The following is a 54,894-nucleotide window of genomic DNA, read 5'->3' as shown; positions in this document are numbered from 1 at the left end:
GCACGGGGTGGCCGCGCGGGGCGTTCGCCCTCGGTCCGGCCAGCACCGAATGCGCGCTTCGGCTTCTCCGCGCCCTGATCGTCATTGGCAAATGGCCGGGGCGAATAAGGCCGGCGCTTTTCCTCGCCGCCCGGTCGGCTGCCGAACGAGCGTTCTTCGCGCGGGCGATCGCTGCGTGCGCGCGGCGCGCCTTCATTCGAACGCTGGGGCCTGTCGCTGCGGCTTTCGCCGCGCTTCTCTTCCGTTCGTGCCTTGGGCTTGCCGAGCGGGCGCGCACCGGGCGCCATCCAGACATTGGCGGTACGGCCGGAACGCGTGGGGATTTCTTCCTCTTTAGCGCCACGGCCGGGCTTCGGCCCTGCTGCACGCGGCGGGCGCGGCTTGCGGTCTTCGTCGCGCGGGGGGCGGGCCGGCCGCTCGCTGCGATCGGTCGTCAGGCGCGACAAGGATTCCTCGCGCTTTTCGTCGGCGGTCTTGCGCGGCGGCCGCCGTTTGGCGACTGGCGCGCTCGATATCCACTCGGAAGAGCCGCGCGTCGGGCGCTCGCGCGCATCGCTCACGGGCTGCGCCAATTCACCCTTTACAGCATCGTTGGAGAAAACGTTGATGATCGGCGCATCGAAATCGGCGCCGGATTCCTCGATCAGCCGTTCACCGAGCTGATCGCGCAGCGTGCGGCCGTTCATCTCTCGCACGGCGCCTTCCGGAAGGTCGCCAAGCTGGAACGGGCCATAGGAAATGCGGATAAGCCGGTTCACCGACAGACCGAGGGCACCGAGCACATTCTTGACTTCGCGGTTCTTGCCTTCGCGCAGCCCGACCATGATCCACACGTTCGAGCCCTGTTCGCGTTCAAGCGTTGCTTCGATCGCGCCATAGAAAACGCCATCGACGGCAATTCCGTCCTTCAGGCCGTCGAGCTTTGCCTGCGTGATCGAGCCGTGGGCGCGCACGCGGTAGCGGCGCAGCCAGCCGGTCGACGGCAATTCGAGCGCCCGCGACAGACCGCCATCATTGGTGAGCAACAGCAGCCCTTCGGTATTGATATCGAGACGGCCAACGGAAAGAACGCGCGGCATATCCTTCGGCAGCGATTCAAAGACGGTCTGGCGACCTTCCGGATCGCGATTGGTCGTAACCAGGCCGGCAGGTTTGTGGTAGAGCCAGAGGCGCGTCCGCTCCTTTTCCGGCAGCGGCTTGCCATCCACTTCAATGCGGTCGCTGCGCTTTACATTGATCGCGGGGCTGTCGAGACGCCGTCCGTTGACGGATACGCGGCCCGCGGCAATCATCGTCTCGGCTTCGCGGCGCGAGGCTATGCCGGCACGCGCCAATCGTTTGGCGATACGCTCGCCCTCTTCCGCTACAGCCGCGGCATCGTCGAATTTGCGCGGCGCGGGGCGCCCGCCACGGGACGAACCCGCGGGCTTCTTGTCGAAGCTGCGCTTTGCAAAGGGGCGTTTGCCGCCCTTGTCATTGTCATTTGAACTTGTCATGGAGTTAAGCCTTTCAGCAGGGCTCACTACCAGCTATGAGGTTGGCTTGCGAGCAAATTCTGGATTGCGGGGCGGCGTGACGCAAAAAACTGACCCGATGGGCCTGGCACTCACCGAAGCGAAAAGCGCCGAGATGCGCGGCGAAGTTCCTATCGGCGCGGTCATCGTCAAGGATGGCGCGATCCTCGCAAGCGCCGGCAATCGCACGCGCGAGCTCAACGATCCAACGGCACATGCAGAGATGCTGGTCATCCGCGAGGCCTGCCGCGCCTTGAGCAACGAACGGCTCACGGGCTGCGATCTCTATGTGACACTGGAACCGTGCACGATGTGTGCGGCGGCAATTTCCTTTGCCCGCATCAGGCGCCTTTACTATGGCGCGCAGGACATCAAGGGCGGCGGCGTCGAGAATGGCGCGCGGTTCTATGCGCAGCCGACCTGCCTCCATGTTCCCGAAGTCTATCCAGGTTTCCGGGAACAGGAGGCCGAAGACATGCTGAAGGCGTTCTTTCGCACCAAGAGGCTCTAGCCTAGTTCGCGGGCAACCTGATCCTTGCCGAAAAATCCGGCGCACTATCGGCGGCCATGGCGCGCTGATTGATCGACGCTTCGCGGATGACTTGGTCCAACGGCTTGGAATGATCGATCGCGCCAAGGTCATAAAGGTAACCCGGCAGATAGCCGGAAAAGACAATGCGATAGTCGAGAGGAATTCCGGGCGCGATCGCCCGTGCCATGCTGAAGATCACCGTCGTGCAATTGGCGGTGATCGTATTGTAGAATTTCGCCGTCGTCGCCAGATGGTTGGCGCTGTCGAGGTAAGACAGGAACAGCGCCTGGCGCGTTTCCGGACTGAGGTTGACCTGGTAGCGGTAGACGTCTTCCTTGCGCACATTGGTGCGCAGGCGGATGATGTCACGCTCGTCCGCTGCAATCATCGCCAGCTCGAACTGCTTGAAGAAGCCGCCGATCTCCGAGAACTCCTCATGGCGCTCCTTGCGGATTTCGGCCGAGAACACCACGTGCTCGCCATTGTTGAAACCGAAGCTCACCAAAGTGTGGGCGATCGCCGGGTTCGACCAATAGGAAAGAAAAATGTCGACGGTCGCAAGATCATCCAGCGTGTAGGTGCGCACTTCCCAGCGCGGAGTGTAGTCGGTCGTTGTGCGCCATTCGAAGTTGCGCACGTTTGAAAGCGTCACATAATTGCCGGTGAGCGTGCCCGTCACCGTCTGGGCAACATCATCCGCCCAGATCCGGGTGAGCGACGGCTTGATCGTACCCCACCAGTAGCCGAGCCCGATCATGATCGGGATCAGGACGATGAGCGCGCGCCAGACACGGCCCTTGAATTCCAGCCAGAGTACGGCGAAGGCGATTGTCACCCACAGGATCAGGCAGCCGATGGTCGCTGCAATACCAAGGGGCAGTTGATACCAGAGGGCCAGCCCGCCCCAGAGAAATGCCAGAAATGTCAGGAGGATGAGAAGGACTAACCCAAGAAATCGCAGGATGAACAATTGTTACGGTCCTCGACTGGAGAGGCGATGGATCCCTTATAAACGAAAACGGCGGATCGAAGCATCCACCGTTTCAGCAAACTATTGCAGCAGTATGAACGTTTCTCGGCACAGGACCGCGTGCGAACGCATCAGTTCCAGGGGATGAGGTTGCTCCAGCTGAAGCCCTTGCTCTTGCGGGCCGCGGCCTTGCGCTCGCGCTCTTTCTTGGCCTCGTCTTCGCCGAGCTGATCGGCGGCGGCGGTTGCCGCCGGCTGACGATATTCCAGCGGCGGTTCGCTCAGATAGCGGCGGTTCGTCGGCGATCCGGCGGTTGACGCCATCTTGCGGGCGCGGAAATCTGCGCCGACATCGGTCTTGTTGCCCTGGTTGGCCGGGACCTTGTCGTTGAAGAACCCGTATTCGGTCCTGTTGCTCGCAGACTTGGACGTGACCGGATCGGGGGCTACTTCCGGCACAAACTCGGCGTTGTTCTGGTTGGCCGTCGCAGTGTCGCGGATGCGCTTGCGCCGCTGCTCGGGCGATTCTGGCCAGGCCGGATTTCCGGCGGTCTCGACCGCATCCTGCGGGGCGGGCAATTGCATTGGCTTGCCGGTCGCCGGGCGAACGAGTTCCGGACGCGGATTGTAGGCAATCTGGTTGCTCTTCTTGGGACCCAAGGCGGCCATGTTGGCGACGTCGTCAAGCAGCTGGGTGCCGGCGGACTTGTCCGTACCATAGGTGGGTGACGAGACGCAGCCGCCAAGCGCAAGCGCGCCGACCATTGCACCAAGAACCGTTATGCGTCCGTTCAAATTCATCCTTGCAACTTTCCAGAGATAAGCCGGGCAGCATATCTGCCAATCAATTTTGCTTGATCAATGCCCTGCCTTAGAAATCAGGCAGTTCAATGGCAGCCTTTTATATGAGACCGGTTGTATTTAGCAAGCCAACAGGATTCTCAAGCAAATCAACGGCGGGGAGAACTTGTCTCCCCGCCATTCTATACATCAGGCAACGAGCTTTCCGAGCCGGGCCAATTCGTGCAGCGCCGCCGCGTCGCGGGCCGAAACGTCGGGATAGGCCGAATCGGAACCGACATCATGGGTATAACGCCATGACCGCGCGCATTTGGTGCCCGTCGCGCGCTCAGGGACAACTGCGACGCCCTTGACGTCATCCGTGACAAACGCATTGGCCGGTCCGGCTTCACCCTTGATCGTGATCGCGCTGGTGATGCAGATCTCGGCCATGTCGATATCCTTGACCGCCGCCAGCAGTTCCTTGTCGGCGATATAGACGACGGGAGCGGCTTCGAGCGACGAGCCGATCCGCTTGTCAGCGCGTTCGAGTTCGAGCGCACCCGTGACGACGCGGCGCACATCCTTGACCTTGCGCCATTTGGCGGCAAGCTCGTCATTTCTCCATTCGGCCGGCGTCGGGCGGAACTGTTCCAGATGCACCGAAACCGCATCCTTGTGCAGGTCGAGCCAGGCCTCCTCCATGGTGAAAGGCAGCATTGGCGCGAGCCATGTGACGATGCGGTCGAAAAGGTGCCTCACGACCTGCAGCGCTGCCTTGCGGCGGACGCTCGAGGGCGCGTCGCAATAGAGCGCGTCCTTGCGGATATCGAAATAGAAGGCCGACAGTTCCACATTCATGAAATCGATAAGCGCGCGGGTGATGCGCTTGAACTCGAAACCGTCATAGCCGGCACGCACCACCTCATCGAGTTCGGCAAGACGGTGCAACATCAGCTTCTCGAGTTCCGGCATATCGGCATGGGGAACCTCGTCGCCCTCATCATGAGCCAGGGTACCCAGCATCCAGCGGATCGTGTTGCGCAACTTGCGATAGGCATCGATGTTGGTCTGGATGATGTTCTTGCCGAGACGCTGATCTTCCCAGTAGTCCGTCGTCATGACCCAGAGGCGCAGGATGTCGGCGCCCGAATCCTTGATCACATCCTGCGGCGTGACCGTATTGCCGAGGGACTTCGACATCTTGCGGCCTTCCTCGTCCATGGTGAAGCCATGCGTGACGAGCGTATTATAAGGCGCACGGCCGCGCGTGCCGCAGCTTTCGAGCAGCGACGAGTGGAACCAGCCGCGGTGCTGATCCGAACCTTCGAGATAGACGTCGGCAGGCCACTTCAAATCGGGGCGATCTTCAAGCGTGAAGACATGGGTGGAACCCGAGTCGAACCAGACATCGAGAATGTCGGTTACCTGCGTCCAAGGCTCGTTCGCCTTTTCGCCGAGGAACCGTTCGCGCGCGCCTTTGGCAAACCAGGCATCGGCGCCCTCGTCCTCGAACGCAGCAAGAATACGGGCATTGACGGCGTCATCCTTGAGGACATTGCCATTATCGTCGGCAAAGACGCAGATCGGGACGCCCCAGGCGCGCTGGCGCGACAGGACCCAATCGGGTCGATCCTCGATCATGGCGCGCAGGCGGTTCTGACCGCCCGCCGGAACGAAGCGCGTCTCGTCGATTGCCGCAAGCGCGCGCGAGCGCAGGGTCGTGTGGTCGCCGAGGTCCTTGTCCATGTAGACGAACCATTGCGGCGTGTTGCGGAAGATCACCGGCTTCTTCGAGCGCCAGGAGTGCGGATAGCTGTGCTTGAGCCGGCCGCGCGCAAAAAGTGCGTCGCGCGCGATGAGTTCTTCGATGACGACCTTGTTGGCGTCGCCCTTCTTGCCGTTGTCGTCAATGACGCGGGCAGCACCGCCTTCGCGATCTGGACCGAAACCCGGCGCATCCTTAGTGTAGTAGCCCGCGTCGTCGACGGTGAATGGGATCACCGACGAGATGCCGCGCGCTTCGAGATCGCGACCGGCGTCCATCCATGCATCAAAGTCCTCGCGGCCATGGCTCGGCGCCGTGTGCACGAAGCCTGTACCCGCATCATCGGTGACGTGGTCGCCAGGTAACAAGGGCACGGCGAAATCATAACCACCGCCAAAACCATGGAGCGGATGGGCAAGCGTCATCGCCGCAAGTTCATCGGCCGTAACCGTGCGCAGCCGCTTGAAGGTCAGTTTGGCTTTCGCAGCCGATTCTTCGGCGAGCGCATCGGCAAAGATCAGCTTTTCGCCGGGACGCGGGCCAAAATCATTCTCCGCCGTTTCGACCTCGAAGAGACCGTAGGCGACACGCGGCGAATAGGCGACGGCGCGGTTGCCGGGGATCGTCCAGGGCGTCGTCGTCCAGATGACGACGGACGCGCTAAGCAGTTCACCATCCATTTTCTCACCGGTCCGAGCAATCATTCTCACTGGAAACTTCGCCCAGATCATATCGCTCTCGATATCCTGGTATTCGACCTCGGCCTCGGCGAGCGCGGTGCGCTCGACCACCGACCACATGACCGGCTTGGAACCACGGTAGAGCTGGCCCGACATGGCGAACTTCAACAACTCGCCGGCGATGCGGCTTTCCGCATGGAAGGCCATCGTCGTATAGGGATTGTCGAAATCGCCTTCGATGCCGAGCCGCTTGAATTCGCCGGACTGCACCTTGATCCAGTGCGTTGCGAACTCGCGGCATTCCTGGCGGAATTCGTTGATCGGCACATCGTCCTTGTTCTTGCCCTTGGCGCGATATTGTTCCTCGATCTTCCATTCGATCGGCAGGCCGTGGCAGTCCCATCCTGGAACGTAATTGGAATCGAAACCGCGCATCTGGAACGAGCGGGTGATGACATCCTTGAGGATCTTGTTGAGCGCGTGGCCGATATGGATATTGCCGTTGGCGTAGGGCGGGCCATCGTGCAGGACATAGCGCGGGCGATCCTTCGCGTCTTCGCGCAGCTTCCGGTAAAGATCGAGATCCTGCCAGCGCTTGACGAATTCCGGTTCCTTGGCGGGCAGGCCCGCGCGCATCGGGAAATCCGTTTGCGGCAGATAAAGTGTCTTCGAATAATCGAGTGTCGTGGCGGTGTCGGTCATTTTTCCAGCTTGTACAAGGCCCGCGCGTGATCGCCGCAGGCAGGGATTTCATGAAAAACATTGAAGCGCAACGGCGCTATCCCGGACCTTCCGCACCACGAAGCTCACGCTTCAGGTCCGCGGGAAGGCCGGGCCAGTAATTCGTATCGTCTGAACAGGTATGGACCTTGCGCAGGACCGGCGATCGCTTTTCATGACCGCGCTTTTAGCAATCACCGCCCGCAGAATAAAGAGGCATGCGCGATTATCTTCGCGGATGCCTCGTGCAATGTTAGAGCTTGAAGTCGAAGCGATAGGTTGCCTGCAGGCCGAAGGTCGCCTGATTTTCCGAGCCGCGCTGCTTGACGATGCTGGAATCGGCCGCCGGGCCCATCAAGCGGTTATATTCGGCATAGGCGCTGGTGGTGATCTTGTCGGTCGTCTGCCAGGTGATCTGGCCGCCGAAGCCGAGCGAATTCAGGCCGCCGCCCGGCGAATACTGACGAAGGCCGGATGCAGCGGATTCGCTGGCGTTTACGCCGTAATATTCCCTGAAATAATCCTTGGTCGCCACCGTTGCACGGGGACCTGCTGAAACGCGTACCGTGTCGGTCAGGTTCTTGAAGGCGTCGATGGCGAAATCGGCGACGACACCGTCATGCGCGCCGATGCCGCGGCGGACCTCAACGCGGCCACGAACGTTCTCGGTCGGATAGAATTCGGCGAAACCGCCGAGTTCGACGCCCCAGTCGACATCGTTGAGACCCTTGAGTTCATCATAGTCGCTGGAATCGCGACCGGTAATGAGCTTGCCGGTAATGCCGGCCCGGAACACACCCGTGTCGATAAAGCCAAGCGACGGGTTGTCGTTGAGCGAAGAAAACTTGAGCGAACTGCCGGGACGGCCTATCGAAATGACCGGTGCGGCCCGGAGCTTGTAATTTTTCGCACCTTCATAATCCGGAGCGACGAAACCCTTGGCACCGAGCGTGATGTACCAATCGCCGGACCACCAATGGTCGCCGCGCGAGCTCTGGGTCTGGTTGTCGGAATAATATTCATCGGCAAAAGCTGGTGCTGCAACGGAAAGGATTATGGCGCTCGCGAGAGCGCTAACAAGGCGAATAGACATGAAATAACTCCGGGGCCTGTCTGGGGGGTGGCAAGCGTACGCGTCAAAACTAATCGAGTGATAGATAAAATTGCATTGAGCAACGTGGTAAACAATTTACCACACTGGCGTCAACTGAATGGAAAAGCAAGAAATGCCTCCGACGCCTCGGATTTCTCCGAGAGGGCGGCAAGTGCCGGATATTCGCCGGCCGCGATCACGTCCGGCAGCATCTCACGGGTAAACCGATAGGCAACGGCGCTCGTAATATCCGCCTGGAGCGGCCGATCTGCGAAGATCCATGGGTCCGCCTGCTGCACTTCGGCTTCCAGCAAACGATACGCATCGGCAAGCTGGCCATGCACGCGATCAAGCCAAGGCTGATGCCGCTTTTCCGAAGGCCGCAGATCGTGCTCATAGACGATCTGGACGCTCTTTTCGCAGGCGGCGAGCGCGAGGCCGATGATCCGCTGCGAGCGCGTAAAATGCGTAATTTCCGCCGGTGTCAGCCCCAGCGCGGGTTCTGCAATGCGCTCGGCATATTCGAGGATCAGGCACGAATCCATCAGGACGACGCCTTCATTCGTCACGAGCGTCGGTGCTTTCACGACCGGATTGATCTTCGAAAAGGCCTCGAAGGCCCGGAAAACCGACAGGGACTCATGGGAAAATGGCAGGTTCAGCATTTTCAGTGAAATTGCTACCCGTCGCACATAGGGCGAATCCAGCATTCCAATCAGTCTCATTCCATCGCTCCCTTATTGTCAGATCATGGGTAAAGCGCCCATCTTCCTCAGTCGAAATTAATCTTCTGGTCCAGCGGCGACAACGGCTTGACACCTTGAAGCAGCGCACGCGCTTCCTCTTCGTCGCGCCGGATCTGCTGCATCATCGGCTCGAGACCGTCAAATTTTTCCTCGCCGCGCAGATAGCCGAAGAAAGAGACGGCGCAGGTTTCGCCGTAAAGATCGTCGCTGAAATCGAACACATATGTTTCAAGCAGCGGCTCGCCATCCGTATCGACGGTCGGCCTGCGGCCAAAGCTGGCGACGCCGTCAAGAAGCGTACCGTCGGCCCGGCGGAAGCGCACCGCATAAATTCCGTGCTTCAAATGGGTCTCGGGCGGAAGCACCATGTTGGCGGTCGGAAAGCCGATCGTGCGCCCCAGCTGCTTGCCGCCGACGACCGTGGCGCGAATGCGGTGCCGGTAGCCAAGGAGCCCGGCCGCCTCGACCACTTCACCTGCGCCAAACAGATCGCGAATGCGGCTTGACGAGATCGCATGGCCCCCCTCGTCACGGAAGGCATCGACGAGCGTGACGTGGAAGCCACGTTCTTCGCCCGCTGCCATCAGGAACGCCGGGCCACCCTGACGGCCCTTGCCGAAATGAAAATCGAAGCCGGCGACGATACGGGTTGCGCCAAGGCCATCAACGAGAATGCGGTCCACAAAGACATCCGCCGTCAATTGCGAGAATTCGCGGGTAAAATTGCATTCGACCACCGCATCGAATCCCAGCGCTTCGAGGATCGATGCCTTCTCGGCGGCGGGTGTCAACCGGTCCACCGGCTGGTCCGGCACGAAAACGCTGCGCGGGTGCGGCTCGAAGGTCAATACCAGCGATGGCTTGCCCTCGGCGCGTGCGGTCTCCAGCGCCCGGCCCAGAACGGCCTGGTGCCCACGGTGCACGCCGTCGAAATTGCCGATGGCGACAATGGCGCCCTTCAGTTCATCGGGCAAATGGGACGGATCGTTCAGACGCAGGATCGGCATATCTTTGTCTCACGCCAGGGCGGGCATCGTCGCAACGGGATTGCTTCCGTGCTTTGCGAGGAACGCGAGAAGCTTCTCAAGGTCGTGGACACCACCCATCGCATAATCCCCGGCATGAATACCGCCGGAGATATAGAGAACATCGATGCCGAAAAGATCGGCACCCTTTATGTCCGTCAGCATGCCGTCGCCGATGGCAAGAACCCGCGAAAGTTCGACAGGGGTGCCGCGCACGTCTTCCGCCGCGGCAATCGCCGCCTCGTAGATCGGGCGATGTGGCTTTCCTGCGATGAGCGTGCGGCCGCCAAGCTGCCCGTAATCGCGGGCAAGCGCCCCGGCGCACCAGATGAGGCGATCGCCGCGCTCGACGACGATATCCGGATTGGCGCAGATAAATGGCAGGTTGCGTGAGCGGAAGCGCACCAGCATGTCGGCATAGTCTTCCGGCGTTTCCGTATCGTCATCGAAGAAACCCGTGCAGACGACTACATCGGCTTCGCGCTCCTCCACCAGTTCCACATCAAGGCCGTCATAGAGGGTTTCGTCGCGCTCCGGCCCGAGATGAAACACAAGGCGGGGCGCGTTGCGGATCAATTCGCGGGTTACGTCGCCCGATGTGACGATCCGGTCATAGGCCGATTCTGGCACGCCAAGCGCATGAATCTGCTCGGCAACGCCGGCAAAGGGACGCGGCGCATTGGTGATGAGAACCACCGTCAGGCCGGCCTGCCGGGCCCGTTGCAAGGCCGCCGAGGCGGGTGCGAAGGAATCGACGCCATTGTGCAGGACGCCCCAGACATCACACAGCAGCACGTCGTAGCGATCCATCAATGCGTCGAGGCGCTGCAAATGTATCATGTCGGTCATGCCGGTCCCTTCAGGCAAAATACTATGCGACGAGAGTCTTGAGACTGTCTCGATTAGCGGATCGTGCCTGACCTGTCACGCCGGTTATGTTTGAAAAAGCTCACGTTGTGCCGTTCGGGGTTTCGGACGGGCACTATCTGCGATTGACACGACCTTTGCCTTCGTCTATCAAACACATGAACACATATTGATATGTTTGCTAGAGGCTTCACAATGTCAGACCCCCATGCCGGCCACGACCACACGCCTAAAGTCACTGCGGGCAACGAGACGAAAATGCTCATTGCACTTGCAATAACTTTTTCATTCATGATCGTCGAGATCGTGGGCGGCCTCATGGCGGGCTCGCTGGCACTGATTGCCGATGCCGGCCATATGTTCACCGATGTGGTGGCGCTGTCACTGGCCTACTTCGCCTTCCGTTTCGGCCGGCGCGCCGCTGATGAAAAACGCACTTTCGGCTATATGCGCTTCGAGGTCATTGCCGGGCTTATCAACGCCTTCACGCTGTTCGCCATTCTCATCTGGATAACGTACGAGGCCATTGAGCGCTTCCGCAATCCCGGCGAAGTCCTGGCCGGTCCCATGTTTATCGTCGCCACAGTCGGCCTTTTAATAAACATGCTGGTTTTCTGGATCCTGACACGCGGCGGCGATACCGAGCAGGTCAACATCAAGGGAGCGGTGCTGCACGTACTGGGCGATCTGCTGGGTTCCGTCGGCACGATCGTTGCCGCGATCGTGATCTACTATACCGGATGGACGCCAATCGACCCGATACTCTCTGTCTTCGTGTCCATTTTGATCCTGCGCAGCGCCTGGGCGCTCCTGCGCAACTCGTTGCATATCCTGCTCGAAGGCGCGCCAGACAATGCCGCACCTGAAGCCATCGAGCAGTATCTAAAGCAGACGGTTCCGGGACTTGCCGCCGTCCGCCATGTCCACGTCTGGATGATCACCTCGGGCAAGCCGCTGGCAACGCTGCATGTGCGCCCCGCTCCGGATACCAATCCGCGGCTTCTGGTCAAACAGGTCGAAGCCGAACTCATGAAGAAGTTCGAGATATCGCACGCAACAATTGCCATCGACTGGCCGGAGGATAGAGCGACGGACGATTGCTGCCTTGGCGATGATCTCCAGCAAGGGCACGAGCACGACCATTCCGGCCATGCACACGACGAGGCGGATCATGATCACAGCGCACATGATCATGCCGCGCACGAGCACGGGCATGAGGGGCACAAACATTGACCTCAACCCCTCCTCTCCCCCCTGAGCTTACAGTTCTCGCCGAAACCTTTCGTCTCCTTGGCGATCCGACGCGGCTGCGGATCCTCCTGTTCTGCCTCGAAGCGCCGCGCTCAGTTGGAGATATCGCCGCGAGCCTCGACCTGTCGCAATCGCTTGTCAGCCATCATCTGCGGCTCTTGCGCGGCGCCCGGCTCGTGCGCGGCAACCGGCAGGCAAAACAGATCTTCTACGAACTGGCCGACAAGCACGTCAGCGACATGCTTGTCGACATGACGCATCACGTGGGCGAAGAAAGCGCCGAGGATTGATGCGGTTGGGGCGCGTGTTTCCGCCTGATTTGCAGCATTGTGTGAATTCTGCCGTTTCGTCATTCGCATTTCACATGAATATGCCATAAAGCGGTTTGTAGATGGGCCCCGGCATCCAAGCATCGCCTCTCCAGGCCATTTTAAATGATGCTTTCCCTTGACTCTTCTTACCGATCCCACTATCTCCGGCCGCAGTTAGCACTCACCCCAAGCGAGTGCTAATACCGCGAATGGCGCTGCCATTCGCGTCATCGTTTTGACACCAACATCAAGGGTTCTAACCATGGCCAAGACCAAGTTCCGCCCGCTTCATGACCGCGTCGTCGTACGCCGCGTCGAATCCGAAGCAAAGACCGCTGGCGGCATCATCATTCCGGATACTGCCAAGGAAAAGCCGCAGGAAGGCGAAGTCATCGCCGTAGGCACCGGCGCTCGTGACGAAGCCGGCAAGCTCGTACCGCTCGATGTCAAGGCAGGCGATCTGATCCTGTTCGGCAAGTGGTCGGGTACGGAAGTCAAGATCGGCGGCGAAGACCTGCTGATCATGAAGGAATCCGACATTCTGGGCATCCTCGGCTAATCGCCGCGCATCCCGCAATCAACGAATTTAGATCAAACCGGGTTTAATCCCAGGAGAGATAAAATGGCAGCCAAAGAAGTAAAATTCAGCCGTGATGCGCGCGAGCGCATGCTGCGCGGCGTCAACATCCTTGCCGATGCAGTAAAGGTAACGCTCGGCCCGAAGGGTCGTAACGTTGTCATCGACAAGTCCTTCGGCGCACCGCGCATCACCAAGGACGGCGTCACCGTTGCCAAGGAAATCGAACTCGAAGACAAGTTCGAAAACATGGGCGCGCAGATGGTCCGTGAAGTCGCTTCGAAGACGAACGACATCGCCGGCGACGGCACCACGACCGCTACCGTTCTCGCCCAGGCCATCGTTCAGGAAGGCGGTAAGGCCGTTGCAGCCGGCATGAACCCGATGGATCTGAAGCGCGGCATCGACCTTGCTGTTGCCGAAGTCGTCAAGGACCTCGTCAAGAAGGCCAAGAAGATCAAGACCTCGGAAGAAGTTGCCCAGGTTGGCACGATCTCTGCCAATGGCGAATCCGAAATCGGTGAAATGATCGCCAAGGCGATGCAGAAGGTCGGCAACGAAGGTGTCATCACCGTCGAGGAAGCCAAGACCGCCGAGACCGAACTCGAAGTCGTCGAAGGCATGCAGTTCGACCGCGGTTACCTTTCGCCGTACTTCGTCACCAACCCGGAAAAGATGGTTGCTGACCTCGAAGACGCATACATCCTTCTCCACGAGAAGAAGCTCTCGAACCTCCAGGCTCTCCTGCCGGTTCTCGAAGCCGTCGTCCAGACCTCGAAGCCCCTCGTCATCATCTCCGAAGACGTCGAAGGCGAAGCCCTTGCAACGCTCGTCGTCAACAAGCTGCGCGGTGGACTGAAGATTGCTGCTGTCAAGGCTCCTGGCTTCGGCGATCGCCGCAAGGCCATGCTCGAAGACATCGCCATCCTCACCGGTGGTCAGGTTATTTCCGAAGACCTCGGCATCAAGCTCGAAAGCGTTACGCTCGACATGCTCGGCCGCGCTAAGAAGGTGTCGATCACCAAGGAAAACACCACGATCGTCGACGGCAATGGCAAGAAGGGCGAAATCAACGCTCGCGTCGGCCAGATCAAGCAGCAGATCGAAGAGACCACTTCCGACTATGACCGCGAGAAGCTGCAGGAACGCCTTGCCAAGCTCGCTGGCGGCGTTGCCGTCATCCGCGTCGGCGGTGCGACGGAAGTCGAAGTGAAGGAAAAGAAGGACCGCGTCGACGACGCTCTCAATGCAACCCGTGCGGCTGTTGAAGAAGGCATCGTTCCTGGCGGCGGCGTCGCCCTGCTTCGCGCTTCGGCTGCTCTTACGATCAAGGGCGCCAATGCCGATCAGGACGCTGGCATCAACATCGTTCGCCGCGCTCTGCAGGCTCCTGCCCGCCAGATCGCAACGAACGCAGGCGATGAAGCTTCGATCGTTGTCGGCAAGATCCTTGAGAACAAGAAGGACACTTACGGCTACAACGCGGCCAATGGCGAGTATGGCGATCTGATCACGCTCGGTATCGTCGATCCGGTCAAGGTCGTTCGCACCGCTCTCCAGGACGCAGCTTCGGTTGCCGGCCTTCTCGTCACCACCGAAGCCATGATTGCTGAAGCGCCGAAGAAAGACTCGGCTGCTCCGGCAATGCCGGGCGGCGGCATGGGCGGCATGGGCGGCATGGACTTCTAAGAAGTCCTCATCCAGTGACATACGAAAAAGGCGGGTGTCGACCCGCCTTTTTTGTTTTGATTTGCGTGTTCTTCAATTTCCGCTCGCGCGGCTCGTTCATCCGCCGCCCTCATAAGACCGCTTTCTACCCAAGTTTCAAAACGCCGAGAGAATCCTTCTATCGGAGCAGTGCCACCTAATGCGCGTTGAACTTTTCTTCACTCAGCCGCCTGGGAGAAGATCTGCTTTTGCTCCGAACCTGCATGAACGGCGTCGAATCGCGCGCGTGCTTCGGCGACCCGCTGTTCGTTGCGGATCGCCCAGTCGCCAAGCGCGCGGACAGGCACCAGAAGGTCGCGGCCGAGATCGGTAAGTTCGTAGTCGACGCGTGGCGGGATCGTCGGGTAAACCGTACGGGTCACGAAACCATCGCGCTCGAGTCCGCGCAGCGTGCTCGTCAGCATCTTTTGCGAGATACCATTGATGGTCCGCTTCAACTCATTGAAGCGCATCGATTTATTGCCGAGATAATTGACGACGAGAACCGTCCATTTATCGCCGACGCGCGCCAGAATGTGATTAACCGCAGTGCATGCCGAGGTTACCTGAAAGTGATCTGGTTTCACAAAAGTGCCTCCTTGCGGGGGTTTCGAACAGTCACTTATATAGCGCCGGGCACTATTAGTTACCATCCCCCCAAGACGAAGGAATTTTTATGTCAAAAGCCAAGATCGCCGTTATTGTCGGCAGCACCCGTATCGGCCGTTTCGCCGAATTTCCCGCCAAATGGATTGCCGACGTCGCTGCACAGCGCGGAGATGTCGAGGTCCAAATTATCGATCTGCTTGACTATCCCATGAATTTCTTCGGCGAAGAACGCACCAGCGACGCCCAGAACGAGACCGCCGAACGCTGGAAGAAGAAGCTGCGCGAATTCGATGGCTATGTTTTCACGGTCGCCGAATACAACCACGGCCCGACGGCTGTCCTTAAGAACGCCATCGACCTTGGCGATTTCATCCAGAAGCCGGTCGCCTTTGTCGGTTATGGTGGCGTGGGCGGCGCGCGCGCCATCGAGCATCTGCGCCTCATCTTCGTCGAAATGGGATCGGCTTCGGTAAAGACCGGCGTTCACATCGCCTATTCCGAGTATCTGAGTGCCGTCAAGGGCGAGAAGAAGCTCGGCGACTACCCGCATCTCAATGAAGCAGCCACCAGCCAGCTCGACCAGCTCGTCTGGTGGGCCAATGCCTTGAAGACCGCTCGCGCGGCCTGATCGCTGGGCTGGGCGGTCGAAACGCGATCGCCCAGCCGGCAAATCCGGAGGATCATCGTCATGCCGTCACTCGTTCTGATCAGCCATCTGCTGTGCCCGTATGTCCAGCGTGCTGCAATCGCGCTCGCTGAAAAGGGCGTGCCCTTTGAAAAGATCTATATCGACCTCGCAGCGAAACCAGATTGGTTCCTGAAAATTTCGCCGCTCGGCAAGGTGCCGCTTCTGCGCGTCCCCCAGGCGGATGGCGGCGAGGCGATTCTCTTCGAGAGTTCTGTCATTGCTGAATATATCGACGAATCGCAGCCGGGGCCGAAACTTCATCCCGACGACGCGCTGACGCGGGCACGCCATCGCGGCTGGATGGAATTTGGTTCATCGATCCTTTCCGACCTCTGGGCGCTGGAGACAACGAAGGATGGTGCGGTTTTCGAAGAGAAGCGCAAGGCGATCACTGAAAAGTTCGGTCGCGTCGAAGAGGTTCTTGGCGACGGTCCCTTCTTTGCGGGCGCTGGCTTCAGCCTCGTCGATGCGGTTTACGCCCCGATTTTCCGCTACTTCGATACATTCGACGAGATTGTAGAACTCGGCATTTTCACCGACTACCCGAAGGTGCGGGCATGGCGCGAAGCCCTCGCAACGCGTCCAAGCGTCCGCGAGGCGGTAACGCCGGAATATCCGCAGCTACTGCACGCCTTCCTGCAAAAATATGAGGCGTACATGCTGACGCTGGCGCGCTGAACTGTCGGCTATTTATCCGACCAGACGGCAAGCTCGTATCCGTCGGGGTCGGCGAAGTGAAAGCGCCGGCCTCCGGGAAAGGTAAATACCGGCTTGGTGATCTTGCCACCAGCCTGTTCGACCTGTTTGAGCGTGCCTTGAAGATCATCGGCGAAAAGAATGATCAGCGCGCCGCCGGGGCGCGGCTTGCCTTCGGTGGTAAAGCCGCCCTTGAGATTCCCGTCGGAAAACTCGCAATAGCTCGGACCATAGTCCGTGAATGTCCATCCGAACGCGTCGCCATAGAAGCTGCGCGCCGCGCCAATATCGCTGACATTGAATTCGACATAGTCGATACATTTGTCTTTGCCTGAACTTGCCATCGTCCTCATCCTATAAGTTGCGCTTCGAGCAGGTCCTTCAGCGCCTGAAGATCACGCTTGACCCAGGCCGCATCTGCGTTGAATTTTTCGTCATCCATGCCCGGCACGCGAAAAAGCGTAAATATGAGTTCGCTCTCGTCGCCATTGGGCACCACCCGCATGGGGATATAGACCTCGTCCCCGGTCTCCATAACCACCCAATGATCGAGAACCCCGACTTCGTTCTTCGGCGCAAAGCGCAATCGAAGTTTGCCCGCCGGCCCATCGGCCAGCCATTCATCACCGGATTTCTGCAAGGCCGATGTCAGGCCGGAGGCCCATTGCGGCAGATTTTCCGCAACGCTGACGTAGTCATAAACATCCTGCCAATTGCGTCCGATTGAAATCTGAAGGGTCCTTGCTTCATGTGTAGCCATGGTTGTCCTCCCACATCGCGTACGGCAAGCTTATGCGCCTAACGACTTTCTGTCTTGAACAAAACGGCCACTTATGCCGCGAGATGCTGCAGGAGTGCCGAGGGCGAAAGACCTGACAGGGATTTTGCCTCGCGGCTCAAATGCGCCTGGTCGGCATAGTTCGCGTCGAACGCCAGAGCACCAATGCCGCTTCCCGGATCGCGTCGGCCGAGCTTCAGGAATTTCTGGAAACGCAGGATGCGCTCCAGCGTCTTTGGCCCATATCCGAAATTGTGCAGGAACTGCCGGCGCAAGGTGCGCTCGCTCACGTTGAGCATTGTCGCCAATTCGGCAATCGCCACAATATCCTTCGAGCGCTTGAGCGTGTCGAAGGCGGCAACCATGGCCCTATCGGGCGATGCAATCGATGGAGCGATGTCCGACAAGGCAGCCTGGAGCCGTGCCGTCGCGTCTCCGATGGTCTTTGCCGCGACAAGTCTTTCGGCGAGAGCCTCTGCGCGCGCACCCCAAAGCTCGGACACGTCGACACGCTGATTGACGAGTTCGGACATTGGAATGCCAAGCCATTTGCTCGCAGCGCCTGGAGCAAAGCGGATGCCGACGATATTGGCCAGGGAACCATCGACGATATGTGGGGCCGTGTCGGGACCCGCAATCGTCAGTTTGCCTTCCGACCACAATATGTCGACACAACCATCGGGAAAGACCGCCACGGGCGCCGCCAATTCGCCGATACCCTCGTGGTTCCACGCGCAGAGGAAATGCGGCCGCAACTCGGCCGTCGGCGAGAACTCGCGGTAGCGCCCGGCTGAATGCGCTGGGATGGATTCGTTGCCTGACTGTCTCACGCCGCCGCATCGCCAATGTTGATTGATCATAAGCGCTTAATCGATTTTATCCGAAAGCCGGGCGAAATCCAGACCAACATTCCATCGCCAAACCTTGCCTCCCGGGGAGCTTCGCAGTAGTGCTCTTGCCAACTCCCACCAGGAAAATGACACGATGAGTTCTACCCGTACGGAAACAGATACTTTTGGCCCAATCGACGTTGCAGCCGACAGGTATTGGGGCGCGCAGACGGAACGTTCGCTGCACAATTTCAAGATCGGTGGCGAAAGAATGCCCATTCCGCTGGTGCGGGCGCTCGGTATCGTCAAGCGCGCAGCAGCCGAAACCAATCTCTCCCTCGGAAAGATCGATGAAGTCATCGGCCGCGCGATCACCGTTGCCGCCGAGGAAGTCATCGAAGGCAAGCTCGACGATCATTTCCCGCTCGTCGTTTGGCAAACCGGCTCGGGCACGCAGTCGAACATGAATGCCAACGAGGTCATTTCCAACCGCGCCATCGAAATGCTCGGCGGCACGATGGGATCGAAGAAGCCGGTCCACCCGAATGACCACGTCAATATGAGCCAGTCGTCGAACGATACTTTCCCGACGGCAATTCATATCGCAACCGCAATCGAAGCCACGCATCGGCTGTTTCCGGCTCTCACCCACCTGACGGAGGCGGTACTCAAGAAGGAAAAGGCCTTCGCCGACATCATCAAGATCGGACGAACCCACACGCAGGACGCGACACCAGTCACCCTTGGGCAGGAGTTCTCCGGGTATCGCGCCGCACTCGAGTATGCGCGCAAGCGCATCGAACAGAGCCTTGCCGATATTTTCCTTCTTGCGCAGGGCGGTACCGCGGTTGGAACGGGACTGAACGCCCCGGTGGGATTTGATACAGCTTTCGCGGAGGCCGTATCGGACATTACCGGCCTGCCGTTCAAGACGGCACCAAACAAGTTCGAAGCACTGGCGAGCCATGGCGCTCTTACGAACTTCCACGGTAGCCTCAATTCCCTGGCGACCGATCTTTTCAAGATGGCCAACGACATTCGCTTTCTCGGCTCGGGCCCACGTTCCGGCCTCGGCGAACTGAAGCTTCCGGAAAATGAACCGGGCTCGTCGATCATGCCGGGCAAGGTCAACCCGACCCAGGCCGAAGCCCTGACCATGGTGGCGACGCAAGTGTTCGGCAACAATACCTCGGTCACCATCGCAGCCAGCCAGGGCCATTTTGAGCTCAACGTCTACAAGCCCGTAGTGGCGCTCAACGTGCTCCAGTCGATCCGCATTCTCTCCGACGCCATGGTATCCTTCGCAGATAATTGCGTGGACGGCATCGAGGCCGACGAGGTTCGGATCAAGGATCTGCTCGATCGTTCGCTCATGCTGGTTACGGCGCTTGCCCCTGCCATTGGTTATGACAATGCAGCCAAGATCGCAAAGACTGCCCACAAGAACGGAACGACGTTGCGTGAAGAAGCACTTGCCAGCGGCGTTTCGGCCGAGGACTATGATCGCCTCGTGCGTCCCGAACGAATGATATCGCCGGAGTAACCCCGGAAAATCATTCTATTGTGAACAATCTGTCGAGAAAATAGTGGCTTTGTTTGACAATCGAATCTAGCTATTGGGCTGTCACGACAAACCCTGGAGACTTTCTATGGCGAACAACAGCGCACTCATTCTTATAGGTCGCATACTGCTATCATTCATGTTCATCCTGGCTGGCTATGGAAAGCTTACCGCTATCGGTGGCACCGCCGGATATTTCGGCAGCCTCGGATTTCCGGCGCCGACTATCGTCGCGGTGCTCGTCGGCCTGCTTGAACTTTTAGGCGGCCTTGCCGTACTCGTTGGCTTCCAGACGCGGATCGCTGCTCTGGCGCTTGGCATTTTCACGCTCGCGGCAACTGCTGCGGCCCACCTGAACTGGACGGGCGACGCCGGCATGGTGCAGTGGATGTTTTTCCAGAAGAATCTCGGCGTAGCCGGCGGTTTCTTCGTGCTTGCTGCATGCGGCGCAGGCGCCCTGTCGCTCGACGCAAAACGCGGCTGATCAAATACAGCATCGATTAAAAAGGCCGCTTCGAGCGGCCTTTTTCTTGTTTGACGATCAGTTCGACGGCTTCGCCTCGCCGACGAGCACCGGTTTTTCCCGGTAGTCGCCGGGGAAGTATTTGCCGAGGTTCGCGATCTTCGGCAGGTCATTATACGCGATATAAGGCTGCGAAGGGTGCAGCGTCGCATAGTCCTGGTGATAGGCTTCGGCCGGATAGAACTTTTCCAACGCAGAAATCTTGGTGACGATCGGCTTCGGATAGGCCTTCGCCTTATCGAGCTGGCTGACATAGGCCTTCGCTATCTTCTCCTGATCGGGGCTGGTCGTGAAGATCGCCGAGCGGTACTGGGTCCCTGAATCCGGGCCCTGCCGGTTCAATTGCGTCGGGTCATGCGCGACGGAGAAATAGACCTGCAGAACCTTGCCGAGACTGACCACCTTCGGGTCGAACGTGACTTCCACCGACTCGGCATGGCCGGTATCGCCGCCGCTCACGATTTCATAGCTGGCGGTTTCCTTCTTGCCGCCGGCATAGCCGGAAACGGCGCTCGTCACGCCTTTCAAGTGCTGGTAGACCCCCTGCACGCCCCAGAAGCAACCACCGGCAAGCACAATGGATTCGGACTTCGCCGATGCCGTCTGGTCGACAGCCGGGGGCGGCACCATGGTGACGTCTTCACCGGCAAGCGCGCAGCCGGGTGACAGCAACAGGCCCGCAGCAAGCATAAAATGATATGGTTTCATGGTCTTATCCCTTTGCGCGTTCAAGCAGCAACCGGTTTGAAGTTGAGTGCGACCCCATTCATGCAATAGCGCAGCCCTGTCGGCTTTGGGCCATCATCGAAGACGTGGCCGAGGTGGCCGCCGCAACGGTGACACTCCACCGCCGTACGCGTCATGCCGAACGAACTGTCCTTGGTCTCGTTGACAGCGCCCTTCATCGCTGTCCAGAAGCTTGGCCAGCCCGTGCCGCTGTCGAATTTGGTGTCGGAGTCGAAGAGAGCTAGGTCGCAGCCGGCGCAGGTGAAGGTGCCCTTGCGCTTCTCGTGATTGAGCGGGCTGGTGAACGGACGTTCCGTGCCTTCCTGGCGCAAGACGTAATATTGCTCGGGCGTCAGCAACTTCTTCCATTCGGCGTCGCTGTGCTCGACTTCGAACGTGCCTGCCGCCACGGCCTTGGGCGCATTTGCGAACCTTGCCGCGACGAGGGCGCCGAGCCCTGCAATCGCACCGCCAAAAAGCGTTCGACGTGTCATCATGAGAAAACTCCCAGCATAAAGATACCGAGGATGCCCGGTATTCTGCAGGGAAATACGTAAGGGTCGACCGAAAGGTTACAGTACAACCCGTCCATCACGTAGAGTTGATGGATCAGTGCTTTGCGCGTGCCGCCGCAATACGCTGTGAAAGCTCGGCAACGGCCCCGGTTTCGGCGGTTTGCCGGGACGAGACCAAGCAGGCCTCCGATTTGAGAATAACCCCGTCATCGAGGATCTTCAGATGGTTGGCGCGCAGCGTCGATCCAGTCGAGCTGATATCGACGATGATATCAGCGGCGCCGGAAGCAGGCGCGCCCTCGGTAGCGCCGAGGCTCTCCACGATCCGATAGACCTGGATGCCGTGCATCTGCGAAAAGAACTGCTGGGTCAGCCGCCAGTATTTCGTGGCGATGCGCAGGCGTCGGCCATGCCTCTGGCGGAAATCCGCAGCGACATCATCGAGGTCCGCCATCGTCGATACGTCGTACCAAACCTCCGGGACGGCAACGACGACATCCGCATGGCCAAATCCGAGCCGCGCTTCGACGCGAACGCGTTCGTCGGCGGAGGCAAGCGTTTCGCGGATCAGGTCTTCACCCGTGACACCAAGATCGACGCTGCCATAGCCGAGCTCGCGTGCGATCTCGGACGCCGAAAGAAACAGAATGTCAATGTCACTGTTGCCCTTGACCTTGGCCCGGTAGCTGCGCTGATCCTTGGGCAGGATGACGCTGAGGCCGGCATTTTCCAGCACCTCCAGCGCCTGTTCCTTGAGACGGCCTTTCGAGGGAAGCGCGAGAGTGACGGTCATTGTGCATCTCCCGCGATCTCTTCAAGCCGGTCCAGCCAAACGGAAAAGCCGACACCGGGAATGGAACCGACCGCGCCGAGCATCGTCAGCAGCCGGTCATAGCGGCCGCCGCCGACAATTGCGCCAAGGTCGGGCCGATCGATCGCGTGCGTCTCATAGACAAGCCCGGTGTAATAATCGATCGGGCGTCCGAAGGCCGCATCGTAGACGATGGTTTCGTTACCGATCCCTGCCTCTTTAACCGATACGGCGCGTGCCTCGAACTGTTCGAGGGCGAGGCCGAGATCGAACTCATTGGCGCGGGCAAAGCTGAGAAGATAGCCGGCGGCTTCAGCGAGAGGCACGCGGATGGCGAGAAACTCCTCAAGCGCCGCTATGGTGCGCACCGGCAGGCGAACCGAGGCAAGGCTCGCCTTTTCGATGAGACGCCGGGCGATTTCCACCGGCGCCCGCCCGGATGCCGGTGAGATGCCGGCGGCCCGCATGTCCTTTTCGAGTTCGGCGGCAAGCGCTGTTTCGTCACCTTTTTCGACAAGAACGGCCAGCCGATCCGGCAGTGTTTCCTTTTCGCGGTCCGAGCCGAGATCGGCAAGCAGGCCTTTCAACTGGCCATGATTGCCGAAAGCGCGCGCCAGTTTCTTCTGCCAGCCGCGCGGCAAGCCAAGGGAGGCGAGCACAGCTTCGAAAATGGCCTGGTCACCCAGCAGTGTTTCAAGTTGGACCTGGGGCGCGACCAGCCTGATTGATGCAATCGCATCGGTAAGTGACCGGGCATCGGCACGGGCGCGGTTCGCGTCGCCGAGATCCTCGATGCCGGCCTGGAAAAACTCATTGCCGCCTTCGCGGCGCTGGCGGAAGACTTCGCCGAGATAAGCGTAGCGCTTGGGCGTCGCGGCATTGCGTTCGATATGATTGCGGCAGACCGGAATGGTGAACTCGGGACGCAGGCAGAGACTTTGGCCGTTTTCGTTCTCGGTGAGAAAAATACGCCGGCGCAGATCTTCGCCCGCCATATCGAGAAACTGGTCAGCGGGCTGGATGACCGGAATATCCACGAGTTCGGCATCGCGGCCGGCAATCAGCGCCGCGAGATCGGCAGAAAAGGCAGGGGCGCGGGATGCGGTCATGCTTGGCGCATTCCTCGCGAATGGCAGCACTCGCCCCCCTCTGTCCTGCCGGACATCTCCCCCACAAGGGGAGAGATCGAAACGGCATCAGCGTCGCATTCAGCGCCAACGACCTGCGTTTCGTCGAGACGTGCAGGAACGCTGGTCTCCCCCCTGGTAGGGGAGATGGGCGGCAGCCCAGAGGGGGGTGAAATGACAAATGGCAGCATGTGCGTCAGCTTTACTTCAGACCCTTGGCGCGATCTTCGGCCTGCGCCTCGAGAATCTTGCGCACTTCGATCACGAGATCGCCTTCCTTCGCGGTGATCTGCGCCGGGCGGCTTTCGCGCCAGGTCACATTGTCTTCGATCTCGGCCGACAGCCGTTCGCCCTCGATGAGATCCTTGATCTGCACTTCACCATTGTCGCGCTCCTGCGAACCCTGGATGATGACACAGGGCGCACCGCGGCGGTCGGCATATTTCATCTGCGGCTTCATGCCCGATCCGCCGAGATACATCTCCGCCCGGATGCCGGCCTGTCGAAGGTCCGACACCATCTTCTGGTAGCGTCCGAGGCTTGTCGTATCCCGGTCCATGACGAGGACGACGACCGGTCCGATATTGTCGGAGACGTCGAGTTTGCCGAGGTTCTTCAATGCCGTCATCAGGCGAGAGACGCCGATGGAAATGCCGGTCGCCGGTACCGGCTCGCCGCGGAAGCGCGAAACCAGACCATCATAACGGCCGCCGCCCCCGACCGAACCGAAGACGACTTTCTCGCCCTTTTCATTGGTGACGTCGAAGGTCAGCTCAGCTTCGAAGACGGGCCCCGTATAATATTCGAGGCCACGCACGACGGAGGGGTCGATCTTGACCCGTCCCTCGTAGCCGGCCGCCGAGCATAGCGCCTCGATCGTGGCAAGTTCGGCGACGCCCTCGACGCCCTTGTCGTTGCCGCTGATGACGCGTTCGAGATTGGCGATGGTTTCGCGGCCAGTTGCGCCGCCGGCTGACGTGAAATCGAGCACCTTGGTGATCGCCGCCTCGTCGAGGCCGGCCCCCTTGGTGAAGTCGCCGCTTTCATCAAGGCGGCCCTTGCCGAGCAATTCACGCACACCATCCGGCCCGAACTTGTCGAGCTTGTCGATGGCGCGCAGCACGTTCAGGCGCCGTCCCGCATTGTCATCTCCAGCAAGGCCGATGGCGTCGAGAACGCCGTCGAGCACCTTGCGGTTATTGACGCGGATCATGTAGTCGCCGCGCGGAACGCCGAGCGCCTCCATGACATCGGCCATCATCATGCACATTTCGGCATCGGCCGAGACCGATGGGGCGCCGACCGTATCGGCATCGAATTGCATGAACTGGCGGAAGCGGCCGGGGCCGGGCTTCTCGTTGCGAAACACCCAGCCGGCGCGGTAGCTGCGGTAGGGCTTGGGGATGCTTTCGAAATTCTCGGCAACGAAGCGCGCGAGCGGCGCGGTGAGGTCGTAGCGCAGCGACAGCCATTGTTCGTCATCGTCCTGGAACGAGAACACGCCCTCATTCGGGCGGTCCTGGTCAGGCAGGAACTTTCCGAGCGCATCCGTATATTCGACAAGCGGGGTCTCGACCGGCTCGAAACCATAAAGCTCGTATACCTTGCGGATCTCGGCCATCATCTTGTCGGCAGCGCGCAAATCGTCAGGCGCGCGGTCCACAAAACCGCGCGGCAGCCGCGCTTTTACCCTGTCTGCCTTCGTCGTCATGATGCTGTTCCGATACCCTGAAATGAAGCTTTTCGCGAGTTCAGGACGGTCCTGAGCCCAAGCCGGTTTGCTCTAACGCATAGAGGTGTTCAGGGCAAGGATTGATGGCGCGGGTCTCGACGCTATGAAGCCAGAGCCGGCCGCTTGAAGTTCGAACGCAGCTTCTCGATCTCCTGGCGGCACTTGCAGCCCTCGATGTGATCGTTGACGAGACCCATGGCTTGCATATGCGCATACATGGTCGTCGGGCCGACGAAGCTCCAGCCGCGCTTTTTCAAATCCTTGGAAAGACGAACCGATGTCGGCGAGGTTGGGTTGGCGATCAAGGTCGGGTAGTCGACCACCTTCGGCCGCTCGTCCACCGGCGGTTCAAACTGCCAGAAATAGGCCGCGAGCGAGCCGGTTTCCTTGACGAGTTCGATGGCGCGCCCGGCATTGTTGATCGCCGAGTTGATCTTGCCGCGATGGCGGATGATGCCGGCATCGGCGAGCAGGCGGTCCACCTCTTTTTCGCCGTAGCCTGCAATCCTGTGATAGTCAAAACCGTCAAACGCCTTGCGGAAATTCTCGCGCTTGCGCAGGATCGTCAGCCAGGAGAGCCCGGACTGGAAGCCTTCGAGGCAGATCTTTTCGAAGAGCCGGGTGTCGTCTGTCACCGGACGTCCCCATTCGTGGTCGTGGTAGTGGACATATTCAGGCAGCGTTCCCGGCCAAAAACAGCGCGTCTCGCCCGCATCATCCGTGATAAGTCCGGTTTTCGGGGGAGTTTCGTCTTGCATCGCGCCTGTCCCTTTCCTATTGTTAACCGTGCTTGCAAACCCGCCGGTAACTATAACCCACGGTTTTCGCGGCATTTTATGTTTTATTGATTCTGATTCACTTTTTTCTACCTGCCAATCGGCAAACTCAATCCGAAACCTGACAAATCCTGTCAGTAGAGTTCCAGAGTAATTTCAATGAAGTCGGCATTATCGGTTTTGGCATCAGCGGTTCTCTCAGCGGCGATCCCGTCCGCAATGGCGAGCGAACGCTATGCGACCAAGCCTCCTGTCGTCATGAGCCCCGATCTTTCCGCGCCATGGGTGACGCAACTGCGCAAGCGGCCAGTCGGCGAAGCAGTAAACCAGGTCGGACGGCCGGTGAATCCGCGTGGCTATGTCGTCTTCAGCGAGCGCCCGGAGCGCGTGACAAGGCCGCGCCGCAATCGCGATCTTTCCAATCCTGCCGCGCGGGAGGTCTCGTTCCAGCGCCCGGATGTCCCGCTTGGCGAAGACCAGCCCAAGAAGCAGGCCATGGATCCGCAGTTCCTGCCGCAAAGCGTCGCTTATGATGGCGCTGAACAGCCGGGTACGATCGTTATCGATACGTCGGAGCGTTTTCTTTATCTCGTTGAAGCCGGCGGCAAGGCGCGACGCTACGGCGTGGGCGTGGGCAAGGAAGGCTTCGCGTGGTCCGGAACGAACAATATTACGCGCAAGGCCATGTGGCCTGACTGGTACCCGCCGCAGGACATGATCGATCGGGAGGCCGAAAAGGGCCACTATATTCCGGCGCACATGGAGGGCGGCATCGCCAATCCGCTTGGCGCCCGTGCACTCTATCTCGGTTCCACGCTCTACCGTATCCATGGCACCAACGCGCCGTGGACCATCGGCCACGCGGTGTCGAGCGGCTGCATACGCATGCGCAACGAGGATGTCACCGAGCTCTATGCACGGGTCAATGTCGGCACGAAGGTCATCGTCCGATAAGGGTTAGTGGGGGCCGGCACCGGGGGCGGTGCCGGGAACGGGCAGCGGCTTTCTCGAGAAAGCCGCTGCCCTTTTTCATTCGGCCGCCTGCAGGATGTTTTTCGGCGCGGGAAGCCCTTCCGGCTTCGGGCCGCCATAGGCCCAGTCGAGCAGTTCGACCGTGTGAACGATCGGCAATCTTGATCCGCCGGCGATCTGGGTGATGCAGCCTATATTGCCAGTGGCGATCATACTGGCGCCGGTCGCCTCGATATTCTTGACCTTGCGATCACGCAGCGTGCGGGCGATTTCCGGCTGCATGATGTTGTAGGTGCCGGCCGAACCGCAGCACAAATGGCCCTCGGCCGGGTCCTTGACGATGAAACCTGCCGCCTTCAGCAAGTCTTTGGGCTGGCGCGTGATCTTCTGGCCGTGCTGCATCGAGCAGGCGGAATGATAGGCGACGGTCAGGCCGGACGCCTGTTGCGACGCCGGCATGTCGAGCGTGGCAAGATATTCGGTGACGTCCTTCGCAAGCGACGAGATGCGCGCCGCCTTGTCCTTGTAAGCCGGGTCGAGCCGCAGCATGTAGCCATAATCCTTGATCGTCGTGCCGCAACCCGAGGCGGTGATGATGATCGCATCGAGACCGCCTGTCTCAAGTTCGCGTGTCCACGCATCGACGTTGCGGCGCGCATCCGCGAGCGCTTCCTCTTCGCGGCCCATATGGTGGACCAGCGAGCCGCAGCAGCCCTCGCCTTTTGGCAAGACCACCTCGACGCCGAGGCGATTGAGAAGCCGGATCGTCGCTTCATTGATACCCGGCTTCAGGACAGGCTGCGCACAGCCGCTGAGAAGCGCTACCCTACCCGTTCTTTCGCCGTTTGGCTTGTGCACCCCGGGTACGGCCGAGGACGATGTTGCCGGGACGGAATTCGGCGCAAGTTCGAGCATCGCCGCCAGTGGCTTTGTTGCCGTCAGCGAGCCGAACAGTCCGGCCAACGGCCGCCCAAACCTTGCGAGGTTGAGCGCCAGGCGAAACCGGCTGGGATAGGGCAGGACGAAGGCAAGCACGCCGCGGGTCATCCGGTTCATAAGCGGACGCTTGTAAGTCTTCTCGATGTGGGCGCGCGCATTGTCGACGAGATGCATGTAGTTGACCCCCGATGGGCAGGTCGTCATGCATGAAAGGCACGAAAGGCAGCGGTCGATATGTTTGACGATCTGCTCGTCGGCCGGACGGCCGTTTTCCAGCATATCCTTGATGAGATAGATGCGGCCGCGCGGGCTATCGAGTTCGTTGCCGAGCGTCACATAGGTCGGACAAGTGGCCGTGCAAAAGCCGCAATGCACGCATTTGCGCAGGATCTTTTCAGACTCGGCGACACCCGGATCGAGAAGCTGCTCGGGGCTGAAATTTGTCTGCACGCTACACTCCTGCAACCATGCGGCCGGGATTAAGAATGCCGCTCGGATCGAATTGCTGTTTGAGGCGCCTGGAGAGCGCCGCCAGCGGCGCGGCCTGCGGCTCGAACACTGGGACGGCCGCGCGAACACTTGCGGGCCCCCGTACCAAGGTTGCATGCCCGCCGCCATATTTGCGCAAGAGCGCCCTTACGGCGTCCGCTTCCGGCTCGCCCTCCATGCGCAGCCAGACGAGGCCGCCCTGCCAGTCGTAATAGGCATCGACTGCCGCCCCCATGCGCAGCGAGGCGACGAGCTTGTAGGCCTCCATCGGCACCATGGAAACACGCCAAACCGGCTGCTCCGTACCGTCGGCGAAAGGGATGACGTCGCGGATTTCCTGCCAGAGCCGGCGGGACTGGTCGCCGGAGACGTCCGCCATGTCGCCTGCCGAGGCCAGGAGGTTCTTCAGCATAGTCATGCGGTCGGCAACCGAAGGCGCAAACCCTTCGAGCCGCAGCAGGGTCGAAGCCTCGCCGCCGAGCGCGCCATCGATGACCCTTTCCGCAACGTTGCCCGGAAGATGGGCGGCAGATGCCACCTCGCCACTCGACCCCATGGCGATCGCCATGGCGCGCGCCGCCTCGTCATCGGCAAGACCGCGTATGACGAGCGTCGATTCGGTCTCGGGCGCCGGGAGCACCTTGAAGGTGATCTCGGTGGCGATGCCGAGCGTGCCCCAGGAATTGGCCATGCCTTTCGACAGGTCGTAACCGGTCACGTTCTTGACGACGCGTCCGCCGGATTTGAACAGTTCCCCCCGGCCGGAGACGACCCGCACGCCGAGCACGTGGTCGCGCGCCGATCCGGCCTTGAGACGGCGCGGTCCGCAAAGATTGGTAGCAAGCAAACCCCCAAGCGTCCCCTGCCCCGCAGGCTGTCCCAGAAGCGGTCCGTAATCCATCGGCTCGAACTGAAACGCCTGCCCGCTTGCCGCAAGCAGTGCTTCGAGCTCGGCAACTGGCGTGCCTGCCTTGGCGCTCAAGACCAGTTCATGCGGCTCGTAGAGCGTGACGCCGGCATAATCCGACAATGCGATCGTATGCTCGGTCTGCAACGGCCGGCCGAGCCCGCGCTTGGAACCCTGGCCGACCACTTCCACCGGCGCGTTGGCGCCAAGGGCCCATTGCACCGCTTCGACGATCTCATCCTCGGATTTAGGGTGGAAAATGCTCACGCTAGAATCTCGGAATGTCGGGAAACGGCATCTTACCCTGGTGCACGTGCATCCGCCCGAGTTCAGCGCAGCGGTGCAGTTGCGGGAAGACCTTGCCGGGGTTGAGCAGATGCTTCTCGTCGAAGGCGCACTTGACGCGGATCTGCTGATTGAGATCGGTGTCGTTGAACATTTCCGGCATCAGATCGCGCTTCTCGACGCCCACTCCATGTTCACCGGTCAGCACCCCGCCCACCTTGACGCAGAGCCGCAAGATGTCGGCACCGAAACTTTCCGCCTTGTGCAGTTCCTCCGGGATGTTGGCGTCATAGAGGATCAGCGGATGCAGGTTGCCGTCGCCGGCGTGAAAGACATTCGCAACGCGCAATCCATACTTCTCCGAGAGTTCGCGCATGCCGGCCAGCACCTTCGGCAATTCCTTGCGCGGTATTGTGCCGTCCATGCAAAGGTAATCCGGCGAGATACGGCCTACGGCGGGAAATGCCGCCTTGCGTCCCGCCCAGAATATCATTCGTTCTTCTTCGCTCTGCGAGACGACGCAAGTCGTTGCGCCATTCTTGCGCGCAATCGCCTCGACCATGGCGATGAGGTGATCGACCTCGACCACGGGACCGTCAAGTTCAACGATAAGGAGGGCCTCTACATCGAGCGGATAGCCGGCATGGACGAAATCCTCGGCGGCATGGATGGCCGGCCTGTCCATCATCTCCATGCCGCCCGGGATGATACCGGCGGCAATGACATCGGCCACGCACTGACCGGCTTCCTCGCTGGTCGGAAAGCCAACCATCAGGGCACGTGCCGTTGTCGGCTTCTGCAGAATGCGGACGGTCACTTCGGTGACGACCCCCAGCAGCCCTTCCGAGCCGGTCATTAGCCCAAGCAGATCATAGCCATCGCTATCGAGATGCTTGCCCCCGAGGCGAATGATGTCGCCATTGATGAGGACCATCTCGACGCCGAGGACATTATTGGCCGTCAGCCCGTATTTCAGGCAGTGTACGCCGCCGGCGTTTTCAGCGACGTTGCCGCCGATCGAGCAGGCAATCTGCGACGATGGATCAGGGGCATAGTAGAAGCCCTCGTGCTCGACCGCCTTCGTTATGCCGAGGTTCGTCACGCCGGGCTGGACGACGGCAATGCGGTTCGGAAAATCGATTTCGAGGATGCGATTGAAGCGCGACATGACGAGGAGCACGGCGTCCTCAAGCGGCAGTGCACCGCCGGAAAGCGAGGTTCCAGAGCCGCGCGGCACGACCTTCACATTGTTCTCGTGGCAATATTTGAGGACGCGGGAAACCTGGGCAACGGTTTGCGGTAGAACCACCACGAGCGGCAATTGCCGGTAGGCGGTTAATGCGTCGGACTCGAAGGCGCGCATTTCGTTGGTGACGTCGACGACGCCCTCGCCCGGAACGATCGCGCGTAATGCCGCAACGATCTCGGCCCGGCGGCCAAGCGCCGCTTCATCACTTTTCGGCATTGTCAGTCCGGTCATTGCCTCTCCCTTGCCAGCACCGCACGCGCAACTGGTAAACTATCTTTACCTCTTGCCCAGCACGAATGTAAATAGTTTAGAACCTTTCTCGATCGGAGAGAACAGGCAGTGCGGGCGATCTCGCCTGCGATGAATTTCCGGGCCTGGGGACTTGACGTTTGAATTGCGCCAGTGAGAGTGCGCGCATGAGTGAATTCAACGATATGGAAGTGTTTGCCCGCGTGGTTGCCGCCGGCAGCATGTCGGCAGCGGGCCGCGAGCTTGGCCTTTCGCCAGCGGTCGTCTCCAAGCGGCTGCGGCGTCTGGAAGAACGGCTCGGCACGCGGCTTCTACAGCGTACGACGCGCCAGATCGCGCTCACCGAAACCGGGCAAGGCTATTATGAGCGCGTGCTCGCGATCCTGGCGGGTGTCGAGGAGGCCGAGGCCTTCGTGTCGCGCCGTTCCGAACAGGCGCACGGGATGCTGAAGGTTGCCGTGCCGACGACGTTCGGGCGCATGCATATCGCGCCGCACCTCGAACCGTTCATGCGCGCCAATCCCGACCTTGCCGTCAACCTGGTCCTTGCCGACGAGTTCGTCGATATCGTCGGCGAAGGCTACGACCTTGCGGTCCGAATTGCGGAACTCTCCGATTCGAGCCTCGTTGCACGCAAGCTTGCGCCGGTCGAGCGCTTTCTGGTCGCCTCCCCTCGCTACGTGGCCGAGCACGGGACGCCGAAATCCTTCTCCGATCTCGAAAATCATACTTGCCTTGCGGCGCATAATGGCGACCCGTGGCGTCTGGTCGGCCCTTACGGCGCTGTGGTCTGGCGTCCCTCCGGGCCGCTCCTGACAAATTCGAGTGAAGTGGTGCGCGAGGCAGTGCTCGGCGGACTCGGCATCGCCCTGCGTTCCACCTGGGATATCGGTCCCGAACTGGCGACGGGACAACTTGTGCGCGTTCTCGGCGACTATGCCGCCTCGCGCAACGTCGCCATCTACGCGGTGTATCCGTCGCGGCAATTCCTGCCGGCGAAAGTGCGCCTGTTCATCGACTATCTTGCCGCGCTCTATGGACCGGTGCCGCCATGGGACAGGCACTGATCAATCGTCGGCATGCGATTTGCGGATCGACTTTACGACAAACCACATGGCGATGATCGCAACCGGCACGAATATGGCGGTAAGGACTGTCGAATGCAGGTCGGGAATGTAAGTTTCCGCACCCTTGGCCAGGTAATAGAACAGGCCAACGACATAGTAGGAGATCGCCGCGACCGACAGCCCCTCGACCGTTCGCTGCAACCGCAACTGCAGTTGCGCGCGGTGATTCATCGAGGTCAGGAGATCGCGGTTCTGGCGTTCGAGCTCCACATCGACCGAAGTCCGCAGCAATGTCGCCGCGCGCGAAAGCTTCTCGGAGAGACTCTCCTGCCGTTCGCTGACCGAGCGGCATGTGCGCATCGCCGGCGCCATGCGGCGCTGAATGAAAGCGCCCCAGGTTTCATAGCCGGTGACCGGTTCCTCCTGCAACGCCGCAAGGCGTTCAAGGACGATGCCGTTATAGGCGCGGCTGGCGCCGAAGCGGTAAAGGCTCGAAGCTGCGTCCGCTTCGAGTTCGGCCGCCAGCGAGGTCAATTCGTCGAGCAATTTGTGGCTGTCTGAGGTTGCATCGCGCATCTCATTGGTGAGGCCGGCAAGACGATCCTCGATCCGGCGGATGCGCGGCGACAGCGAATGCGCCAGCGGGAGGCCGAGCATCGCCAGCGTCCGGTAAGTCTCGATCTCGATGACACGCTGCGACAGCGCGCCGGCACGCGCTGGGGACAGCCCATTGTCGAGGATGAGAATGCGCGTCAGGCCGTCGCGGTCCTGGCGAAAATCCGTGACGATCGAGGCGAGACCACCTTCGACATCACTGTAGCAAAGGCTTGCGGGATCGAACTCGCTGATCATCGCCAGCGCATTTGCGTCCTTCTTGACGATCTCCAGCCGCACGCCATCGATGACGGTGCCGGGCGGGTTGAAACCATGGCCGAAAGGATGCTGCGCCCCCGCGCCGCTGCGCGGCATAGGACCTTCCCAGAGATAGGTCGAAAACTCGGTATGGCGTTCCCAGCGCAAGGTACCATTGCCCCACGGCATGACGTGGTGGCGGGCATCGCGCGCAGGCGGCGCGATGCCGATGCTGCGGCTGAGTTCGGCCAGAACCGCATGATCGACCGTCGAGCCGCCTTCGGTCATGAAGGCGAGCTGGATCAGGAGGCGGGGCGTATCGACAAGCGGATAGGGCCGCGCATGCACCTCGCCGAGCGCCACGGCGCGTTCCGCATGCGCGGGAAAACCGAGAACGCCGCCGACAACGGACGGAAGCTCGGCAGCTGTCGCGACTGATCTTAGTCTCTTGGCCATATATCCCCTGACCGGTCTTGGGCTTGATCGGCTGTCACAGGATCGTGAACGGATTGGGTCCGGCTTTCAACAGATTCTATTTTGTCGTGGCTGCGGCAAATAAGACCCCGCACTGCCTTGCAACTGGATCATTGATTTGACCAGTTTCGATTTTTGCCGCTACGCTGCGGATCGATATCTTTCTTGCGGACCCGCTATCCATGAGCAGCCCTATCTTCGCGCGCATCCAGTCCTCCCGCACGGCCGATGATATTGTCGGCCAGATCGAAACGCTTATCCTCGAAGGTGTTCTGCGCGTCGGTGATCGTCTCCCCGGCGAGCGCGACCTTTCGGTACAGTTTGACGTCTCGCGACCGATCCTGCGCAATGCATTGAAACTCCTGGAGACTAAGGGCCTGCTTGTGACGCGGCATGGCGGCGGAACTTTCGTCGCCGATGTCATTGGCGAGGTGTTTTCCAAGCCGATGATGGATCTCATATCCAGCCACCGCAAAGCCGCCGCCGATTATCTCGAATACAGGCGCGAAATCGAGAGCGTCGCTGCCGAATATGCCGCACGGCGCGCGACGGAGGATGACAGGCTCATGCTACATCGCATCATGAGCGCGATGGAGGAGGCCTATAAGGCCAATGATTTCAAGCGGGAAGCCGAACTCGACGTCGAACTGCACAATGCTATCGGCGAATGCGCGCACAATATTATCCTGCTGCACACGTTGCGCTCCTGTTACCGGCTGCTCGCCGACGATGTCTTCTATAATCGTACGGTGATCTACGGTTTCCCCGGAGCGCGCGAAAAACTGCTGGACCAGCACAAGGCGATATTCGCGGCCATCATCAATTCAAATGCGACGGCGGCGCGCGCGGCAGTCGGGCAACATATAGACTACATCGAGCAGGCGCAGAGCGAAGCAGCGCGCAGCAGCGCCTGGAAGAACGTATCGCGCCTGCGCCGCAACCAGCGCGAGTCGGAACGCGGATGATCGCGTTCGACCATGCGCGTGGTCCAACGGAGCTGCGCATCTATGCCATTGGCGACGTGCATGGCCGTTTTGATCTGCTGCAGGGGATGCACCGGCTGATCGCCAGGGAAAACGCCAAACAGCCGCCGCACGACTGGCTCGTCATCCACCTCGGCGACTATGTCGATCGCGGGCCGCAATCGCGAGAGGTGCTTGATCTGCTGGAGCGCGAGACGAGGCAGTCGCGCAATATGCTGGCACTTGCCGGCAATCACGATATCGGACTGCTGGACTTTCTTTCAACCGGCGATGCGTTCGGCGTTTTCGCCCATAATGGCGGACGGCAGACCGCGCTCTCTTACGGTGTCGATATCGATTTCGACGATGCGGTCTCGGTGCTTGCGGGGTGGAAAGAACTGGTTCGCGCCATACCCCATGCGCACAAGCAATTCCTGCGCGGGCTCAAGCGTTCGGTCGCCTTCGGCGATTTTTACTTCTGCCATGCCGGCATCCGGCCCGGCGTCCCACTCGACCTGCAGAACCCGGATGACCTTATCTGGATACGCGGCGAATTCCTCAACAATCCAACGCTTTATGCAAAGGTCATCGTGCACGGCCACACGCCGGTTGACGACGCGGACGTCCGGTCAAACCGCGTGAACCTCGATACCGGCGCCTTTGCCAGTGGCCGGCTCAGCGGCTTGATGATCGAAGAGGACAGGAAGCTGTTGCTGGAGGTGACTCAGCGCGACGACGTGCTTACGCCGTAACCATCGCTGGAGACGACACGCCCGCCGGCATCCACCGAGAAAAGACCTACGCCCATGAAAAGAATGGCTGAGAGCATAACGGCAGTCAAAAGTGCAGCACTCTTGGTGGTCATTTTAGGCGTTTCCATCGTTTAGGGCGCGGCTTGATGCCGGTTAGCCGTGGGGGCACTACAGGACAGTTTGCTTACCAACTAGTGAATCGAAGACACGTTCCAAAGGAATCGCCAGTCCCTATCCGATTCTGGATTTACCTGTTGCAGAGTTGCAACGAATCCGTGTGGCGCGTGCTACTTGCGAGGGAGGAAGAAGCCCAATTTAACGTTGGATCAGAGCGACCCAGGCGCGGGCCAGCGCCAGCCCGGCGGCATCCGCCGCCGCGCCATCGCGGGCAACGTAGCTGTCGTAATTGTCGAGCCATCCCGGATAATTGGACGCGATCTGGTCGTGGAAGACCCGCCGCCACTCCTCGACCAGAGCTGTATCCGCCTCGAAATGAAACTGAATGCCGTAGACCGCGCGCCCGATGCGAAATGCCTGGTTGGCGGTCACATCGCTCGACGCGAGGCGGATGGCATTTTCAGGAAGCGTGAACGTGTCGCTGTGCCAGTGAAAGATCGGAAAACGAAAAGGTACTGATGCCAGCACCGGATCGGCTTCGCTCGCCTCGTTGCGAGTGACTTCGTGCCAGCCGAATTCCGGCGTGCGACCGAGGATATTGTCAGCACCATAGCCGCGCGCGACCAACTGGCTGCCAAGGCAGATGCCAAGCACAGCCTTGTCTGCGTCGCCAAAGCGCTTCGTCAACTGCGCCAGCTCCGGAAGGTACGGATGCGTGGCGTCGGCAAGCGCGTTCTGATCGCCTCCAAGTACCACCAGCGCATCGTGGCCCGAAGCGTCCGCCGGCAGAACTTCGCCGAGATAGGCCTGGCGCAAATCGATGGCAGCCCCCGCTTCGGCCAGCGCCCGTCCCACTTGCCCAAGCCCTGTATCCTGATAATTCTGAACGACGAGAACGCGCATAATGCCTGCCCCAAACCCAAGTGGATTGTCGGATAGCATGGCCCCGAACGAGTCGAAAGCCGTCAAATGACCCTGCAGAACCGAGTGACACCTTTTGGCGAGATTGTCGCGGCACCCTATCGCGGCACGATGATGGGCAATCGCGGCATCATCCATGATCCGGCCACGCGGACGCTGTTGAAGAGGCGCTGGACCAATCGCGCCTGGATCATTTGCGTCTGCAAGTTCAAGAACGTGCGCCGTCCCGTCATGGCGCGGCAAAGCTGGACGGAGCTGTTCTTTCTCGATGAGGCAACGGCGCTTTCCGCAGGGCACCGGCCATGTTTCTATTGCCAGCGCCAACGTGCGCTCGCCTTTCAGGCTGCCTGGGCGGAAGGCAATGGGGACCTCTTGAAGGCGCCGGAGATAGATCGCGTCCTGCACGGGGAGCGGCTTGATCATGAGAGCGGCAAGGCGTTGCACCCGATCAAGGGCCCCGTCCGCGATCTTCCCGATGGCGCGATGATCACCAGCGGCGACAACGCCTTTATCGTAAGAAACGGGAACACGTATCGCTGGTCATGGCAGGGCTACGAGGGCGCGAGGCCGGATGGCGACGCCATGCTGCTGACGCCGCCCTCCACAGTGCGGGCGCTGCGCGCAGGCTACCGGCCGCTCATGCACGGCTTCTGATGTTCACGCCTTCGGGCGGGCGTCTGCCGAAACTCCAGCCCAGGCTTGTTCCGGCAGCGGCGATCAGGATGGCGGCGGACCCCACCAATTGACTTGGCTGCAGCGCATGGCCGAATGCGATGTAGTCGACGAGGATCGCAGCGACCGGATAGATGAACGAAAGTGACCCGGTGATGTGTGTCGGCAATTTCTGGATCGCGCTATAGAGCAGGATGTACATGAGGCCGGTGTGAACGACGCCGATCGTCACGATACTCGCCCACTCCCCGGCGCTTTGCGGCAAGGCGCTGAAATCGGCGAGCGGGGCAAGCATCACGATGCCGACGCACACTTGAATCAGGGCGATCAGGTGTGGCGGGGTTCCCTTCAGCCGCTTGGCGACGATTGCCGCGATCGCATAAAGAAACGCAGCACCAAGCGCGAGAGCGATTCCGGCCATGTAGTCCGAGCCGCTATAGGCGGCGCCGGGCTTGGCCTGGACGATCAGGAGCATTCCGGCGAAAGCGATAAGCAGCCAGAATAGCTTGGTGGCGGTGAGCTTTTCCTTGAAGATCAAGGCGCCGAGGCCAACGAGCATGAAAGGCTGGACATTATAGACAGTCGTGGCGATGGCGATGGAGGCACGCGGATAAGCTGCAAACAATAGCACCCAGTTGGCGACGATCGCCACGCCGCCGATGACGGCGAGGCCGAACAGCTTCGGGGAAATGATATCTCGCCGCAACAGGCCAAGACCCGCGCAAACGGCGAGCAGCGTCAGGGCACCGATGGCGCACCGCCAGAACACGACTGAGAATACCGGCTGGCCCGACATCAAGACGAACCAGCCAATCGTTCCCGAAATGATCATGGCGGCGGTCATCTCGACGCTGCCTCTGACGATATCCTTTTCCATGTCTTTGCTCCTTATGCTGCGAGACAAAGACTAGGCGGATGCGGCAACGTTTGCTATGTTTGAAGAAAGGCGAAGGACCAGCTTCGCCTTTTTAATGCAGGTGAAGTGCGGGAAACACCTTACGGGTACATTGTCATGGACGAACTTGACCGAACAATTCTAGAAATTCTTATCGATGATGCACGCATCTCGCTGAAGGAACTCAGCCAGAAAGTCGGCCTGTCTTCGCCAAGCGTTTCCGAGCGGCTCCGCCGGCTCGAGGAAAAGAATATCATTCGCTCGTTCACGGTGGACATCGATCCCGTGGCGCTTGGTTATGGATTGACGGCGATCGTCCGCATTCGTCCCCTGCCCGGCATGCTGCATATCGTCGAGCGCCTGCTCCAGGAAACGCCCGAAATCACCGAATGCGACAAGGTCACCGGCGATGATTGCTTTATCGGCAAGCTGCAGTTTCGCAGTATGGAGCAGCTTGATTCCATTCTTGACCGGATCGCGGAAAAAGCTGAAACCAACACCTCGATCGTCAAGTCGTCGCCTGTGAAGCGTCGCTTGCCACCTCTTTCCTGATCAGGTTCAGCATGCGCGCCAACTACAAGATGCAGAGACTCTACGTCACCGGTGATCTCGCTCAGGCTGCACGCGTCGATGCGACACCCGATGCGGTCAACTACCTTGCCAATGTGCTTCGCATGAAGGATGGCGACGAGATTTTAGCCTTTAACGGCCGGGACGGCGAATGGCGCGTCGCCCTTCGGTTCGAAACGAAGAAAAAACTCGCGTTTGAAGCGCTCGAAAGGACGCGCGACCAGCCGGCCATCCCTGATCTTGTCTACTGCTTCGCGCCACTGAAACAGGGACGGCTGGACTATCTCGTGCAAAAGGCAGTGGAGATGGGTGCGGGTATCCTGCAACCGGTCATCACCCAACATACGCAGGTTGCCCGCATCGGTATTGATCGTATCGAGGCGAACGCCATCGAGGCGGCAGAACAATGCGGCGTGCTGGCGATCCCTAAGACCCCTGAGCCGTTGAAGCTCGACAAGTTGCTTGATGGCTGGGATGCGGCACGCCGCCTGATCTTTTGCGACGAAGGGCACGAGACGCATAATCCCTTGCCGCTGCTTCAATCCCTTCCCCGCGGACCGCTTGGGGTCCTCGTCGGACCGGAAGGCGGCTTCTCGGAACAGGAGCGCCTGGCCCTGCACAAACTCCCCTTCGTCACCGCGATACCGCTCGGCCCGCGCATCCTCAGGGCGGATACCGCAGCGGTGGCCGCCCTCGCCCTGATTCAGGCGACAATCGGCGATTGGTGAGATACAAATTCTCTTGATAAGACGATAAAAGAAATTCGCTTGCGCTCCTGCCTGAAAACGGCCAATCACGCGCAACCACCTCCATCCAAGCGGAAAGCACCGTCCATGGCGCGCGACACGACAGACGAAACACCGATCTCGAACACCGAAGAACTGGCTGACTATCTTGCCGCGGGATCAAAGCCGGAGTCTGCCTGGCGCATCGGTACGGAGCACGAAAAGTTTCCGTTCTACACCGAAGACAACAGCCCGGTGCCCTATGATGGCCCGCGCGGTATTCGGGCGATTCTGGAAGGCATGCAATCGAAGCTCGGCTGGGAGCCGATCATCGACGAAGGCAACATCATCGGGCTCGTCGAACCGACCGGACAGGGCGCGATTTCGCTCGAACCCGGCGGGCAGTTCGAGCTTTCCGGCGCACCGCTGCTGTCGATCCACCAGACATGCCGGGAGTCCAATGCGCATCTCGCGCAGGTTCGGGAAATTGCCGAACCGCTCGGCATCCGCTTCCTTGGCCTTGGCGGTAGCCCGAAATGGACGCTGGCCGAGACGCCGCGCATGCCTAAGTCGCGCTACAACATCATGACCAACTATATGCCGAAGGTCGGCAAGGATGGTCTCAATATGATGTATCGTACCTGCACGATCCAGGTGAACCTCGATTTCGCCTCCGAGACCGATATGCGCCGCAAGATGCAGGTTTCCGTGAAACTGCAATCGATCGCGACAGCCCTCTTCGCCATGTCTCCGTTCACCGAAGGAAAGCCCAACGGGCTTCTCTCCTGGCGTTCCAATATATGGCGCGACACGGACAACAACCGCTCCGGCGTCTTGCCCTTCATATTCAATGAAAATTTCGGCTTTGCGGACTATGTCGAATGGGCGCTCGATGTTCCGATGTATTTCGTCATGCGCCATGGCCGCTACCACGACTGCACCCATGTTACGTTCCGGCAGTTCATGAACGGCGCGCTCAAGCACGAAATACCGGAAGGCACGCCCAACATGGGGGATTGGGCGAACCACCTTTCGACGCTTTTCCCGGAAGTTCGCCTCAAGCGCTTTCTTGAAATGCGCGGTGCAGATGGTGGTCCATGGCGGCGCATTTGCGCCCTTCCGGCCTTCTGGGTCGGCCTGCTCTATGATGCGGAGGCATTGAACGCAGCCGAGGCGATGACGAAGGACTGGACCTATCCGGAAGTCCAGGCTCTACGCGATGAGGTTCCGGCAAAGGGGCTTAATGCCACTCTCCGCAACCGGGCAGTGCGTGAGATTGCAACGGACGCACTTGCCATTTCGCGCCTCGGCCTCAAGAATCGTGCCCGTTTAAACAGCGAAGGTTTCGACGAAACACACTATCTCGCCTCGCTGGAAGAGGTCGTTGCACGCGGAACGACCTCAGCCGAACAGATGCTTTCCCAGTATCATTCGGTCTGGGGCAGCTCGGTGGAACCCGCATTCCTGGAATATGCCTACTGAGGGATCTTTGACATGACCAAAACAATTCTCGTCACCGGCGGCAGCCGGGGCATCGGCCGCTCTACCGCAATCCTTGCCGGGCGAATGGGCTGGTCGGTCGCGGTCAACTATGCGGGCAACAAAGCGGCCGCCGACGAGGTCGTCGCGGCAATTGCAGATGCTGGCGGCAAAGCCAGGGCCATCCGGGGCGATGTCTCGGTCGAGGCCGATGTTGTTTCGATGTTCGAACAGGCAAGCGAGTTCGGCAAGCTTGACGGAGTGGTCGTCAATGCCGGGATCGTTGCCCCGGCCTCGAAGCTGATGGACATGGACACGGCACGCATGCGCCGCATCTTCGACGTCAATGTGCTTGGCGCCTATCTCTGCGCACGCGAGGCGGTGCGCCATCTTGCCCGCTCGCGCGGCGGCAAAGGCGGATCGATCGTGCTGCTTTCCTCAGCCGCGGCCCGCATCGGCGGACCCAATGAATATGTCGATTACGCCGGGTCCAAGGGTGCAATGGATACGCTGGCCATCGGACTTTCAAAGGAGGTCGGCCCCGAAGGCATTCGCGTCAACGCCATCCGGCCGGGTCTGATCGAGACAGAAATTCATGCAAGCGGCGGCCAGCCCGACCGGGCCCAGCGCCTCGGCGTGACGGCACCGCTCGGCCGCGCCGGCACTGCGAATGAGGTTGGTGAGGCGATCGTCTGGCTTTTGAGCGACGCGTCATCCTATGTGACAGGGTCGCTTCTCGACGTCACCGGCGGCCGGTAAATCTGCTTTACCCGACAATTTTGACTCGCCACCTCCCGCATATGTGTTATGCGGGACGATATCGTTTTTCAGCGGAATTTCTGACACCATGGCAAAGTTCAAAGCATTGGCGGAAGCCTATATTCCCGAATTGCCCAACTATTACCGCGGCAAGGTGCGCGAGAACTATGACCTCGCCGATGGCCGGCGCATCATCATTGCCACGGACCGCATCAGCGCCTTCGACCGCATTCTTGCGGCCATCCCGCTGAAGGGCCAGGTGCTGACGCAGACTGCGCGCTACCAGTTCGAGCAGACCGCCGATATCTGCCCCAATCATGTGATCGAATATCCGGATCCGAACGTGCTCGTCTGCCGCAAGCTGACGATCCTGCCGGTCGAGATCGTGGTTCGCGGTTATCTCGCCGGCACCACCGGCACGTCGATCCTGACGCTTTACAAGGCTGGCAAGCGCGAAATGTACGGCTTCACTTTGCCAGACGGCATGCAGGACAATGAGAAGCTTCCAGCGCCGATCATCACACCGACATCAAAGGCGTTCGACGGCGGACACGACGAGCCTCTGACAGCCGAGGCGATCCTCTCTGAAGGGCTTCTCACGCAAGACCAGTGGGAGACCGTCTCCAGCCACGCGCTCAAGCTATTCGCCCGCGGCCAGGAAATCGCTGCCGGCCGGGGCCTGATCCTTGCCGACACCAAATACGAGTTCGGCATGGATGAAGCGGGCAATATTCTGCTCGCCGATGAAATCCACACACCCGATTCCAGCCGCTATTGGTTTGCCGACAGCTATGCGCCAGGCAAGCGGCCCGTGAGCTTCGACAAGGATTTCGTGCGCAACTGGGTGGTCGAACGCTGCGATCCTTACAAGGACGATATCCCGGAAATCCCGGAAGACGTGATCGACGCGACCACAAAGGTTTACATCCACGCTTACGAAACGATCACCAACAGGACCTTCGACCCCGGCAGCGCCGATATCGATCCGCTCGAGCGTATTCGCGGTAATCTGGCGCGGTTCTTTTGATATAATCGAAGGGCTTCCACCAATATCGAACCCCGCACCAAATACTTCGAGATCCAAGTTATCGCATAGACATAAGATTGGTGATCAGAGCCGCCTTGATATCGAGCGCCGGGTGATTGGCCTGCGGCAGACCCATGTCGTTTAGTTGTTCGGGCGTCAGTTCGGCGAGAACTCTTCGGGCTGCGAGGGCCTGCCTCCGCTTCCTGAAAGCAGCAATCGCTGTTGCAACGATGTTGAGCTTCGTCCCCCATACCTGCGTTTCAGTCGGGGCGCGGCCGATGTGGGTTTCCGTGTGAGCCATTTTTCAATCTCCCTTTTTGCATGTTTGCAGATGGGAGTGTGGCACCGGCGCGCTTTGCGGCTGTTCGGCGGCGCGTGAAAGAGGCGCGCAATAGCGCTAAATCGCTGTTAAATCCTGGCATCGGAATGTTATTCTGCGAATGCGGTCAATAAACTGGAGATGATCTGTGCGCATCAGGTTGCTGGGCGGCCTAGAAGTTACCTCACCGGATGACCGGCAAGTCCGCTTCACAACGCGCAAGACTTCGCTTCTATTCGCCGCCCTCGTCCTCGCTGGCCGCCGCGGCCATCGCCGCGATCAGCTATCTGAACTCTTCTGGCCGGGACGAGCCGACGGGCAAGCTCGCAACAGCCTGCGGCAGGCGCTTGTCGACATCCGGCGGTCTTTCCCGCCCGGAGAGCATGCCACTGCCTATATCGACGGAGATCAGGATTCGGTCGCCCTGATCGTCGATCCCGACCAAACGGACATCTCCATATTCGACCTCAAATTGCAATCGGACCGCCCCTCGGATCTTGCGATCGCCGCGGACCTTTACCGCGGGGAGATGCTTGCGGGGGAAGCCCTTCCGGATGGCATGGACGAGTGGTTCGGACCCCACCAGAACAAATACGAGCAGAAGGCGCAACAGCTGGTGGAACGGCTCAGTCTTGCGCTGTCTCAGCTTGGCTCCCCGGAAGAGACCGCCTGCGAAGGGCTTGCGGAAAGACTGCTGGCGTCGGACCCAACCGCAGAAGCTGCGCATCGAGCACTGATGCGGATACATACGCTGCGCGGCCACGAAAACGCGGCTTTACGCCAGTTTGAATTATGCAAGGCCCTGTTGAAAAAGCACCTCGGCGCAGAACCAGAGGCGCAAACGACCGCGCTTGCGGCTCCCTTGCAGGCGGGCAAGGCAGGCGACCTTCCGCTGACTGCACCCGAGGCCAACGCTGCCACTGGGCCTAAGCCGCCGGCGCCGGCCGTTTCGACCCCGCTTCACGACCGGCCGTCGGTCGCTGTCTTGCCCTTCCAGAATCTGAGCGGAGACCCGGAGCAGGAATATTTTGCCGACGGCATCGTCGAAGATATCACGATCGCCCTCGCCCAGTTCCGCCATCTCTATGTTATCGCACGCAATTCCAGCTTTATGTACAAGGGGAAGGCCGTAGACATAAAGCAGGTCGGACGCGAGCTTGGCGTGCGCTATGTGGTTGAAGGCAGCGTGCGGCGGACAGGCGACCGATTGCGCATTGCCGGGCAGTTGATAGATACATCGACGGGCGCCCACCTTTGGGCCGATCGTTTTGACGGGACGTTGGCGGACGTTTTCGATCTGCAGGACCAGGTCGCCGCAAGCATCGTGGGCGCCATCACCCCCAAGGTCGAGGAGGCCGAAATAGAGCGTGCCAAGCGCAAGCCTACAGAAAGCCTTGACGCCTATGACTACTACCTGCGGGGGCTCGCTGCCTTTGACCGGACAATCACAAACAAGTCGTCCCTTGAGGAGGCCCTGCGCCTTTTCATGCAGGCAATCGAGCGCGACCCGGAGTTCGCCGTGGCCTATGCGCGGGCGGCGCGCTGCTATGCGACCCGAAAGAGCAATGGCTGGATGATCGACCGCGCGCAGGAAACCGCCGAGGCGACCAGGCTTGCCCGGCGCGCGGTCGAACTCGGCTGGGATGACGCGATTGCGCTTTCCTATGGCGGATATGTTCTTGGCTATGTCAGCGGTGATCTTGACACCAGCGCGGCATGCATCGAGCGGGCGCTCGTTCTCAATCCGCATCTGGCCGCCGCCGTTGGCGTCAGCAGCTGGATCAAGATTTGCTTGGGCGAGCCGGAAGCGGCGATCGAGCACGCCTCGCTTGCCATGCGCCTCAGCCCGTTCGATCCGCGCCTGTTTGCCTGGCAGTTCAATGTCGGGCTCGCGCATTTTTGTGCCGGCCGCTATGACGAGGCCGCCGTCTGGGCGGGAAAGTCGATGCGGCATCAGCCCAACTACCCGAGTGCAATGCGCGTCGCGGCTGCCGGCCTCGCCAAGGCGGGGCGGATTGCCGAAGCGCGGGAAATGGTTGCTCGCCTGTGCGCATTCGATCCAACGCTGCGTATTTCAAACCTCGCCGAGATACTACCGCCGTTCCGGCGGCCAGATGATGGAGACAGGTATATAGAGGCACTGCGCATTGCCGGTTTACCCGACTAGGGCGCAGAGGCGCTTTTCCATACGACGAAGGTCGCTCGGTCGAACACGAATAAAGCATTGGAGTCTGTCCTTGGCGGCGCTAAGCTCTGCCCAGCCCAGTGCGAAGGAGGATCGCCGCCATGAATCTTGTAGACATGTTTCTAAAGGGACAAGGGGGCCAGAATATCGAGGCGCTATCCCGCCAGTTCAACCTGTCCCAACAGCAGACCGTCGCTGCCATCCAAGCGCTGATGCCGGCATTCTCGCAAGGCCTGCAGCGGAACGCCGCCGACCCGATGGGCTTCGGCGCTTTCATTCAGGCACTTTCCGCCGGCCAGCACACTAATTATTTCGACAATCCGCAGGCCGCCTTCAATTCGTCCGGCGTCGCCAATGGCAATAATATTCTTGGCCAGCTATTTGGTTCAAAAGACTTGTCGCGCGCTGTCGCCGACCATGCGGCGCAGATGACAGGGCTTGGAGCGGAAACGCTCAGGCAGATGCTGCCGGTCATCGCTTCGATGATGATGGGTGGACTTTACAATAAATCAACCGGCCAATTCGCAGCTTCAGGGCTCGGCGGCGGCAATGTCATCGGCGATCTCATCGAGCAGATGATGCGGCAGGGTGGGGCTGCCATGGGCGGAGGTCAGCCGGCCCCCAATCGCCAGAGCGCGCCCGACGCCTCGGCAAATCCCTGGGGCCAGATCCTCGAAGGCATGTTCGGCGGCGGCACTGCCGGTCAGCAGGGACAGGGACAATCGGCCAATCCGCTTGGAAACAATCCGCTCGGCCAGATATTTGAAGAGATGATGAAAGGTGGCCTCCCGGGTGCCGCCCAGCAGGCACCGACACCACGCAGCCGCGCGCCGCAAGACGATGGAAGCGAGGATACCGCACAAGGGCAAAATCCTTTTGGCGACAATCCGCTCGGCAAGATTTTCGAGGAGATGCTGGGCGGCGGTACCCCGCGCGGCACGCCACCGCCGCAACCGCAGGCAAGGCAGAGGCAGGCGCAGCCGGATCCCGATGCGCCGCCGGCGCCGTCCGACAATCCGCTGAAAGACATACTGGGCCAGATGTTCGACACCGGCCGACAGGCGAACGACCAGTACCAGAAGGGACTTGAGTCGATATTCGACCAGTATCTGCGCGGCATGGACCGCAGCCGCTAAAAGAAAAAGCCCGGCCACGTTGCAGATGCAAGGTGGGCCGGGCAGTAGGCAGGCGAGGCGCCGGGAGGGGATTCCGGCGTGAATGGGCGCCTGCTAACCAGTCAGGTCCTCAGACGATGCTGCGGGCGGCGCGCACGCGTGTGCGCATGTCAGCCAGCGCGCCCAAGCGTTCGCTTGGATCATCGAGCAGTGAGGTACCAATAGCCGAATGCAGATCAGCTCGGGTGACACCGATGTCGTGCAGCATCTCGTCACTCCATTCGCCAAGGCTCAAAATCGTTTTACGATTGCGGCGAGCGACGATCATACGGGTGACAAAGTTGGCCACTTGCGACGCAAATCCTGCGGTCGGGCGGGTGGAACCGGTTACTTCAGTCAATCTGGTCGTCGTCGTCATCGCCGTTACTCCTTTGGTGGCGCTGATCAAGAAAGTTAAACCGCGCAGGAACCATTCCCACGCATCACGCTTGGCCTATCGTTGCCAGCGCTTCCTGAACATCCTCAGAATGATCCATAAGAATTGATTATTCAAACGAATGTTTTTAATGTAAACGTTCAATAATAATGATGGATGAGCCGCCTGGGAGCACGACCATGAACGCACCGCTCGATCTTGACCAGTTGCAGACATTTACAGCAATCGCCGACCTTGGCAGCTTCACCAAAGCCGCCGACAAGGTGAACAAGACACAGTCCGCGGTCTCGATGCAGATGCGCCGCCTCGAAGAACGGGTCGCAAAGGCGCTGTTCGAACGGGATGGGCGCACGAACCGGCTGACCGAGGACGGCGAGCGCCTCCTCGCCTATGCGCGGCGCATGCTCCAGCTCAACAATGAAACCATCGCCGCTTTTGATGATACGCAGTTGCAGGGTCATATCCGCATTGGCACGCCCGACGACTATGCCGATCGCTTCCTGCCCGAAATCATGGCGCGCTTCTCGCGCTCCAACCCGCGGGTCGAACTGTCCGTCGTATGCGAGCCCACCGTCAATCTCGACGAGATGATACGCAAGGGCCAGCTCGACATTGCACTTGTCACCCAGTGCGACGAACAGCGGCGATCGGAAGTGGTGCGAAGCGAGCAATTACTTTGGGTAACGTCCGCGCATCACAATGTCCACGAGGAGCTGGTTTTGCCGCTCGCAGTCGGCCGGCCGACCTGCATCTGGCGTGCTGCCGCTATCGACGTTCTCGACCGGATGAACCACGACTACCGCATCCTCTTTACCAGCTGGTCGGCAACCGTGCTGGCTGCAGCCGTCCTTGCGGGCCTTGCCGTCTCCATCCTGCCGGAATGTGCCTTGCGTCCGGGCATGCGCGTCCTGACCGAGGCCGATGGTTTCGGCCGGTTGCCGGAGTTCGGCATCGGCATCATGCGCGGGCATACCAAGCCCTCGGCGATCGTAGATGCCCTGGCCCAGCATATCGTGGAGAGCCTCGACAACCTGTCGATGCCGACGCCGGTCACGTTGACCCAGGCCGCGGCTCCGATCCTTGCGAACCAGCGACTGCGCCAGGTGCGCGCCACGGAACTCGCGCCGGGCTGGTAAGTAGACGCTTACATTGCGCCTTGCCAGGCTTTGACCGCGTCGAGGGGATAAAGCAGCATCAAGACGTTAAGCGTGAGGTTGTCGCGGATCACCCAGGCAGCCAGAAGCTCGAAGAAGATCGCCAAAACCACGGTCAGCCAGATGGGCGCGCGGGCCGCAAAAAAGAAGCCGATGACCATGAACAGGATGTCGGATACGGAATTCAGGACACTGTCGCCGACGTAGCCGAGAGCAATCGTGGCCTCGCGGTAGCGATTGATGACCATGTCGGTGTTCTCGAATATCTCCCAGGACGCTTCGATCAGAATTGCGATCAAGAGCCGCGCCCCAAGCGGCGTCCTGCGGGCGACAAGCCAAAGCAGACCGTAGAACAGGAAGCCATGAATGATATGCGACAGCGTGTACCAATCGGCGATGTGCTGCGAATTGTCGGACGAGTTCGTCTCGCCCACCCACAGCTTAATTGTACCGCAGGTACAGATCGGATTGCGGCCCATCCACAAAAGGATCGCGGCAGCGGCAGCGATCATCAGCGCTCCGATTAGCAGATAATGGCGCAATTTCAGTCGCTTGGCGGTTAGGGAGGCTGTTGCTGACATGACGATTCCTTTTTTCCCAAGTTAAAGGCGATATCGCGTCGGCTGACAATGGCGCAAGCGATGGTTGGGCAAGACTTGACCTTGTTTCTGGCCCCGATAGTTATACGTCATGAGCGAAGTGCCCGAATCTGCCACCAATGCCGCTGAATATACCGTCTCCGAGATATCCGGGGCGCTCAAGCGCACCGTTGAAGATGCTTTCGGCCACGTGCGCGTGCGCGGGGAGATTTCCGGCTATCGCGGACCGCACTCGTCCGGTCATGCCTATTTTTCGCTGAAGGACGACAAGGCCCGTATCGAGGCGGTGATCTGGCGCAGTTCCATGAACCGCCTTCGCTTCCAGCCGGAAGAGGGCATGGAAGTCATTGCCACCGGTAAACTGACCACCTACCCGGGATCCTCCAAATACCAGATCGTCATCGAGCAGATGGAGCCAGCGGGTGCCGGCGCGCTGATGGCGCTTCTCGAAGAGCGCAAGCGCAGGCTCGGCGCAGAAGGCCTGTTCGATGCTTCGGCGAAGCGGCCCCTCCCCTTCATGCCGCGCATGATCGGCGTCGTTACTTCACCGACGGGCGCCGTCATTCGCGATATCATCCACCGGATCACCGACCGTTTCCCATTGCACGTCCTGGTCTGGCCGGTCCGCGTGCAGGGCGAGACCTCCGGCGTGGAAGTTGCCAATGCGATCAATGGCTTCAACGGGTTGGACGGCGGCGCCCTGCCCCGCCCTGATGTGCTTATCGTCGCGCGCGGCGGTGGAAGCCTTGAAGACCTTTGGGGGTTCAACGATGAAGCGGTGGTGCGTGCGGTCGCGGCCTCGCGCATTCCGGTCATTTCGGCGGTCGGGCACGAAACCGACTGGACGCTGATCGACCTTGCCGCGGATGTGCGGGCGCCGACACCGACAGGCGCGGCGGAGATGGCCGTGCCGGTAAAGGCAGACCTTGCGGCGCACATCGCCATGATGGGTGCGCGGCTCGCCTCAAGCATGTCGCGCTATTTGAACCGCCGCCGCGAAACGCAGCGCGCCCTTTCGCGGGCGTTGCCGTCGGCGGATCAGTTGCTGGCTTTGCCGCGACGGCATTTCGACGAGACCGCCGCGCGTCTTTCCCGCGCGCTCCAGGCGAACACCCAGGGGAAACGCGCTCATTTCGACGGGCGGGCCCGGCAATTGTCACCGCGCCTGCTCCAACACAGGTTCCGCGAAAAGCGGCGCGAGACCGGCATACTCGCTGTTCGTTTGCCGCGTGCACTCGATGTCTTCGTGCGTGATCTTCGGGCGCTCTATCACCGACGGACTGGCCGCCTTTCGATCGAAGCGACGGGGCGCCGGACGGAGCGCGGACGCCAGCATCTGCAGCAACTGGACCGGCGGCTTGGTCAATCGATCGATCTTCGGCTCGACCGCGCCAACCGGAAAAGTTTTGAACTCGAACGGCTGATGCGCACGCTATCGCATGCAAGCGTGCTGGAACGCGGCTTTGCGATTGTGCTCGACCCCTCAGGTGCTCCGATAAAGCGGGCACTGGACATTGCCGGTGGCGATGACCTCACGCTACGTTTTCAGGACGGCGACGTGCAGGCCGTCGCCACGGAGGCAAGCGAGCGCCCGGCCAAGCCAAAACCCGAACGGCCTGCCCCTGCCCCGGCCAAGAAGCCGCCGGTGCCAAGCGGCTCGCAGGGCTCGCTTTTCTGACTATTCCCGCGTCCAGTCAGGACTATTGAGTTCGATCAGTGATCGTGACCAATCGTCGATAAATTGCTGGCGCTGGGCGCGATCCTGCACCGCAAGCAGTGCCGGGCCGATGCGGATCGGCTGGGCGATGCCGGACTCCTTCATATTCTGCGGCCCGTCGACATCGGGCGGCAGCCCACCGGTTTCCGTAAAATAGAAGGCGTTGCTGCGCGCGATTGCCTGTCCCCGTTCGGAAAGCAAGAAATCAAGAAATTGTGCGCCAAGTTCGGCTTGTTTGGCGGCTTTCGGGATGAGCGCGCCACGGCTGAGAACCAGCGTATAATCGCGCGGCACGACGATGCGCAGTTGCGGATGGCGCAGGGCCGCCTCATAGGCATAGGACCCCAGCATGTTGTAGCCGATATAGAGATTGCCCTTGGCGACTTCCTCGATGATTTCGCCGGTGCAGCAACGCGCCACCGCCGCAGCACGCGCCATGCTCTCGAGCAGCCGGCCAAAAACGGTTGTCGTCTGGCGCGCATCGTTGAAAGCAAGAAGATAGCCGATACCCGACAACCGAATATCATAGGTGCCGACGCGCCCGCGATAGTAGTCGAGCCGTTCGCGCAAAAGGTCCGCGAGTTCGACGTGGGTGCGCGGCACTTCGTTGGCTGGTACCAACCGGTTGTTGTAGACGAAAACAGCCGGTTCATAGGTAAAGCCGAAAACCTCGTCGCGCCAATTGGCCCATTCTGCAACCCGTGCCGTTTCTGGTGACCGGTGAGCCGTCGCGCAGCCGTCATTGGCAAGCTTGACCAATTGATCCACCGAGGAAGACAGGAGTAGATCGCCAAGCGGCTCGCCCTTGCGGCAGGCCTCGCTCGCAAGCGAATTCAGCTCATTGGTCAGGTATTCGATATAGTTGATGGTGATGCCCGGCGACGATTTCTGGAAATCCTTGATCAATGGTTTCATCGCCACGAGATCGGTGGTCGAATAGATCGTCAAACGGCCTGTCTCCACGCCGCTCGCCGGAAACACCGTCTTGTCGTCGTCGGCGGCTTTCGCAAGCGAGACGCTGAAGGCGACGACGAGGCTTGCGAGGATTATCCGGATCATGATGTACCACCCTTCAAAAGCGGAAGCGCAAGTATCACCGTAAATCCCCTTTCGTCGCGTGCACGGAAGCTCAACGTGCCGCCGTGGGCCTTGGCAACTTCAAGTGCTATGGCAAAGCCGAGCCCCGAACTTCCTTCGTGTGACTTGGAGGTAGCAAAGCGCTGCGTCGCCCTTTCCCAGCCTTCCGGGGGAATGCCCGGCCCGTCATCCTCGACCTCGACGAAAGCCTCGGCATCGTTTGCGCGAACGCGTACTTCCAGCAGGTGTTTGGCCCCGTGCCGCAAGGAGTTGTCGATGACATTGACGATCGCTTCGCGCAGGCTCACCGCGTCGCCAAGGACAAATGGACGCTCGTCGGGGGCTTCGAAGGAGATGACGATATCCGGATCGACGGTGATCGGGATGGCGGCGCGATAAGCGCGCCGCGCCACATCAACCAGACTGATCGGCTCAAGTTGCACAGAATCCGCCCGGTGGATGACCATGGCGTGGCTCAGCAATTGATTGGTAAGGCGTGCCAGTTCCCCCGCGCGCTCCTGCACGCGTTCGTAGTGCTGACGCCCGGCCTTGTCGAGTTTGTCGCCGCCAAGGAGGTCGATCTGCGCCGAAAGCGCTGTCAGCGGGGTGCGGATCTGATGTGCGGCATCAGCGATGAAGCGCTGCAAGAGATCGACACGCTCGTTAAGACGACCCATGAAGTGATTGATCGACCCGACGAAAGGATCGAGTTCACGCGGAACATCGACGGTAACGGGTGTCAAATCATGCGGATCGCGCCGCCGCACCGCCGTGCCGAGATGTTCGACGGGCTGCAGCGCATAACGAATTGCCAGCATCGCGCCGACGAAGGCGAGGAGGCTCATGACGAGCACGAGAATGGTCGCGCGGAGCGTCAATTCCCGAGTCAGCGCCGAGCGGGCCTCGTTTGTCTGCGCAACGATGACAAAAGCCTCGCCTGACACCGCGGGGTCCGCAAGGACGCGCTTGGCACTGGCAATGCGGACGGGCTCGCCCTTGTAGAACCCTTCCTCAGCGTTCGATACATCGTCGATGCGATCGAGCGGAACCGGGCTTTCGAGGTCGTCATAACCGGTCAGCGTCTCACCATGCGTATTGATGACGCGGTAGAAAATCCGGTCGCGTTCGGCGAGGCCGAGAAGTTCGAAAGCCGAGGTCGGCAGGCGCACCGTCAATATTCCGTCCTCGACAGCAAGACTCTCGGACATCTGCAGCGCGGCGCCGACGAGGAGGCGGTCGTAGGCCTTGTTGGCGGCCGTTTCGGCATAGTACCAGGCGGCAGTCACGAGCAAGGCCGCGCCGATGCCGAGAACGACGGAAATACGCCGGGCAAGTCGGGCAAAAAGCGACGGTTCACGGCGCATCATCGGAAACCAGTTGGTAGCCGAGACCGCGCACAGTCACGATGCGCGCCTTTGCGCCTTCGAGCTTCTTGCGCAACCGGCCGATATAGAGTTCGATCGCATTGGCATTGGCAGCTTCATCGAACCCGAAAATCTGATCGAGCAACTCATCCTTGCTGAAAACGCGGCCAGGACGCGCCACGAGCACTTCCAGCAAGGTCAATTCGCGGCGTTTGAGTTGAACTTCGCGCTTGCCGACATGGACGGAGCGCGCGGCCCGATCGACGGCGATATCGCCGCATTTGATGAGATTGGTTGCTTCCCCGCCGGTGCGCCGCCGCATAAGAACGCGCGCACGCGCTTCGAGCTCGCGAAAATCGAAAGGCTTGACCAGATAATCATCGGCGCCGAGATCAAGCGCGCCGACGCGATCGTCGATCTCTGAGCGGGCGGTCAGGACAAGGACCGGCACCGCATTGCCGGACTTGCGGATATGCTTGAGAATCTCGAAGCCGTTCATACCGGGCAGCATCACGTCGAGGATGACCAGCGCATAGTCGGTGAAGTCGATGATCTCGGCTGCGTCGCGCCCATTGGTTTCCCAATCGACCGCATGGCCGGTCGCCTCAAAACGCTTGCAGATGGCTTCCCCCACATCGCGCGTGTCTTCTACGAGCAATATACGCATGGCGCTTTCATTGGCACGAAACACGAGTGCCAGCAAACATTATGACGAGGCGGTGAACTGTCCCATCGGTGTAGCCCGATAGAGCAACATGCATTCCCGAAATTGCGGTCCATAATGACGGGCTCGGATGCTGCTTCTGATGGAGGTCTTGAGGGACAGGCTTTCACCGGATCATCCGTCAACTGGAGGGGATCATGGGAAAGACATCCGACGAACATTCACGCCAATCACATCTGTCGCGCCGCGTGTTGATCATCGCCGGCGCAATCCTCGCATGCGGCTATGCCGTCGAGATCACTGCTGCTAAGGGCGGTGGCGGCGGGGGCGGAGGAGGTGGTGGTGGGGGCGGCGGAGGCGGCGGCAAAGGCGGCGGCGGTGGCTCTGGAGGCGGAAAAGGCGGCAGCGGCGGAAACAGTGGCAAGGGACGTGGCCACGATGGCGACCCATGCACGACCGGCCAAGGTAGCACGCCCTCCGGTTCGTGCTGACTGCAGGCATGAAGCGTCACACGCTCGCAGGTTTTGACAATTAGGTTTGCCACGTGTTTCCGGCGAAGGGTCCGAAGATTTGGACAAACTGAACGAGAAAATACTGGAAGTCATCGCGGCAACAGCCCCGCTTGTGTTGGCCTACTTCGCGGGCATCGCTTATTTATCGGCCTACCTCGCAAAATTTTCGATCTCGGTGCACGAGGTCGATCTGCCGATTCCAATCGTGCTTTCTCATTCCTTCAACGTGTTTTCCAATCCGGTTTTTCTCCTTGCATCGATTGGACTGGCGATTGCGGCGCTGCTCGCACTAAGTGATGCCAAACTAAAGTCCGTAGTCGCCACGCGAAGCGGTCTCGCAGTCATAATGATCATCGGGGTTTTCGTGGCGGGATTGCTGATCAACAAGATCGCCCAGGTTGCGGCGGATCAGCGTAGCGAGAAGGTCTTGAGCGGCGACACCGCCTGGGTAAGCTTCAAGGCGCCCTTCTCCAAATATGAATTTGAAATGTCAGCAAGTACCGCGCTTCGTTTTGAGCGATGCAAAACGGGGCTGCTGCACATCCTTACGATTGACAAATACACCTATGCGGTATGCCGGGCGACGCCCACGGAGGGCTTGCTTCTGGTCCAATCGAACGACGGGACTGGTTTTTTGCATTAAGGGAGTTCAAGCTATGAAGACCGTGCTCCTTGCGATCTCGACATTCGCCTTCCTTGGTACGAGCGCCTTGGCGCAGGACAACATTGCGGGCAAGGATTGGGAGACATTTTTCTCCACCTATAAAGCGGGGACCTTTGCTGCCATAGGAAAACGTAAGTTCGCTGTTCACACCGAGGGCAACCTCGAACGCGGCTACTTCGAAACCAGCGCGACCACCGTTCAATTTTTCATCTGCCCGTCGGACCGTCAATACCGTTGGAGGTCACCAAGATTGCGCCCGAACCCACGGACGAATGTTCCGTTCCGGGCCGGCCAATCCCGCCCATATCGATCGGCCTCGCGGCCAAGTGGACATACGATGCCGATAAATCCGGATTCATTGTGACCAGCGCCAAACCAGCCATCGGTCCTTACGTTCCCTTGCAAGGACACCTCGTCCAAAATGCTGGCTGCCGTCAAACTGGCTCAATCCAAGGATTACGGCGTCGTTGCCGACGCCAATGATGACTATTCCAAGCTTGTCGCAAAATACCTGAACTTCGATTTGAAGAACTTGGCGGCGGATGAAACCGGGGCCGCTCCTTCAGAAACCGACTGCGCGCAAGCCGGTGATTTCTGGACTTATCCAATCGGAGAAACGGTTCAGAACGCGCAACGCAAGACCCTGGCGGTCACTAAGATCGAACCGACTTTTGGCGGCAAGTGAGACAGATTTTTCAGCAACGATAGTTTTAGAGGGGGAATGGTACGGTCGGGTGGCTTCCCCGGCAATCGTTGATTATTGTTTTTGTTTGATTTTTGCCGATATTCTGTTCTACTTGTGGCACAAAATGTG

57 protein-coding genes (1 of these 57 only partly in view) are annotated in these 54,894 nt (G+C 60.1%); 26 read left to right on the top strand and 31 right to left on the bottom strand.

All coding sequences use genetic code 11. The annotated features are described in order from the left end of the window. Positions 1 to 1,496, bottom strand: the 5' portion of a protein-coding gene (locus tag BLR72_RS14425; protein WP_091949745.1) for a pseudouridine synthase. Its footprint begins 253 nt before the window's first position; 1,496 of the gene's 1,749 nt are visible here — the first part of the coding sequence; its start codon is at positions 1,494 to 1,496; its stop codon lies beyond the left edge, outside the window. Between the two features lie 97 nt (positions 1,497 to 1,593). Here BLR72_RS14425 and BLR72_RS14420 point away from each other — a divergent pair, with 97 nt between their 5' ends. Then, positions 1,594 to 2,025: a nucleoside deaminase gene (locus BLR72_RS14420; RefSeq protein WP_027230198.1), complete on the top strand. Its 432-nt coding sequence runs from the start codon at positions 1,594 to 1,596 to the stop codon at positions 2,023 to 2,025. A gap of 1 nt (position 2,026) precedes the next feature. On the opposite strand, the gene BLR72_RS14415 is transcribed toward BLR72_RS14420, so the two are convergent. From BLR72_RS14415 to BLR72_RS14385, 7 genes are all read right to left on the bottom strand, one after another. Beyond that, on the bottom strand, positions 2,027 to 3,016 hold the full coding sequence (locus BLR72_RS14415) for an Lnb N-terminal periplasmic domain-containing protein (RefSeq protein WP_244506713.1): 990 nt from the start codon (positions 3,014 to 3,016) through the stop codon (positions 2,027 to 2,029). 131 nt (positions 3,017 to 3,147) lie between these two features. After that, a complete protein-coding gene (locus BLR72_RS14410) occupies positions 3,148 to 3,816 on the bottom strand; it encodes a hypothetical protein (RefSeq protein ID WP_027230200.1) in 669 nt (222 codons plus the stop codon). A gap of 189 nt (positions 3,817 to 4,005) precedes the next feature. After that, positions 4,006 to 6,945: an isoleucine--tRNA ligase gene (ileS, locus tag BLR72_RS14405; protein ID WP_091949743.1), complete on the bottom strand. Its 2,940-nt coding sequence runs from the start codon at positions 6,943 to 6,945 to the stop codon at positions 4,006 to 4,008. A 271-nt stretch (positions 6,946 to 7,216) separates the two neighbouring features. Then, the gene (locus tag BLR72_RS14400; RefSeq protein WP_091949740.1) at positions 7,217 to 8,056 is read right to left on the bottom strand and encodes a MipA/OmpV family protein; all 840 of its coding nucleotides are present in this window, start codon (positions 8,054 to 8,056) and stop codon (positions 7,217 to 7,219) included. A gap of 110 nt (positions 8,057 to 8,166) precedes the next feature. Then, a complete protein-coding gene (locus BLR72_RS14395; protein ID WP_091919612.1) occupies positions 8,167 to 8,781 on the bottom strand; it encodes a glutathione S-transferase in 615 nt (204 codons plus the stop codon). A gap of 47 nt (positions 8,782 to 8,828) precedes the next feature. After that, on the bottom strand, positions 8,829 to 9,809 hold the full coding sequence (locus BLR72_RS14390; RefSeq protein WP_091949737.1) for a bifunctional riboflavin kinase/FAD synthetase: 981 nt from the start codon (positions 9,807 to 9,809) through the stop codon (positions 8,829 to 8,831). A 9-nt stretch (positions 9,810 to 9,818) separates the two neighbouring features. Next, positions 9,819 to 10,667, bottom strand: coding sequence for a TIGR01459 family HAD-type hydrolase (locus BLR72_RS14385; RefSeq protein WP_091950253.1), 849 nt, complete (start codon positions 10,665 to 10,667; stop codon positions 9,819 to 9,821). Between the two features lie 222 nt (positions 10,668 to 10,889). Here BLR72_RS14385 and BLR72_RS14380 point away from each other — a divergent pair, with 222 nt between their 5' ends. From BLR72_RS14380 to groL, 4 genes are all read left to right on the top strand, one after another. Beyond that, entirely contained in the window at positions 10,890 to 11,927 is a 1,038-nt protein-coding gene (locus BLR72_RS14380; protein WP_244506712.1) for a cation diffusion facilitator family transporter, read from the top strand. Beyond that, positions 11,924 to 12,235, top strand: coding sequence for an ArsR/SmtB family transcription factor (locus BLR72_RS14375; protein WP_091949731.1), 312 nt, complete (start codon positions 11,924 to 11,926; stop codon positions 12,233 to 12,235). The genes BLR72_RS14380 and BLR72_RS14375 overlap by 4 nt, the downstream gene beginning before the upstream one ends. A 283-nt stretch (positions 12,236 to 12,518) precedes the next feature. Further along, positions 12,519 to 12,815 carry a co-chaperone GroES gene (gene groES, locus BLR72_RS14370; RefSeq protein WP_027230208.1) on the top strand — a complete coding sequence of 99 codons (297 nt, stop codon included), beginning with the start codon at positions 12,519 to 12,521 and terminating at the stop codon, positions 12,813 to 12,815. Positions 12,816 to 12,878: 63 nt separating this feature from the next. Beyond that, positions 12,879 to 14,522, top strand: coding sequence for a chaperonin GroEL (gene groL / locus BLR72_RS14365; RefSeq protein WP_027230209.1), 1,644 nt, complete (start codon positions 12,879 to 12,881; stop codon positions 14,520 to 14,522). Between the two features lie 197 nt (positions 14,523 to 14,719). Here groL and BLR72_RS14360 read toward each other — a convergent pair whose 3' ends face one another. Further along, positions 14,720 to 15,127, bottom strand: coding sequence for a winged helix-turn-helix transcriptional regulator (locus BLR72_RS14360; protein ID WP_244506711.1), 408 nt, complete (start codon positions 15,125 to 15,127; stop codon positions 14,720 to 14,722). An 89-nt stretch (positions 15,128 to 15,216) separates the two neighbouring features. On the opposite strand from BLR72_RS14360, the gene BLR72_RS14355 reads away from it, so the two are divergent. Together BLR72_RS14355 and BLR72_RS14350 are read left to right on the top strand one after the other, a co-directional pair. Continuing rightward, on the top strand, positions 15,217 to 15,777 hold the full coding sequence (locus BLR72_RS14355) for an NADPH-dependent FMN reductase (protein WP_091919621.1): 561 nt from the start codon (positions 15,217 to 15,219) through the stop codon (positions 15,775 to 15,777). Positions 15,778 to 15,837: 60 nt separating this feature from the next. Then, positions 15,838 to 16,515: a glutathione S-transferase family protein gene (locus tag BLR72_RS14350; RefSeq protein ID WP_091949725.1), complete on the top strand. Its 678-nt coding sequence runs from the start codon at positions 15,838 to 15,840 to the stop codon at positions 16,513 to 16,515. Between the two features lie 8 nt (positions 16,516 to 16,523). On the opposite strand, the gene BLR72_RS14345 is transcribed toward BLR72_RS14350, so the two are convergent. The 3 genes from BLR72_RS14345 to BLR72_RS14335 form a co-directional block, all read right to left on the bottom strand. Continuing rightward, the gene (locus tag BLR72_RS14345; protein WP_091949722.1) at positions 16,524 to 16,877 is read right to left on the bottom strand and encodes a VOC family protein; all 354 of its coding nucleotides are present in this window, start codon (positions 16,875 to 16,877) and stop codon (positions 16,524 to 16,526) included. A gap of 5 nt (positions 16,878 to 16,882) precedes the next feature. Then, positions 16,883 to 17,293, bottom strand: a complete 411-nt coding sequence (locus BLR72_RS14340; RefSeq protein WP_027230214.1) for an SRPBCC family protein — start codon at positions 17,291 to 17,293, stop codon at positions 16,883 to 16,885. A 71-nt stretch (positions 17,294 to 17,364) separates the two neighbouring features. After that, entirely contained in the window at positions 17,365 to 18,141 is a 777-nt protein-coding gene (locus BLR72_RS14335; protein WP_175492366.1) for an AraC family transcriptional regulator, read from the bottom strand. A gap of 154 nt (positions 18,142 to 18,295) precedes the next feature. Between BLR72_RS14335 and fumC the strand changes: the two genes are divergently transcribed. Both fumC and BLR72_RS14325 read left to right on the top strand, forming a co-directional pair. Then, positions 18,296 to 19,684, top strand: a complete 1,389-nt coding sequence (gene fumC / locus BLR72_RS14330) for a class II fumarate hydratase (RefSeq protein ID WP_027230216.1) — start codon at positions 18,296 to 18,298, stop codon at positions 19,682 to 19,684. Positions 19,685 to 19,790: 106 nt separating this feature from the next. Further along, a complete protein-coding gene (locus BLR72_RS14325; protein WP_091949716.1) occupies positions 19,791 to 20,186 on the top strand; it encodes a DoxX family protein in 396 nt (131 codons plus the stop codon). Between the two features lie 57 nt (positions 20,187 to 20,243). Here the strand turns inward: BLR72_RS14325 and msrA are convergent, their stop codons facing one another. From msrA to BLR72_RS14290, 6 genes are all read right to left on the bottom strand, one after another. Continuing rightward, positions 20,244 to 20,933 (bottom strand): peptide-methionine (S)-S-oxide reductase MsrA, encoded by a 690-nt coding sequence (msrA, locus tag BLR72_RS14320; RefSeq protein WP_027230218.1) that lies wholly within the window; start codon positions 20,931 to 20,933, stop codon positions 20,244 to 20,246. Positions 20,934 to 20,953: 20 nt separating this feature from the next. Continuing rightward, positions 20,954 to 21,448: a peptide-methionine (R)-S-oxide reductase MsrB gene (gene msrB / locus BLR72_RS14315; RefSeq protein WP_091949713.1), complete on the bottom strand. Its 495-nt coding sequence runs from the start codon at positions 21,446 to 21,448 to the stop codon at positions 20,954 to 20,956. A 112-nt stretch (positions 21,449 to 21,560) separates the two neighbouring features. Further along, positions 21,561 to 22,259, bottom strand: coding sequence for an ATP phosphoribosyltransferase (gene hisG / locus BLR72_RS14310; protein ID WP_091949710.1), 699 nt, complete (start codon positions 22,257 to 22,259; stop codon positions 21,561 to 21,563). Next, on the bottom strand, positions 22,256 to 23,386 hold the full coding sequence (locus BLR72_RS14305; protein WP_091949707.1) for an ATP phosphoribosyltransferase regulatory subunit: 1,131 nt from the start codon (positions 23,384 to 23,386) through the stop codon (positions 22,256 to 22,258). Before BLR72_RS14305 ends, hisG begins: the two co-directional genes overlap by 4 nt. A gap of 220 nt (positions 23,387 to 23,606) precedes the next feature. Beyond that, positions 23,607 to 25,115, bottom strand: coding sequence for a histidine--tRNA ligase (gene hisS, locus BLR72_RS14295; RefSeq protein ID WP_091949704.1), 1,509 nt, complete (start codon positions 25,113 to 25,115; stop codon positions 23,607 to 23,609). Positions 25,116 to 25,237: 122 nt separating this feature from the next. Further along, positions 25,238 to 25,894 (bottom strand): DNA-3-methyladenine glycosylase I, encoded by a 657-nt coding sequence (locus BLR72_RS14290; RefSeq protein WP_091949701.1) that lies wholly within the window; start codon positions 25,892 to 25,894, stop codon positions 25,238 to 25,240. Between the two features lie 177 nt (positions 25,895 to 26,071). Here BLR72_RS14290 and BLR72_RS14285 point away from each other — a divergent pair, with 177 nt between their 5' ends. Beyond that, the gene (locus BLR72_RS14285) at positions 26,072 to 26,866 is read left to right on the top strand and encodes a L,D-transpeptidase (protein WP_091949697.1); all 795 of its coding nucleotides are present in this window, start codon (positions 26,072 to 26,074) and stop codon (positions 26,864 to 26,866) included. A 75-nt stretch (positions 26,867 to 26,941) separates the two neighbouring features. Here the strand turns inward: BLR72_RS14285 and glcF are convergent, their stop codons facing one another. Genes glcF through BLR72_RS14270 form a run of 3 tightly spaced genes read right to left on the bottom strand, consistent with a single transcriptional unit; the run spans position 26,942 to position 30,984 of the window. Next, positions 26,942 to 28,273: a glycolate oxidase subunit GlcF gene (glcF, locus tag BLR72_RS14280; protein ID WP_091949694.1), complete on the bottom strand. Its 1,332-nt coding sequence runs from the start codon at positions 28,271 to 28,273 to the stop codon at positions 26,942 to 26,944. 1 nt (position 28,274) lies between these two features. Beyond that, positions 28,275 to 29,486 carry a glycolate oxidase subunit GlcE gene (glcE, locus tag BLR72_RS14275; RefSeq protein ID WP_091949691.1) on the bottom strand — a complete coding sequence of 404 codons (1,212 nt, stop codon included), beginning with the start codon at positions 29,484 to 29,486 and terminating at the stop codon, positions 28,275 to 28,277. 1 nt (position 29,487) lies between these two features. Continuing rightward, positions 29,488 to 30,984, bottom strand: coding sequence for an FAD-linked oxidase C-terminal domain-containing protein (locus BLR72_RS14270; RefSeq protein WP_091949688.1), 1,497 nt, complete (start codon positions 30,982 to 30,984; stop codon positions 29,488 to 29,490). Between the two features lie 185 nt (positions 30,985 to 31,169). On the opposite strand from BLR72_RS14270, the gene BLR72_RS14265 reads away from it, so the two are divergent. Next, positions 31,170 to 32,069 (top strand): LysR family transcriptional regulator, encoded by a 900-nt coding sequence (locus BLR72_RS14265; RefSeq protein ID WP_244506710.1) that lies wholly within the window; start codon positions 31,170 to 31,172, stop codon positions 32,067 to 32,069. On the opposite strand, the gene BLR72_RS14260 is transcribed toward BLR72_RS14265, so the two are convergent. Continuing rightward, positions 32,070 to 33,377, bottom strand: a complete 1,308-nt coding sequence (locus BLR72_RS14260) for a DUF3422 family protein (RefSeq protein ID WP_091949686.1) — start codon at positions 33,375 to 33,377, stop codon at positions 32,070 to 32,072. Between the two features lie 200 nt (positions 33,378 to 33,577). Between BLR72_RS14260 and BLR72_RS14255 the strand changes: the two genes are divergently transcribed. Then, complete coding sequence (locus BLR72_RS14255; RefSeq protein WP_091949683.1) at positions 33,578 to 34,360, top strand: FadR/GntR family transcriptional regulator; 783 nt, start codon at positions 33,578 to 33,580, stop codon at positions 34,358 to 34,360. Beyond that, complete coding sequence (locus BLR72_RS14250) at positions 34,357 to 35,109, top strand: metallophosphoesterase (protein ID WP_091949680.1); 753 nt, start codon at positions 34,357 to 34,359, stop codon at positions 35,107 to 35,109. The genes BLR72_RS14255 and BLR72_RS14250 overlap by 4 nt, the downstream gene beginning before the upstream one ends. Here the strand turns inward: BLR72_RS14250 and BLR72_RS22495 are convergent. Next, positions 35,082 to 35,222: a hypothetical protein gene (locus BLR72_RS22495; protein ID WP_174207689.1), complete on the bottom strand. Its 141-nt coding sequence runs from the start codon at positions 35,220 to 35,222 to the stop codon at positions 35,082 to 35,084. The two genes, BLR72_RS14250 and BLR72_RS22495, sit on opposite strands and share 28 nt — an antisense overlap. A gap of 202 nt (positions 35,223 to 35,424) precedes the next feature. Further along, on the bottom strand, positions 35,425 to 36,129 hold the full coding sequence (locus tag BLR72_RS14245; RefSeq protein WP_091950246.1) for a type 1 glutamine amidotransferase: 705 nt from the start codon (positions 36,127 to 36,129) through the stop codon (positions 35,425 to 35,427). 66 nt (positions 36,130 to 36,195) lie between these two features. Here BLR72_RS14245 and BLR72_RS14240 point away from each other — a divergent pair, with 66 nt between their 5' ends. Further along, positions 36,196 to 36,801: a hypothetical protein gene (locus tag BLR72_RS14240; protein ID WP_091949677.1), complete on the top strand. Its 606-nt coding sequence runs from the start codon at positions 36,196 to 36,198 to the stop codon at positions 36,799 to 36,801. On the opposite strand, the gene BLR72_RS14235 is transcribed toward BLR72_RS14240, so the two are convergent. After that, positions 36,785 to 37,696, bottom strand: a complete 912-nt coding sequence (locus BLR72_RS14235; protein ID WP_091949674.1) for a DMT family transporter — start codon at positions 37,694 to 37,696, stop codon at positions 36,785 to 36,787. The genes BLR72_RS14240 and BLR72_RS14235 overlap by 17 nt on opposite strands. A gap of 135 nt (positions 37,697 to 37,831) precedes the next feature. Here BLR72_RS14235 and BLR72_RS14230 point away from each other — a divergent pair, with 135 nt between their 5' ends. The 5 genes from BLR72_RS14230 (at position 37,832) to BLR72_RS14210 (ending at position 42,274) form a co-directional block, all read left to right on the top strand. Next, positions 37,832 to 38,266: an Lrp/AsnC family transcriptional regulator gene (locus BLR72_RS14230; RefSeq protein WP_091919645.1), complete on the top strand. Its 435-nt coding sequence runs from the start codon at positions 37,832 to 37,834 to the stop codon at positions 38,264 to 38,266. 11 nt (positions 38,267 to 38,277) lie between these two features. Then, positions 38,278 to 39,012 (top strand): 16S rRNA (uracil(1498)-N(3))-methyltransferase, encoded by a 735-nt coding sequence (locus BLR72_RS14225; protein WP_091949672.1) that lies wholly within the window; start codon positions 38,278 to 38,280, stop codon positions 39,010 to 39,012. Positions 39,013 to 39,117: 105 nt separating this feature from the next. Continuing rightward, entirely contained in the window at positions 39,118 to 40,491 is a 1,374-nt protein-coding gene (locus tag BLR72_RS14220; protein WP_091949669.1) for a glutamate--cysteine ligase, read from the top strand. A gap of 12 nt (positions 40,492 to 40,503) precedes the next feature. After that, the gene (locus BLR72_RS14215) at positions 40,504 to 41,247 is read left to right on the top strand and encodes an SDR family oxidoreductase (protein WP_091949666.1); all 744 of its coding nucleotides are present in this window, start codon (positions 40,504 to 40,506) and stop codon (positions 41,245 to 41,247) included. An 88-nt stretch (positions 41,248 to 41,335) separates the two neighbouring features. Then, positions 41,336 to 42,274 carry a phosphoribosylaminoimidazolesuccinocarboxamide synthase gene (locus BLR72_RS14210; protein WP_091949664.1) on the top strand — a complete coding sequence of 313 codons (939 nt, stop codon included), beginning with the start codon at positions 41,336 to 41,338 and terminating at the stop codon, positions 42,272 to 42,274. 58 nt (positions 42,275 to 42,332) lie between these two features. Here BLR72_RS14210 and BLR72_RS14205 read toward each other — a convergent pair whose 3' ends face one another. After that, positions 42,333 to 42,575 carry a YjiS-like domain-containing protein gene (locus BLR72_RS14205; RefSeq protein ID WP_091919655.1) on the bottom strand — a complete coding sequence of 81 codons (243 nt, stop codon included), beginning with the start codon at positions 42,573 to 42,575 and terminating at the stop codon, positions 42,333 to 42,335. A 166-nt stretch (positions 42,576 to 42,741) separates the two neighbouring features. Between BLR72_RS14205 and BLR72_RS14200 the strand changes: the two genes are divergently transcribed. Both BLR72_RS14200 and BLR72_RS14195 read left to right on the top strand, forming a co-directional pair. Beyond that, entirely contained in the window at positions 42,742 to 44,760 is a 2,019-nt protein-coding gene (locus tag BLR72_RS14200; protein WP_091949662.1) for a BTAD domain-containing putative transcriptional regulator, read from the top strand. Positions 44,761 to 44,879: 119 nt separating this feature from the next. Beyond that, positions 44,880 to 45,914, top strand: coding sequence for a DUF937 domain-containing protein (locus BLR72_RS14195; protein WP_091949659.1), 1,035 nt, complete (start codon positions 44,880 to 44,882; stop codon positions 45,912 to 45,914). A gap of 109 nt (positions 45,915 to 46,023) precedes the next feature. Here BLR72_RS14195 and BLR72_RS14190 read toward each other — a convergent pair whose 3' ends face one another. Then, on the bottom strand, positions 46,024 to 46,311 hold the full coding sequence (locus BLR72_RS14190) for a DUF1127 domain-containing protein (RefSeq protein WP_091949657.1): 288 nt from the start codon (positions 46,309 to 46,311) through the stop codon (positions 46,024 to 46,026). Positions 46,312 to 46,508: 197 nt separating this feature from the next. Between BLR72_RS14190 and BLR72_RS14185 the strand changes: the two genes are divergently transcribed. Continuing rightward, positions 46,509 to 47,465, top strand: a complete 957-nt coding sequence (locus BLR72_RS14185; RefSeq protein WP_027230241.1) for a LysR substrate-binding domain-containing protein — start codon at positions 46,509 to 46,511, stop codon at positions 47,463 to 47,465. Positions 47,466 to 47,473: 8 nt separating this feature from the next. Here the strand turns inward: BLR72_RS14185 and BLR72_RS14180 are convergent, their stop codons facing one another. After that, a complete protein-coding gene (locus BLR72_RS14180) occupies positions 47,474 to 48,064 on the bottom strand; it encodes a DUF2585 domain-containing protein (RefSeq protein WP_091919661.1) in 591 nt (196 codons plus the stop codon). 109 nt (positions 48,065 to 48,173) lie between these two features. On the opposite strand from BLR72_RS14180, the gene xseA reads away from it, so the two are divergent. Beyond that, a complete protein-coding gene (xseA, locus tag BLR72_RS14175; protein WP_091949655.1) occupies positions 48,174 to 49,760 on the top strand; it encodes an exodeoxyribonuclease VII large subunit in 1,587 nt (528 codons plus the stop codon). On the opposite strand, the gene BLR72_RS14170 is transcribed toward xseA, so the two are convergent. Genes BLR72_RS14170 through BLR72_RS14160 form a run of 3 tightly spaced genes read right to left on the bottom strand, consistent with a single transcriptional unit; the run spans position 49,761 to position 52,907 of the window. Continuing rightward, a complete protein-coding gene (locus BLR72_RS14170; protein WP_091949652.1) occupies positions 49,761 to 50,858 on the bottom strand; it encodes an ABC transporter substrate-binding protein in 1,098 nt (365 codons plus the stop codon). Continuing rightward, positions 50,855 to 52,243, bottom strand: a complete 1,389-nt coding sequence (locus BLR72_RS14165) for a sensor histidine kinase (protein ID WP_091949649.1) — start codon at positions 52,241 to 52,243, stop codon at positions 50,855 to 50,857. Before BLR72_RS14165 ends, BLR72_RS14170 begins: the two co-directional genes overlap by 4 nt. Then, complete coding sequence (locus BLR72_RS14160; protein ID WP_027230246.1) at positions 52,230 to 52,907, bottom strand: response regulator transcription factor; 678 nt, start codon at positions 52,905 to 52,907, stop codon at positions 52,230 to 52,232. Before BLR72_RS14160 ends, BLR72_RS14165 begins: the two co-directional genes overlap by 14 nt. Before the next feature lie 194 nt (positions 52,908 to 53,101). Here BLR72_RS14160 and BLR72_RS22490 point away from each other — a divergent pair, with 194 nt between their 5' ends. The 3 genes from BLR72_RS22490 (at position 53,102) to BLR72_RS14140 (ending at position 54,765) form a co-directional block, all read left to right on the top strand. After that, positions 53,102 to 53,395, top strand: a complete 294-nt coding sequence (locus BLR72_RS22490) for a hypothetical protein (RefSeq protein ID WP_175492365.1) — start codon at positions 53,102 to 53,104, stop codon at positions 53,393 to 53,395. A gap of 79 nt (positions 53,396 to 53,474) precedes the next feature. Beyond that, on the top strand, positions 53,475 to 54,059 hold the full coding sequence (locus BLR72_RS14150; protein WP_139202535.1) for a hypothetical protein: 585 nt from the start codon (positions 53,475 to 53,477) through the stop codon (positions 54,057 to 54,059). Between the two features lie 442 nt (positions 54,060 to 54,501). Further along, positions 54,502 to 54,765 (top strand): hypothetical protein, encoded by a 264-nt coding sequence (locus BLR72_RS14140; RefSeq protein WP_091949639.1) that lies wholly within the window; start codon positions 54,502 to 54,504, stop codon positions 54,763 to 54,765. Positions 54,766 to 54,894: the final 129 nt, after the last annotated feature.

The organism is Phyllobacterium sp. YR620 (assembly GCF_900104165.1).
GTDB lineage: Bacteria > Pseudomonadota > Alphaproteobacteria > Rhizobiales > Rhizobiaceae > Phyllobacterium > Phyllobacterium pellucidum.
Note: the sequence above shows the minus strand (reverse complement) of the source record. Positions and strands in the feature narration are given on the sequence as shown.

What these genes read in the sequence shown, in the direction of transcription:
- BLR72_RS14290 (WP_091949701.1), bottom strand. Translation starts at nt 25,894, where the DNA reads ATGCAAGACGAAACTCCCCCGAAAACCGGACTTATCACGGATGATGCG.
- BLR72_RS14260 (WP_091949686.1), bottom strand. Translation starts at nt 33,377, where the DNA reads ATGGCCAAGAGACTAAGATCAGTCGCGACAGCTGCCGAGCTTCCGTCC.
- BLR72_RS22495 (WP_174207689.1), bottom strand. Translation starts at nt 35,222, where the DNA reads ATGACCACCAAGAGTGCTGCACTTTTGACTGCCGTTATGCTCTCAGCC.
- BLR72_RS14160 (WP_027230246.1), bottom strand. Translation starts at nt 52,907, where the DNA reads ATGCGTATATTGCTCGTAGAAGACACGCGCGATGTGGGGGAAGCCATC.
- BLR72_RS14395 (WP_091919612.1), bottom strand. Translation starts at nt 8,781, where the DNA reads ATGAGACTGATTGGAATGCTGGATTCGCCCTATGTGCGACGGGTAGCA.
- xseA (WP_091949655.1), top strand. Translation starts at nt 48,174, where the DNA reads ATGAGCGAAGTGCCCGAATCTGCCACCAATGCCGCTGAATATACCGTC.
- fumC (WP_027230216.1), top strand. Translation starts at nt 18,296, where the DNA reads ATGAGTTCTACCCGTACGGAAACAGATACTTTTGGCCCAATCGACGTT.
- BLR72_RS14210 (WP_091949664.1), top strand. Translation starts at nt 41,336, where the DNA reads ATGGCAAAGTTCAAAGCATTGGCGGAAGCCTATATTCCCGAATTGCCC.
- BLR72_RS14245 (WP_091950246.1), bottom strand. Translation starts at nt 36,129, where the DNA reads ATGCGCGTTCTCGTCGTTCAGAATTATCAGGATACAGGGCTTGGGCAA.
- BLR72_RS14385 (WP_091950253.1), bottom strand. Translation starts at nt 10,667, where the DNA reads ATGATACATTTGCAGCGCCTCGACGCATTGATGGATCGCTACGACGTG.
- msrA (WP_027230218.1), bottom strand. Translation starts at nt 20,933, where the DNA reads ATGAAACCATATCATTTTATGCTTGCTGCGGGCCTGTTGCTGTCACCC.
- BLR72_RS14165 (WP_091949649.1), bottom strand. Translation starts at nt 52,243, where the DNA reads ATGATGCGCCGTGAACCGTCGCTTTTTGCCCGACTTGCCCGGCGTATT.
- BLR72_RS14225 (WP_091949672.1), top strand. Translation starts at nt 38,278, where the DNA reads ATGCGCGCCAACTACAAGATGCAGAGACTCTACGTCACCGGTGATCTC.
- BLR72_RS14195 (WP_091949659.1), top strand. Translation starts at nt 44,880, where the DNA reads ATGAATCTTGTAGACATGTTTCTAAAGGGACAAGGGGGCCAGAATATC.
- BLR72_RS14305 (WP_091949707.1), bottom strand. Translation starts at nt 23,386, where the DNA reads ATGACCGCATCCCGCGCCCCTGCCTTTTCTGCCGATCTCGCGGCGCTG.
- BLR72_RS14285 (WP_091949697.1), top strand. Translation starts at nt 26,072, where the DNA reads ATGAAGTCGGCATTATCGGTTTTGGCATCAGCGGTTCTCTCAGCGGCG.
- BLR72_RS14140 (WP_091949639.1), top strand. Translation starts at nt 54,502, where the DNA reads ATGCTGGCTGCCGTCAAACTGGCTCAATCCAAGGATTACGGCGTCGTT.
- ileS (WP_091949743.1), bottom strand. Translation starts at nt 6,945, where the DNA reads ATGACCGACACCGCCACGACACTCGATTATTCGAAGACACTTTATCTG.
- BLR72_RS14265 (WP_244506710.1), top strand. Translation starts at nt 31,170, where the DNA reads ATGAGTGAATTCAACGATATGGAAGTGTTTGCCCGCGTGGTTGCCGCC.
- hisG (WP_091949710.1), bottom strand. Translation starts at nt 22,259, where the DNA reads ATGACCGTCACTCTCGCGCTTCCCTCGAAAGGCCGTCTCAAGGAACAG.
- BLR72_RS14185 (WP_027230241.1), top strand. Translation starts at nt 46,509, where the DNA reads ATGAACGCACCGCTCGATCTTGACCAGTTGCAGACATTTACAGCAATC.
- BLR72_RS14235 (WP_091949674.1), bottom strand. Translation starts at nt 37,696, where the DNA reads ATGGAAAAGGATATCGTCAGAGGCAGCGTCGAGATGACCGCCGCCATG.
- BLR72_RS14420 (WP_027230198.1), top strand. Translation starts at nt 1,594, where the DNA reads ATGGGCCTGGCACTCACCGAAGCGAAAAGCGCCGAGATGCGCGGCGAA.
- BLR72_RS14355 (WP_091919621.1), top strand. Translation starts at nt 15,217, where the DNA reads ATGTCAAAAGCCAAGATCGCCGTTATTGTCGGCAGCACCCGTATCGGC.
- groL (WP_027230209.1), top strand. Translation starts at nt 12,879, where the DNA reads ATGGCAGCCAAAGAAGTAAAATTCAGCCGTGATGCGCGCGAGCGCATG.
- BLR72_RS14255 (WP_091949683.1), top strand. Translation starts at nt 33,578, where the DNA reads ATGAGCAGCCCTATCTTCGCGCGCATCCAGTCCTCCCGCACGGCCGAT.
- BLR72_RS14205 (WP_091919655.1), bottom strand. Translation starts at nt 42,575, where the DNA reads ATGGCTCACACGGAAACCCACATCGGCCGCGCCCCGACTGAAACGCAG.
- BLR72_RS14230 (WP_091919645.1), top strand. Translation starts at nt 37,832, where the DNA reads ATGGACGAACTTGACCGAACAATTCTAGAAATTCTTATCGATGATGCA.
- BLR72_RS22490 (WP_175492365.1), top strand. Translation starts at nt 53,102, where the DNA reads ATGGGAAAGACATCCGACGAACATTCACGCCAATCACATCTGTCGCGC.
- BLR72_RS14170 (WP_091949652.1), bottom strand. Translation starts at nt 50,858, where the DNA reads ATGATCCGGATAATCCTCGCAAGCCTCGTCGTCGCCTTCAGCGTCTCG.
- BLR72_RS14220 (WP_091949669.1), top strand. Translation starts at nt 39,118, where the DNA reads ATGGCGCGCGACACGACAGACGAAACACCGATCTCGAACACCGAAGAA.
- groES (WP_027230208.1), top strand. Translation starts at nt 12,519, where the DNA reads ATGGCCAAGACCAAGTTCCGCCCGCTTCATGACCGCGTCGTCGTACGC.
- BLR72_RS14270 (WP_091949688.1), bottom strand. Translation starts at nt 30,984, where the DNA reads ATGACCGGACTGACAATGCCGAAAAGTGATGAAGCGGCGCTTGGCCGC.
- BLR72_RS14345 (WP_091949722.1), bottom strand. Translation starts at nt 16,877, where the DNA reads ATGGCAAGTTCAGGCAAAGACAAATGTATCGACTATGTCGAATTCAAT.
- BLR72_RS14250 (WP_091949680.1), top strand. Translation starts at nt 34,357, where the DNA reads ATGATCGCGTTCGACCATGCGCGTGGTCCAACGGAGCTGCGCATCTAT.
- BLR72_RS14240 (WP_091949677.1), top strand. Translation starts at nt 36,196, where the DNA reads ATGACCCTGCAGAACCGAGTGACACCTTTTGGCGAGATTGTCGCGGCA.
- BLR72_RS14340 (WP_027230214.1), bottom strand. Translation starts at nt 17,293, where the DNA reads ATGGCTACACATGAAGCAAGGACCCTTCAGATTTCAATCGGACGCAAT.
- msrB (WP_091949713.1), bottom strand. Translation starts at nt 21,448, where the DNA reads ATGATGACACGTCGAACGCTTTTTGGCGGTGCGATTGCAGGGCTCGGC.
- BLR72_RS14180 (WP_091919661.1), bottom strand. Translation starts at nt 48,064, where the DNA reads ATGTCAGCAACAGCCTCCCTAACCGCCAAGCGACTGAAATTGCGCCAT.
- BLR72_RS14350 (WP_091949725.1), top strand. Translation starts at nt 15,838, where the DNA reads ATGCCGTCACTCGTTCTGATCAGCCATCTGCTGTGCCCGTATGTCCAG.
- BLR72_RS14380 (WP_244506712.1), top strand. Translation starts at nt 10,890, where the DNA reads ATGTCAGACCCCCATGCCGGCCACGACCACACGCCTAAAGTCACTGCG.
- hisS (WP_091949704.1), bottom strand. Translation starts at nt 25,115, where the DNA reads ATGACGACGAAGGCAGACAGGGTAAAAGCGCGGCTGCCGCGCGGTTTT.
- BLR72_RS14190 (WP_091949657.1), bottom strand. Translation starts at nt 46,311, where the DNA reads ATGACGACGACGACCAGATTGACTGAAGTAACCGGTTCCACCCGCCCG.
- BLR72_RS14215 (WP_091949666.1), top strand. Translation starts at nt 40,504, where the DNA reads ATGACCAAAACAATTCTCGTCACCGGCGGCAGCCGGGGCATCGGCCGC.
- BLR72_RS14325 (WP_091949716.1), top strand. Translation starts at nt 19,791, where the DNA reads ATGGCGAACAACAGCGCACTCATTCTTATAGGTCGCATACTGCTATCA.
- BLR72_RS14410 (WP_027230200.1), bottom strand. Translation starts at nt 3,816, where the DNA reads ATGAATTTGAACGGACGCATAACGGTTCTTGGTGCAATGGTCGGCGCG.
- BLR72_RS14400 (WP_091949740.1), bottom strand. Translation starts at nt 8,056, where the DNA reads ATGTCTATTCGCCTTGTTAGCGCTCTCGCGAGCGCCATAATCCTTTCC.
- BLR72_RS14390 (WP_091949737.1), bottom strand. Translation starts at nt 9,809, where the DNA reads ATGCCGATCCTGCGTCTGAACGATCCGTCCCATTTGCCCGATGAACTG.